We start from the raw sequence: 42,627 nt of genomic DNA on the forward strand, positions 1-42,627 counted from the left end.
GCTAAGTTGTTTCGCCGCCAGCTCGCTGATGATTTCCAGGGCGCGTTTTTTGCTCTGACAGTGGACGCGGCTTCGCGTACATTCCCTGTTAAGAACACTGCTAAGCTGTAGAGTTGTATCATTATTTGTCATAATTTCACCTAAGAACCTGCCCACTCAAACAGTGGAACAGGCTCGGAGCATTAACCGTACAAATGGCCCGTTGTGCCGCACAACAGGCCGCCATGCACATGCTAATTGCCCGGACAATTAGTGTTGTTTCAGTTTATCTTTATGTTTGGTCAACTGGCGTGCCAGCTTATCAATTAAGCCATCAATGGCAGCGTACATGTCCTGACCTTCCGCGCTGGCATGAATTTCACCACCGTTTACATGCAGTGTTGCATCTGAGGTGTGGGTGACTTTCTCCACTTTCAGAACAACATAGACCTGGTTGATTCGGTCAAAATATTGCTCAAGTTTGGCAAATTTGGCTGTAACAAATTCGCGCAGTGCCTCGGTGATCTCGACGTTATTTCCGGTAATGTTGAGCTGCATAGTGTCTTCCTTATCGGTTGGGTCAAACGAGCTGTTTACGCTGGTTTGACGGCGGAATGGATAAAGACTCTCGGTACTTCGCAACAGTGCGGCGTGCCACCATGATACCTTGTTCCGACAGCAAAGAGGTTAACTTGCTGTCGCTCAACGGTTTCGCTGGGTTTTCCGCCGCGATTAATTTCTTCACCAGCGCACGAATCGCCGTGGAGGAAGCTTCGCCGCCGCCCTCGGTATTGACGTGACTGGAAAAGAAATACTTCAGTTCAAAAATGCCTCGTGGACTATGCAGGTATTTTTGCGTGGTCACGCGAGATATCGTCGATTCATGCATTTCGACAGCCTGGGCGATATCGGCCAGTACCATCGGTTTCATATATTCTTCACCTTGCTCAAAGAAGGCTTGCTGCTGTTCAACGATACAGCGACTCACGCGCAGTAGCGTATCGTTACGGCTTTCCAGACTCTTGATCAACCATTTGGCATCCTGCAGATTGCTGCGGATAAACTGGCTGTCACCATCGTTGCGCGCGTTATTGCACATCGAGGCGTAGTGCTGGTTGATTTGCAGACGCGGAATGCTGTCACTGTTGAGTTCTACCGTCCAGTGACCGTTATGCTTACGCACCAGCACATCTGGAATGACATACTCAGGTTCGCCAGTCTGGATCGACTGCCCGGGGCGCGGATCGAGCGACTGGATCAGATTGACGGCTTCTTTCAGCACATCTTCTTTCAGACGCGTGACGCGCATTAAAGTGCGGAAGTCGTGATTGGCTAACAGATCGAGATGATCGCTAATGATCAGTCTGGCCTCTTCCAGCCACGGCGTGGTTTTATCGAATTGGGAGAGTTGGATTAGCAGGCAGTCACGCAGATCTTTTGCCGCTACACCGACCGGATCAAACCGTTGGATCCGCTTAAGGACGGCTTCAACCTCGTCGATGTCGATCTCTTCATCGCCCATACTTTCGAGAATATCTTCCAGCGGGACAGTCAGATAACCGGTGTCATCAACGGCATCGACGATAGAGGTAGCAATAGCGCGGTCAGTGTCGGAAAACGGTGTCAGCTCGACCTGCCACATCAGGTAATCCTGCAAGGTCTGCGTCGTTTCGCCCTGATAGACCGGCAGCTCATCGTCAATGTAGTCACCGCTGGTGCCGGATGGTGTACCAGCGGTGTAAATGGTGTCCCAACTGGCATCGAGCGGCAGCTCTTCCGGCATCTCTTTTTGTTCGAGCGCGTCGGCGGTGTCCAGCGTTTCACTGTCTTGCGTTTCGCGGGTGTCGATTTCTTCATGAGTGTCGATTTGCTCAAGCAGCGGATTACTCTCCAGCGCCTGCTGTAGCTCCTGCTGAAGTTCCAGCGTCGACAACTGCAACAGACGAATTGCCTGTTGGAGCTGTGGCGTCATCGCCAGTTGTTGGCTAAGCCTGAGTTGCAAACCTTGCTTCATGTTCAGAATCGTACTCTCCTGCTAAAACGTCGCAAACTTCTACCCTATCAGAGTCTGAAGTCTTCCCCAAGGTATACACGCTTAACGTGTTCGTCTTGTAAGATTTCTGTAGGCGTGCCGTGGGCGATCAAATGCCCCTGACTGACGATATAAGCGCGTTCACAAACCGCCAGTGTTTCACGCACGTTGTGGTCAGTGATCAGCACGCCCAGGCCGCTGTCGCGCAGGTGCTCAATGATGCGTTTAATGTCGATAACCGAGATCGGGTCAACCCCGGCAAACGGTTCGTCGAGCAGAATAAATTTCGGATTCGCAGCCAGTGCGCGGGCAATTTCTACACGGCGACGTTCACCCCCGGAGAGTGACTGCCCCATGCTGTCACGCAGGTGCTCAATGTGAAACTCTTCCATCAGCTCGTTCGCGCGGTCTTCACGTTGTTCAGCAGACAAGTCGTCACGAATTTGCAGTACCGCCATCAGGTTATCGTAAACGCTGAGGCGACGGAAAATGGAGGCTTCCTGTGGCAGATAGCCGATACCGCGGCGCGCGCGTGCATGCAGAGGCAGCAGACTGATATCGTCATCATCAATAATGATGTTGCCCGCATCGCGCGGCACAATGCCTACAACCATGTAGAAAGTGGTGGTCTTACCGGCACCGTTTGGCCCCAGCAGACCGACAATTTCCCCGGAGTTGACGGTCAGGCTGACGTCTTCTACCACGCGACGGCCTTTATAGGCTTTTGCAAGGTTCTTTGCAGTTAATGTTGCCATAACGAATTAATTACCCTTCTTCTGTGCCGGGGTCTGGCCTTTGTTGTTTTTGTCCTGCAGCTGCGACGGCACCAGAACGGTGGTTACGCGCTTGCCTTTGTCGCTGAAAGCCTGCATTTTCTGCTCTTTTACCAGGTAAGTGATCTTATCGCCCTTAATGTTGCTATCAACCTGCTGCAGATAAGCATTACCCGTCAGAACGACAAAATCTTTTGCCAGTTCGTAGTGCATCTGGGAAGCGTGACCTTCAACCGGTTTACCGTTATCCTGCATCTGGTAGAACGTTGCCGGTTTACCGTAGCCGTCAATCACTTCTTTACCTTGTTCGCCGCCCGGACGGGTAACAACCACTTTGTCGGCATTAATTTTGATGGTGCCCTGGGTGACGATGACATTACCGGTAAAGGTAACCACGTTGCCTTGCATATCAAGAGATTGCTGGTCCGATTCAATGTGGATCGGCTGATCAGTGTCTCCGGTTACGGCAAATGCCGGAATGCTGGCGGCCAGAAGTGAGCTGGCAAGCACAAGATTAAGGCTGAGTTTGTTTGTTTTGAATTTCATAGGATGTTCTAACCTTTTCAATCAGCTCGGCGTTCTTGCTGCGTAAGTTGCCGCGCATTTTCAGACCGCTGGAGTTAAATGTTGTTCCGTATAACGTGACGAGGTCTTCAGAGGTAACATCCTGCGTCACCAGATTGATCTGCGCGTTATCCGTCGTGATTCTGCGAAGTTGAGAGTCCGGCACGAGTGCGTTGACTTCAACGTGTCCATATAAATAGAGCATCCGGTCATTGGTCAGCTTGGCTTTATCTGCTTTTACGGACCATGTCGGGATTTTATCCTTATCAAACGTGGTAAGTACCGGCTGCGTAAACCACGAAACGGCCTGATCGGAATAATATTCAACGTGTTGAGCAATCAATCGATAGCTTAGTGCCCCTTCTGGGTTATAGACGAGCGTGTCCGTATGCTCGCTTTTATAGGTGGGATCATTGTTGTTGACGACCACCTGGGCGGTATCGTCTTTTTCAGCCATATTAATGCCGATCATCACCAGAACCGCCAGTGATAGCACAATGATAACCCAACGTCTGGCTTTACTCATATCGATTGCCCTTTGGCTTCATCCAGTTTGCCCTGCGCCAGGAGTAATAAGTCGCAAACTTCGCGCACTGCGCCACGACCGCCAGCAATGCGCGTCACGTAATCGGCGCGCGGGATCAACAGTGGATGCGCATCGGCCACGGCGACGCTTAAACCCACTTTTTCCATTACCGGCCAGTCGATGAGATCATCGCCGACATAAGCCACATTTTCCGGGGCAATCGCCAGTTTTTCCAGCAAATCGCTAAAGGCGATCAGTTTGTTTGACTGCCCCTGATACAAGTGAGTGATCCCCAATGTGGCACAACGATCTTCTACCAGTTTAGCCTTTCGCCCGGTAATGATAGCGACTTCAATATCAGAGGTGAGCGCACAACGAATGCCATAACCGTCACGAACATTGAACGCTTTCAGCTCTTCGCCGTTATTGCCCATATAAATCAGGCCATCTGACAGTACGCCATCAACGTCGAGGATCAGCAGACGAATGTTCTCTGCTTTTGCCATAACGTCGGCGCTGACAGGGCCGTAACAGGTCGCAAGCGACGCACCTGCTTTGCTCATTGTTGTTTATCCTTGAATCTTTACACTACGCCTGCACGCAGTAAATCATGCATATGTAACACACCGAGTAAATGGTCGCCATCGGCAACCATCACGGAGGTGATATGGCGGGACTGCATTAAGTTCAGTGCCTCAACGGCCAGAATGCCAGGGCGCACACGTATTCCCCCCGGCGTCATCACATCGGCAATACTTAACTGACGAACATCCACGCCCATATCGAAGACACGGCGTAAATCACCGTCGGTAAAGATGCCTTCAATCATCATATTGTCATCGCAAATGACAGTCATACCAAGATTTTTGCGGGTAACTTCCAGCAACGCGTCACGCAGACTGGCCGTTTTCTTAACATGCGGGATCTCATCGCCCGTATGCATAATATCGTTTACGCGCAGCAGAAGTTTACGACCCAGTGCGCCGCCTGGGTGTGAGAGCGCAAAATCTTCAGCAGTAAAGCCGCGTGCTTTTAACAGCGCGACAGCGAGGGCATCGCCCATAACCAGCGTGGCGGTGGTGCTGCTGGTCGGTGCCAGCCCTAACGGACAGGCTTCTTTCGCTACTTTAACACACAGATGCACATCTGCGGCGCGCGCCATGCTGCTCTCCGGGCGACCGGTGATGCAGATTAACGGTACGTGAAGACGCTTAAGCACTGGAATTAAGGCCGTGATTTCGCTGGATTCACCTGAGTTAGAGATAGCAATCACCACATCCTGTGGGGTGACCATGCCTAAATCACCATGCGCGGCTTCACCAGGATGGACGAAAAATGAAGGTGTACCGGTGCTGGCAAACGTTGCGGCCATTTTGCGCCCGATGTGCCCCGATTTCCCCATCCCCATGACGACAACTTTCCCTTTACACCAGAACATCTTTTCACAGGCAAGCGTGAAATTCTGATTGATGTATTGATCAAGCTCCGCCAGGCATTCACGTTCAATCGCCAGGACTTCTTTACCTGCTTGCTGAAAGTCAAAACCCGGTTGTAACTCTACGTGCGACATAATGCGTTTCCAGTTATTCAACGAGTATTGGCGATAACCAGTACAACATCGCCAGCCATACGATAAATCCGCCAGTTAATAATACCCCTACACCACGGCCCGGTTGTGGGGAGCGCCGCCAGCACAGCAACGCAAAAATAATGCTCACCAGCAACATCACGCTGTAGTCACGACTGTACGCCAGTGGATCAATCTCTCCTGGCGTTATCAGCGCGGGTAAACCCAACACGATGACAATATTAAAAATGTTTGCGCCAATGATATTTCCGACAGCAATGTCGTTTTCACCTTTGCGAACCCCCGCTATTGCGGTTGCCAGTTCCGGCAGGCTGGTTCCGATAGCAATTGCCGTCAGACCCATCGTCAACTCGCTGATGGCAAAGTAATTCGCCAGCACCGTGGCGTTATCAACCACCATCCGCGTGGCCACTGGCATGATGATAAGCGCAATGCCGAGCCATAAAAACGCGACGGGCAATCCGCCGTCACGCGGCAGCTCTGCAAGCTGCTCTCTGGTCAGGCTGTCAGTCCCCTGACGTTCAGCCTGACGTGCAAGTTTAACAATGAACAGCAGCCATAGCACAGCCAGAAAGAGGAGAAAGATACCATCGCTGCGACTAAGTTGTCCGTCATAGAGTACGGAACCGGCCACCACGCTGACCAACAACATTAAGGGTAATTCACGGCGTAGAACATCAGAATGGACGGTAAAAGGACGAACCAGCGCAGCCAGACCGAGGATCAGCAATATATTGATAATGTTTGAGCCGAGGGCTGTACCAACGGCTAAATCGCGTTGTTCGTGCAGAGACGCGGCAAGCGAGACGATGATTTCTGGTAACGATGTACCAATACTGACCACCGTCATGCCGATGATCAGCGGCGGGATGCCAAAGGTTCGGCAAAGAATAGACGCGGCAAAAACCAGGCGGTCGGCACTGTAAACGACCAAAAGTAAACCAACAATTAACAGTGCCGTAGCTAAAAGCATCTAACGTCCTTTCTTCAGGTATACTCGCCGGTCCGCTGAAGATTTTCAGAAAGCCGTAACGGATTCTTAATTTTGACTTTATGCGGCTAAAAAGTAAAACAAATGCCAGCTTTCGCTAACCACGGCGGGTAATATTCTGTAAATATGTTGGGTTCAAGGTTAAATTGAGCGCCATGCTTAGAAAATCAACGCAAGACGAAGGGTGAATTATGGAGCAGTCTGTGGCGAATTTAGTCGATATGCGCGATGTCAGTTTTACGCGTGGCAATCGCTGCATCTTCGATAATATTTCCCTGACCGTGCCGCGAGGGAAGATCACGGCAATCATGGGGCCATCGGGCATCGGTAAAACGACGCTACTCCGTCTGATTGGCGGGCAAATCGCACCAGATCATGGTGAGATCCTTTTCGATGGTGAGAATATTCCGGCGATGTCTCGTTCGCGCCTGTATACAGTGCGCAAACGGATGAGCATGTTATTTCAGTCCGGGGCGTTGTTCACTGATATGAACGTATTTGACAACGTCGCCTATCCACTGCGCGAACATACCCAACTTCCCGCGCCATTGTTGCATAGTACAGTGATGATGAAGCTGGAGGCCGTGGGGCTGCGTGGAGCGGCTAAGCTAATGCCTTCTGAACTTTCTGGTGGGATGGCGCGGCGTGCAGCGCTGGCGCGTGCGATTGCGCTGGAGCCGGATCTCATCATGTTTGATGAACCTTTTGTTGGGCAAGATCCCATCACCATGGGCGTACTGGTGAAGCTGATTTCTGAGCTGAACAGCGCGCTGGGCGTGACTTGTGTGGTGGTTTCTCACGATGTGCCGGAAGTGTTAAGTATTGCGGATCACGCCTGGATCCTGGCGGACAAAAAAATTGTCGCTCATGGCAGTGCCCAGGCGTTGCAGGCGAATCCTGATCCGCGCGTACGTCAGTTTCTGGACGGGATAGCTGACGGGCCTGTTCCGTTCCGCTATCCTGCCGGCGATTATCACGCTGATCTTTTACCAGGGAGTTAAGCCACTCATGCTGTTAAATGCGCTGGCGTCGCTCGGACATAAAGGGATTAAAACCCTGAGAACGTTCGGGCGGGCCGGGTTAATGTTATTCAATGCGCTGGTCGGCAAACCGGAATTTCGCAAACATGCGCCGCTGCTGGTGCGCCAGCTCTATAATGTCGGCGTCCTGTCGATGCTGATTATTGTGGTTTCTGGCGTGTTCATCGGAATGGTGTTGGGGCTGCAAGGTTATCTGGTTCTGACCACTTATAGTGCGGAAACCAGTCTGGGTATGCTGGTGGCGTTATCGCTACTGCGTGAACTGGGGCCGGTGGTTGCCGCGTTGTTGTTTGCCGGGCGTGCTGGTTCGGCGCTAACCGCAGAAATCGGCCTGATGCGCGCTACAGAGCAACTCTCCAGTATGGAGATGATGGCGGTGGATCCGCTGCGTCGGGTTATTTCTCCCCGTTTCTGGGCTGGGGTTATTTCATTACCACTGTTGACGGTTATTTTCGTCGCCGTGGGGATCTGGGGCGGATCTCTGGTCGGCGTCAGTTGGAAAGGCATTGATAGCGGGTTCTTCTGGTCGGCAATGCAAAATGCCGTCGACTGGCGTATGGATCTGGTCAACTGTCTGATTAAGAGCGTGGTGTTCGCCATCACGGTGACGTGGATTTCGTTGTTTAACGGCTACGACGCCATCCCGACGTCTGCCGGGATTAGCCGGGCAACCACTCGCACCGTTGTCCACTCGTCTCTGGCTGTTCTGGGGCTGGATTTTGTGCTGACCGCATTGATGTTTGGGAATTGAGTTCATGCAAACGAAAAAAAATGAAATTTGGGTGGGTATCTTTTTATTAGCAGCACTGCTGGCGGCGCTGTTTGTTTGCCTGAAGGCGGCGAACGTGACGTCCATACGTACTGAACCGACCTACACGCTTTATGCGACGTTCGATAACATTGGCGGCCTGAAAGCGCGCTCTCCGGTCAGTATTGGTGGCGTTGTTGTGGGTCGGGTGGCGGATATTACGCTGGACCCGAAAACCTATCTGCCGCGCGTAACGCTGGAAATTGAACAACGTTATAACCACATTCCAGATACCAGTTCGCTGAGCATTCGTACTTCCGGCCTGCTGGGGGAACAATATCTGGCATTAAACGTCGGTTTTGAAGACCCGGAACTGGGGACTGCTATCCTGAAGGATGGCGATACAATTCAGGACACTAAGTCTGCGATGGTGCTGGAAGATCTCATTGGTCAGTTCCTTTACGGTAGTAAAGGCGATGACAATAAGAATAGTGGCGATGCGCCAGCTGCTGCGCCAGGTAATAATGAAACCACTGAACCTGTGGGTACAACGAAATAATTTCAGGAGAACCGACGCATGTTTAAACGTTTAATGATGGTCGCTTTGCTGGTGATTGCACCTCTGAGTGCGGCAACCGCGGCAGACCAGACCAATCCGTATAAGCTGATGGACGAGGCGGCGCAGAAAACGTTCGATCGCCTGAAGAATGAGCAACCGCAAATTCGGGCCAACCCGGATTATCTGCGTACCATTGTTGATCAGGAACTGCTGCCATACGTACAGGTGAAATACGCCGGTGCGCTGGTGCTGGGCCAGTATTACAAGAGTGCGACCCCTGCTCAACGTGAAGCCTACTTTGCCGCTTTCCGTGAGTACCTGAAGCAGGCTTACGGTCAGGCGCTGGCGATGTATCACGGTCAAACCTATCAGATTGCGCCAGAACAGCCGCTGGGCGATAAAACCATTGTGCCTATTCGCGTTACCATTATTGACCCGAATGGCCGTCCGCCGGTGCGTCTGGACTTCCAGTGGCGTAAAAACTCCCAGACGGGAAACTGGCAGGCTTACGACATGATTGCTGAAGGCGTCAGTATGATCACCACCAAACAAAACGAGTGGGGAACGCTGCTGCGTACCAAAGGTATCGACGGCCTGACTGCGCAACTGAAATCGATTTCTCAACAGAAAATCACTCTGGAAGAGAAAAAATAATGAGCGAGTCACTGAGCTGGATGCAGACGGGTGACACGCTGGCGTTATCCGGAGAGCTGGATCAGGACGTTCTGCTACCGCTTTGGGAAATGCGTGAGGAAGCGGTGAAGGGGATTACCTGCATCGATCTTAGCCGTGTGTCCCGCGTGGATACGGGTGGACTGGCACTGCTGCTCCATCTTATCGATCTGGCGAAAAAGCAGGGCAACAACGTGACGCTTCAGGGGGTAAACGACAAAGTGTATACCCTCGCGAAATTGTATAATTTGCCTGCTGATGTTCTGCCTCGTTAAATTTTTTCAGGCCGGATATGGCGTTAACCGCCTGTCCGGCAAACCTGCCTGCAAGTCGAGCCTTGTCTGATTTATCAGCGAGGCTTTTTGCTTATTTATGCCAGCGCAACTTTGCTCTAAGATGTTTCGCTGGTTTATTAACTGATGATTGAAGATCCCATGGAAAATAATGAAATTCAGAGCGTGTTGATGAACGCTCTCTCCCTCCAGGAAGTCCACGTTTCCGGCGATGGCAGCCACTTTCAGGTTATTGCCGTGGGTGAGTTGTTTGACGGCATGAGTCGGGTTAAAAAACAGCAGACGGTCTATGGCCCGCTGATGGAATATATTGCGGATAACCGCATTCATGCTGTGTCGATCAAAGCGTATACCCCTGCGGAGTGGGCGCGCGATCGCAAACTGAACGGCTTTTGAGCTATGGGCGATTAGCCGGTAGCGGATATGAATTGTTAACTGAGAACAAACTAAATGGATAAATTTCGTGTTCAGGGGCCAACGAAGCTCCAGGGCGAAGTCACAATTTCCGGCGCTAAAAATGCTGCTCTGCCTATCCTTTTTGCCGCTCTACTGGCGGAAGAACCGGTAGAGATCCAGAACGTCCCAAAACTGAAAGACGTCGATACATCAATGAAGCTGCTAAGCCAGCTGGGGGCGAAAGTAGAACGTAATGGTTCTGTGCATATTGATGCCCGCGACGTTAATGTATTCTGCGCACCTTACGATCTGGTTAAAACCATGCGTGCTTCTATCTGGGCACTGGGGCCGCTGGTAGCGCGCTTTGGTCAGGGGCAAGTTTCACTGCCTGGCGGTTGTACGATCGGTGCGCGTCCGGTTGATCTACACATTTCTGGCCTCGAACAATTAGGCGCGACCATCAAACTGGAAGAAGGTTACGTTAAAGCTTCCGTCGATGGTCGTCTGAAAGGCGCACATATCGTGATGGATAAAGTCAGCGTTGGCGCAACGGTGACCATCATGTGTGCTGCAACCCTGGCGGAAGGTACCACGATTATTGAAAACGCAGCGCGTGAACCGGAAATCGTCGATACCGCGAACTTCCTGATTACGCTGGGTGCGAAAATTAGCGGTCAGGGCACCGATCGTATCGTCATCGAAGGTGTGGAACGTTTAGGCGGCGGTGTCTATCGCGTGCTACCGGATCGTATCGAAACCGGTACTTTCCTGGTGGCGGCGGCGATTTCTCGCGGCAAAATTATCTGCCGTAACGCGCAGCCAGATACTCTCGACGCCGTGCTGGCGAAACTGCGTGACGCTGGAGCGGACATCGAAGTCGGCGAAGACTGGATTAGCCTGGATATGCATGGCAAACGTCCGAAGGCTGTTAACGTACGTACCGCGCCGCATCCGGCATTCCCGACCGATATGCAGGCCCAGTTCACGCTGTTGAACCTGGTGGCAGAAGGGACCGGATTCATCACCGAAACGGTCTTTGAAAACCGCTTTATGCATGTGCCGGAGCTTAGCCGTATGGGCGCGCATGCCGAAATCGAAAGCAATACCGTTATTTGTCACGGTGTTGAAAAACTTTCTGGCGCACAGGTTATGGCAACCGATCTGCGTGCATCAGCAAGCCTGGTGCTGGCTGGCTGTATTGCGGAAGGGACGACGGTGGTTGATCGTATTTATCACATCGATCGTGGCTACGAACGCATTGAAGACAAACTGCGCGCTTTAGGTGCAAATATTGAGCGTGTGAAAGGCGAGTAATCGTCTGAGAGCTGGCAGCCCCGTTCGCGGGGCTACCGCCAGACCACTCATTTTTTCGGTTTAGTGTAGCTACGCATCAACTGCGTTCTGTCGATAAACTCATGGGTCTGCGGATCATGGTAGCGTGATGGCCAGATAACCCAGGGGTCAGTTCCCAGGGCTTTCGCAATAATCATCTCTCCTTTCGGCCATGGGCGCGATAATGCGTTTGCCAGCGTTGAGGAACTCAAACCATTTCTGCGAGACTCCGCCGCCATTGACGTTCCCTTCTTGCGCAAACCCGCAATGATGTCAGCGGGATGCCAGTCAATGAAATTACTTTCCATCTTTCCTCACTCCTTAAGTTAGTCGCTTTCATTCAGAACACTTCTTCTGTCGGGCATCACTATACTCCTGATGGCCTATTGCTCTAAAAAGTTCCTGTAAAAAGTGTGAATATTCAGAATATATAAAGATGCACAGCCCTTTTTTTCAGGTGTTATAGCGCTGAATTAGTGTTTTTATGGAATTTACTGGAATCATCCCGCGCACTGCGCGGGATGAAGGGAGGGGATTAACGATCGCGTTGAACAGCGATGTGCGCGAGGCCGATGAGTGCTTCTCGCCAAGGGGTGTCCGGGAGCACCTGTAATGCTGCGATGGCTTTGTCTGCTTCTTCCTCGGCACGCTGACGCGTCCATTCAAGAGATCCACAAGCGTTCATTGCTTCCAGAACCGGTTCCAGAAGATGGCGACCGTTACCCTGTTCGATGGCGGTACGGATCATCTGTGCCTGTTCTGGTGTGCCATGATGCATCGCATGCAGCAGCGGCAGCGTCGGTTTACCTTCGTTCAGATCGTCGCCGACATTTTTACCTAACTGTTCGCCATCGGCATTGTAATCGAGTAAATCGTCGATCAACTGGAAAGCAGTGCCGAGATAGCGCCCATAATCCTGCAGGCCTTTCTCCTCTTCCGGCGTACAGCCAGCCAGAATCCCGGAACACTGCGCGGCAGCCTCAAACAGACGCGCGGTTTTGCTATAGATAACGCGCATGTAGTTTTCTTCAGTGATGTCCGGATCGTTAACGTTCATCAGTTGCAGAACTTCACCTTCTGCGATGACGTTTACGGCTTCTGACATGACTTCCAGCACTTTGAGCGAACCGAGGCTGGTCATCATCTGGAACGCGCGGGTATAAATAAAATCGCCTACCAGCACGCTGGCGGCATTGCCAAATGCAGCGTTGGCGGTAGCTTTACCCCTGCGCATATCTGATTCATCCACAACGTCGTCGTGCAGCAGAGTCGCCGTGTGGATAAACTCGATCAGGGCAGCAATGGTGACATGCGCATTTCCCTCATAGCCAACAGCTCGTGCAGCCAGTACAGCAATCATCGGACGAATACGTTTACCGCCGCCGCTGACGATGTAATAGCCTAACTGATTGATCAGCTGGACGTCGGAATTAAGCTGCTCAAGGATTGCCGCATTAACACCCGCCATATCTTGCGCGGTTAACTCATTGATTTTTTCTAAATTCATCGCAAAAGCCGGGCTTTTCGCCCCGATTACCTTACTGTGAACAAAGGCAACTTAGGGTTTATGGTTAGGAATATAGAGTGATTGTACTGAAAAAATGGCACAGATAAACGTTACCGTACAAGTTGTGTTTTTTTTCTTCGTGTATTGACTGTAGCACTTGTCAAAGGCGTGCGTTTTGCGTAATATTCGCGCCCTATTGTGAATATTTATAGCGCACTCTGAATCATTGAAAAGGTGTGCGCGGAAGCGGAGTTTTATATGTACGCGGTTTTCCAAAGTGGTGGTAAACAACACCGAGTAAGCGAAGGTCAGACCGTTCGCCTGGAAAAGCTGGACATCGCAACTGGCGAAACTGTTGAGTTCGCTGAAGTGCTGATGATCGCAAACGGTGAAGAAGTCAAAATCGGCGTTCCTTTCGTTGATGGCGGCGTAATCAAAGCTGAAGTTGTTGCTCACGGTCGTGGCGAGAAAGTTAAAATCGTTAAGTTTCGTCGTCGTAAACACTATCGTAAGCAGCAGGGCCATCGTCAGTGGTTCACTGATGTGAAAATTACTGGCATCAGCGCCTAAGACCTGAGGAGAGATTTCAAATGGCACATAAAAAGGCTGGCGGCTCCACACGTAACGGTCGCGATTCAGAAGCTAAACGCCTGGGCGTTAAGCGTTTCGGTGGCGAATCCGTTCTGGCGGGTAGCATCATCGTTCGTCAACGTGGTACCAAATTCCACGCTGGCGCTAACGTAGGTTGCGGTCGTGACCACACTCTGTTTGCTAAAGCAGACGGTAAAGTGAAATTCGAAGTTAAAGGCCCGAAAAACCGTAAATTTATCAGCATCGAAGCTGAATAAGTTTTTCGCGTCCCGGTAACGGATGAAAGCCCCGCAACACGTTGCGGGGCTTTTTACATTCGATAACCGGTAAAAATGCGCATGGTGCGACGTTAATCCGCAAATGCGCTTTGCAGGGAATACGGTATGAAGCAGCAGGCAGGCATTGGCATTCTTTTGGCGCTCACCACAGCAATTTGCTGGGGGGCGTTGCCAATCGCAATGAAGCAGGTGCTGGAGGTGATGGAACCTCCGACAATCGTGTTTTACCGTTTCTTGATGGCGAGTATTGGCCTTGGTGCCATTCTTGCGGTGAAGAAGAGGTTGCCGCCATTACGCGTGTTTCGTAAGCCACGCTGGTTGATTTTGTTGGCAGTGGCGACCGCCGGGCTGTTTGGGAACTTCATCCTGTTCAGCTCATCCTTGCAATACCTGAGTCCGACCGCTTCGCAGGTGATTGGGCAACTCTCGCCAGTTGGCATGATGGTTGCCAGCGTATTTATCCTGAAAGAGAAAATGCGCAGCACTCAGGTTGTAGGGGCATTGATGCTCCTGAGCGGCCTGGTGATGTTTTTTAACACCAGTCTGGTCGAGATATTTACAAAGCTCACCGATTACACCTGGGGAGTTATCTTTGGGGTCGGTGCGGCGACGGTTTGGGTGAGTTATGGCGTGGCGCAAAAGGTTTTATTGCGTCGGCTGGCCTCACCGCAGATCCTGTTTTTACTGTACACTTTATGTACAATTGCGCTCTTCCCTCTGGCAAAGCCTGGAGTGATAGCGCAGCTTAGCCACTGGCAGCTCGCATGTTTAATTTTTTGCGGACTGAATACATTGGTAGGATATGGCGCCCTGGCGGAAGCGATGGCTCGCTGGCAGGCAGCGCAGGTGAGCGCGATCATCACGCTCACCCCACTGTTTACGCTGTTTTTTTCAGATCTTTTATCACTGGCCTGGCCCGATTTCTTCGCCAGACCGATGTTAAACCTTTTAGGTTATCTCGGTGCGTTTGTCGTGGTTGCGGGCGCGATGTATTCCGCCATTGGTCATCGTATTTGGGGCGGATTACGTAAGCATACAACGGTGGTATCGCAACCCCGCGCAGGCGAATGATTTACGGAGAATAAAATGAAGTTTGTTGATGAAGCATCGATTCTGGTCGTTGCAGGTGATGGCGGTAATGGTTGCGTGAGCTTCCGCCGCGAAAAGTATATTCCGAAAGGCGGCCCGGATGGCGGCGACGGTGGTGATGGTGGTGACGTATGGATGGAAGCCGACGAAAACCTGAACACGCTTATCGATTATCGTTTTGAAAAATCTTTCCGTGCAGAGCGCGGTCAGAACGGCGCAAGCCGCGATTGTACCGGTAAGCGCGGTAAAGACGTGACGATTAAAGTGCCGGTAGGTACGCGTGTAATCGACCAGGGTACTGGTGAAACCATGGGCGATATGACTAAACACGGTCAGCGTCTGCTGGTTGCTAAGGGCGGCTGGCACGGTCTGGGCAATACCCGTTTCAAATCGTCAGTTAACCGTACACCACGGCAGAAAACTAACGGTACGCCGGGCGATAAGCGTGAGCTGCTGCTGGAGCTGATGCTGCTGGCTGACGTCGGTATGTTGGGGATGCCAAACGCGGGTAAATCGACCTTTATTCGTGCGGTATCGGCGGCTAAACCGAAAGTGGCGGATTATCCGTTTACCACTCTGGTGCCAAGTCTGGGTGTGGTACGAATGGACAACGAAAAGAGCTTCGTTGTTGCCGATATTCCAGGACTGATTGAAGGCGCTGCGGAAGGCGCAGGTCTGGGCATTCGCTTCCTGAAGCACCTGGAACGTTGCCGCGTCCTGTTGCACCTCATCGATATCGATCCGATTGACGGCACCGATCCGGTTGAAAACGCGCGTATTATTATCAGCGAGCTGGAAAAATACAGCCAGGATCTGGCGGCGAAACCACGTTGGTTAGTGTTCAATAAGATCGATCTGCTGGATAAGGCAGAAGCTGAAGAGAAAGCCAAAGCGATTGCTGAAGCGCTGGGCTGGGAAGATAAATATTATCTGATCTCTGCGGCGAGTGGACTGGGCGTGAAAGATCTCTGCTGGGATGTGATGACCTTTATCATTGAAAACCCGGTCGTGCAGGCTGAAGAAGCGAAACAGCCAGAGAAAGTCGAATTCATGTGGGATGATTATCATCGCCAGCAGCTTGAAGAGATTGCTGAAGAGGATGATGAGGACTGGGATGATGACTGGGACGAAGACGACGAAGAAGGCGTTGAGTTCATTTACAAGCGTTAATCAGCAAAACCCCGGCCATGTGCCGGGGTTTCTTTTTGACTAATTGTTCTGATAAATATCTTTATACAAACGGCTTTCAAAACGCACTAACGGAATACGGCGATTACGCTGATCCGCCGGTTCTACTGCATAGCCAGAAAGATATTGTACAAACGCCATTCGTTGCCCGCTCGCTGTGGTAATGAATCCCGCCAGGTTATATACCCCCTGCAACGAACCGGTTTTCGCTGAGACTTTTCCATCCACGCCCGCCTGATGCAGACCTGCACGGTACTGCAAAGAGCCGTCATAGCCCGCCAGCGGCAGCATGGAGATAAAGTTAAGTTCATTGTCGTGTTGGGCAATGTATTGCAACACCTGCATCATGGTGGCGGGGGCAATCAGGTTATGCCGCGAAAGCCCTGAACCATCGGCAATAATGGTGTTTCCAATATCGACACCGGCTTGCTGGCGCAGGATCTGACGCACGGCGTCCGACCCGGCCCGCCATGTTCCAGGCACATTGAAGCGCGCATGGCCTATCATGCGGAAAACCGTATCGGCGATCATGTTGTCCGACTTTTTCAGCATAATCTTAAGCAGATCGTGCAACGGGGCCGACTGTTTACTGGCAACTACCGTTCCAGGTTCGTTAACCTGAGTCTGGCGCAGCAGTGTTCCGCTCCAGGTGATACCTGCCTGTTTTAACTCATCTTTCAGAATTGCCCCGGCATAGCTGGCTCCATCCTGCACGGCAAAAGCCAACGGGAGCGGCTCAGAACGTTGTGGCAGGCATCCCGTCAGCGTAAAGCGGTTCAGGTCGCCTGGTACGACATCCAGTTCGCAGTATTGCGCTTCGGCAGAACCTCGGGGGAGGGTGCGTACCTGGCTGAACATCGTAACGGGGTAATAAGATGCCACGCGTATAAAAGCCATATCACCAGGTTTTGGGGCACTGTAGAGCGAGACGGAGAAACAGTTGCGGTCAACTATGGCAGCGGCAGGCGGAGCGCTAAAGCATTGTGTCATGTCATTCCATGGCCAGCCGGGGGCTTTATCGTGGCTGGCGAAAATGGAGGTATCTATCAACACATTGCCATCGATTTGGTTGACGCCAGATTTTTTCAAAGTCGCGACCATATTGCGAATATCCTGACGTTTTAACGTCGGATCGGCACCAAATCGCGCCACTAAGTCACCCTTAAGTACGCCGTTTTCCACATTGCCTTTGGTTTCAAGCGTCGTGGTGAAACGAAAATCGGGGCCGAGTTGAATCAACGCCGCCAGCGCAGTAATCACTTTCTGCGTACTGGCGGGCAGCGCCATCTGCTGACTGTGGTAATCAATAGCGGGGGCCGACGCGCCGACTTTTTGCACCATCAGGGCAAGGTTGGCACCAGCGGGGAGTTGAGTAACGTACTCATCAACATTCGCGGCCTGAACACTGAACGCTATACAGCTGGTCAATCCGATGATAAATCTGGAAAATCGCATAATCTCGCGCTAACAACCTGGAATCGAGCCGTCATACTACGGCGCAACGCCCTATAAAGTAAACGATGACCCTTCGGGAACTTCAGGGTAAAATGACTATCAAAATGTGAATTGTAGCTGACCTGGGACTTGTACCCGGGTCGGTATTTTTTTGCTTCTGGTCCCGGTGAGGAGTTATGCCGGGCAGGCCGAACAGCCGGGGTGGGTGAAGACTTGCCCCATCAGGAATATTCAAGAGGTATAACAAATGCAAGCTATTCCGATGACCTTACGCGGCGCTGAAAAATTACGCGAAGAGCTGGATTTTCTGAAATCTGTGCGCCGTCCTGAAATCATTGCTGCTATCGCGGAAGCGCGTGAGCATGGCGACCTGAAAGAAAACGCCGAATACCACGCAGCTCGTGAACAGCAGGGTTTCTGCGAAGGCCGTATTAAAGACATCGAAGCCAAGCTGTCGAACGCGCAGGTGATTGATGTCACCAAAATGCCCAACAATGGGCGCGTTATTTTTGGTGCTACCGTAACGGTGCTGAATCTGGATTCTGACGAAGAACAGACTTATCGCATCGTTGGCGATGACGAAGCTGACTTTAAACAAAACCTGATTTCTGTAAACTCGCCTATTGCTCGTGGCCTGATCGGCAAAGAAGAAGATGATGTTGTGGTCATCAAAACGCCGGGCGGCGAAGTAGAATTTGAAGTAATTAAGGTGGAATACCTGTAAGAATTACCCAATACTCAAGATGTTGATGTATTGTAAAGAAAGGAAAAAGGCCGCTATGCGGCCTTTTATCAACGAACAGAGCGTGGCATTTTGCTCTCCTGCCTGCGGAAAACCCCTCGTTTTACACAGCAAATGTGTGTAACTTTAGGATAATCTTAGCGTGGCAGCGAGATTTTACGTTCTTTAGTTGGGCGATAAAGCACCAGCGTTTTACCGATGACCTGTACATTACAGGCGCCGGTTTCGCGCACGATAGCTTCCACGATCAAGGTTTTAGTTTCGCGATCTTCGGTGGCGATTTTCACCTTGATGAGTTCATGGTGCTCTAACGCTTGTTCAATCTCGGCCAGCACCCCTTCGGTCAAACCATTACTGCCAAGCAGAACAACTGGCTTGAGCGGATGTGCCAGACCTTTCAGGTGCTGTTTTTGTTTAGTACTCAGATTCATCGTATTTTTTGCTTACGTTGGGATTGAAAACGGGTCATTCTACCGCCATCTCCCATATATCACCAAATAGGCGCGTAAAAATTTACGCAATTGGTTACGATGAGTTATCCCCATGGGAAAGTTAAATGACAGGTAAGAAGCGTTCTGCCAGCTCCAGCCGCTGGCTTCAGGAACACTTTAGCGATAAATATGTTCAACAGGCACAGAAAAAGGGGTTACGTTCCCGTGCCTGGTTTAAACTTGATGAAATACAGCAAAGTGACAAACTCTTTAAACCGGGAATGACGGTTGTCGACCTTGGTGCTGCTCCGGGTGGTTGGTCACAATATGTGGTCACCCAAATTGGCGGCAAAGGCCGCATCATCGCTTGCGATCTTTTACCTATGGATCCTATCGTTGGTGTGGACTTTCTTCAGGGCGATTTTCGTGATGAACTGGTGATGAAAGCACTGCTGGAGCGCGTTGGCGACAGCAAAGTCCAGGTTGTCATGTCCGATATGGCACCAAACATGAGCGGAACACCGGCGGTGGATATCCCCCGTGCCATGTATCTGGTGGAACTGGCGTTAGAAATGTGTCGTGATGTATTAGCGCCAGGTGGCAGTTTTGTAGTGAAGGTGTTCCAGGGCGAAGGTTTCGATGAGTATCTAAGGGAAATTCGCTCCCTGTTTACGAAGGTCAAAGTTCGTAAGCCGGACTCTTCTCGTGCACGTTCGCGGGAAGTGTATATTGTAGCGACCGGGCGTAAACCCTAACCGGGAGATTTCAGACGAAAGTTTGAAAGATGCTGGATATAGAGTATCCTGACGCTGTTTTTAACACAGTTGTAATAAGAGGTTAATCCCTTGAGTGACATGGCGAAAAACCTAATACTCTGGCTGGTCATTGCCGTTGTGCTGATGTCAGTATTCCAGAGCTTTGGGCCCAGCGAGTCTAATGGCCGTAAGGTGGATTACTCTACCTTCCTACAAGAGGTCAATAACGACCAGGTTCGTGAAGCGCGTATCAACGGACGTGAAATCAACGTTACCAAGAAAGATAGTAACCGTTATACCACTTACATTCCGGTTCAGGATCCGAAATTACTGGATAACCTGTTGACCAAGAACGTCAAGGTTGTCGGTGAACCGCCTGAAGAACCAAGCCTGCTGGCTTCTATCTTCATCTCCTGGTTCCCGATGCTGTTGCTGATTGGTGTCTGGATCTTCTTCATGCGTCAAATGCAGGGCGGCGGTGGCAAAGGTGCCATGTCGTTTGGTAAGAGCAAAGCGCGCATGCTGACGGAAGATCAGATCAAAACGACCTTTGCTGACGTTGCGGGCTGCGACGAAGCAAAAGAAGAAGTTGCTGAACTGGTAGAGTATCTGCGCGAGCCGAGCCGCTTCCAGAAACTCGGCGGTAAGATCCCGAAAGGCGTCCTGATGGTCGGTCCTCCGGGTACCGGTAAAACGTTGCTGGCGAAAGCGATTGCAGGCGAAGCGAAAGTTCCGTTCTTTACTATCTCCGGTTCTGACTTCGTAGAAATGTTCGTCGGTGTGGGTGCATCCCGTGTTCGTGACATGTTCGAACAGGCGAAGAAAGCGGCACCGTGCATCATCTTTATCGATGAAATCGACGCCGTAGGCCGCCAGCGTGGCGCTGGTCTGGGCGGTGGTCACGATGAACGTGAACAGACTCTGAACCAGATGCTGGTTGAGATGGATGGCTTCGAAGGTAACGAAGGTATCATCGTTATCGCCGCGACTAACCGTCCGGACGTTCTCGACCCGGCCCTGCTGCGTCCTGGCCGTTTCGACCGTCAGGTTGTGGTCGGCTTGCCAGATGTTCGCGGTCGTGAGCAGATCCTGAAAGTTCACATGCGTCGCGTACCATTGGCCCCCGATATCGACGCGGCAATCATTGCCCGTGGTACTCCTGGTTTCTCCGGTGCTGACCTGGCGAACCTGGTGAACGAAGCGGCACTGTTCGCTGCTCGTGGCAACAAACGCGTTGTGTCGATGGTTGAGTTCGAGAAAGCGAAAGACAAAATCATGATGGGTGCGGAACGTCGCTCCATGGTGATGACGGAAGCGCAGAAAGAATCAACGGCTTACCACGAAGCGGGTCATGCGATTATCGGTCGCCTGGTGCCGGAACACGATCCGGTGCACAAAGTGACGATTATCCCACGCGGTCGTGCGCTGGGTGTGACTTTCTTCTTGCCTGAGGGCGACGCAATCAGCGCCAGCCGTCAGAAACTGGAAAGCCAGATTTCTACGCTGTACGGTGGTCGTCTGGCAGAAGAGATCATCTATGGGCCGGAACATGTTTCTACCGGTGCGTCCAACGATATTAAAGTTGCGACCAATCTGGCACGTAACATGGTGACCCAGTGGGGCTTCTCTGAGAAATTGGGTCCACTGCTGTACGCGGAAGAAGAAGGTGAAGTATTCCTCGGCCGTAGCGTAGCGAAAGCGAAACATATGTCCGATGAAACTGCACGTATCATCGACCAGGAAGTGAAAGCACTGATTGAGCGTAACTATAATCGTGCGCGTCAGCTTCTGACCGACAATATGGATATTCTGCATGCGATGAAAGATGCTCTCATGAAATATGAGACTATCGACGCACCGCAGATTGATGACCTGATGGCACGTCGCGATGTACGTCCGCCAGCGGGCTGGGAAGAACCAGGCGCTTCTAACAATTCTGGCGACAATGGTAGTCCAAAGGCTCCTCGTCCGGTTGATGAACCGCGTACGCCGAACCCGGGTAACACCATGTCAGAGCAGTTAGGCGACAAGTAAGTTCCCGCATCAGATGACTGTATTTGTACCGAAAACCCCGGGGCGTGCTCCGGGGTTTTTTCTTATCAATTCATACCAGGGATAACATCATGAAACTCTTTGCCCAGGGTACTTCACTGGACCTTAGCCATCCTCACGTAATGGGGATCCTCAACGTCACGCCTGATTCCTTTTCGGATGGTGGCACGCATAACTCGCTGATAGATGCGGTGAAACATGCGAATCTGATGATCAATGCTGGCGCGACGATCATTGACGTTGGTGGCGAGTCCACGCGCCCAGGGGCGGCGGAAGTTAGCGTTGAAGAAGAGTTGCAACGTGTTATTCCTGTGGTTGAGGCAATTGCTCAACGCTTCGAAGTCTGGATCTCGGTCGATACATCCAAACCAGAAGTCATCCGTGAGTCAGCGAAAGTTGGCGCTCACATTATTAATGATATCCGCTCCCTTTCCGAACCTGGCGCTCTGGAGGCGGCTGCAGAAACCGGTTTACCGGTTTGTCTGATGCATATGCAGGGAAATCCAAAAACCATGCAGGAAGCTCCGAAGTATGACGATGTCTTTGCAGAAGTGAATCGCTACTTTATTGAGCAAATAGCACGTTGCGAGCAGGCGGGTATCGCAAAAGAGAAATTGTTGCTCGACCCCGGATTCGGTTTCGGTAAAAATCTCTCCCATAACTATTCATTACTGGCGCGCCTGGCTGAATTTCACCATTTCAACCTGCCGCTGTTGGTGGGTATGTCACGAAAATCGATGATTGGGCAGCTGCTGAACGTGGGGCCGTCCGAGCGCCTGAGCGGTAGTCTGGCCTGTGCGGTCATTGCCGCAATGCAAGGCGCGCACATCATTCGTGTTCATGACGTCAAAGAAACCGTAGAAGCGATGCGGGTGGTGGAAGCCACTCTGTCTGCAAAGGAAAACAAACGCTATGAGTAATCGTAAATATTTCGGTACCGATGGGATTCGTGGTCGTGTAGGGGATGCGCCGATCACACCTGATTTTGTGCTTAAGCTGGGTTGGGCCGCGGGTAAAGTGCTGGCGCGCCACGGCTCCCGTAAGATTATTATTGGTAAAGACACGCGTATTTCTGGCTATATGCTGGAGTCAGCACTGGAAGCGGGTCTGGCGGCAGCGGGCCTTTCCGCACTCTTCACTGGCCCGATGCCAACACCGGCCGTGGCTTATCTGACGCGTACCTTCCGCGCAGAGGCCGGAATTGTGATATCTGCATCGCATAACCCGTTCTACGATAATGGGATTAAATTCTTCTCTATCGACGGCACCAAACTGCCGGATGCGGTAGAAGAGGCCATCGAAGCGGAAATGGAAAAGGAGATCAGCTGCGTTGATTCGGCAGAACTGGGTAAAGCCAGCCGTATCGTTGATGCCGCGGGTCGCTATATCGAGTTTTGCAAAGCCACGTTCCCGAACGAACTTAGCCTCAGTGAACTGAAGATTGTGGTGGATTGTGCAAACGGTGCGACTTATCACATCGCGCCGAACGTGCTGCGCGAACTGGGGGCGAACGTTATCGCTATCGGTTGTGAGCCAAACGGTGTAAACATCAATGCCGAAGTGGGGGCTACCGACGTTCGCGCGCTCCAGGCTCGTGTGCTGGCTGAAAAAGCGGATCTCGGTATTGCCTTCGACGGCGATGGCGATCGCGTGATTATGGTCGACCATGAAGGCAATAAAGTCGATGGCGATCAGATCATGTATATCATCGCGCGTGAAGGTCTTCGTCAGGGCCAGCTGCGTGGTGGCGCTGTGGGTACATTGATGAGCAACATGGGGCTTGAACTGGCGCTGAAACAGTTAGGAATTCCATTTGCGCGCGCGAAAGTGGGTGACCGCTACGTACTGGAAAAAATGCAGGAGAAAGGCTGGCGTATCGGTGCAGAGAATTCCGGTCATGTGATCCTACTGGATAAAACTACTACCGGTGACGGCATCGTTGCTGGCTTGCAGGTGCTGGCGGCGATGGCACGTAACCATATGAGCCTGCACGACCTTTGCAGCGGCATGAAAATGTTCCCGCAGATTCTGGTTAACGTACGTTACACCGCAGGTAGCGGCGATCCACTTGAGCATGAGTCAGTTAAAGCCGTGACCGCAGAGGTTGAAGCTGCGCTGGGCAACCGTGGACGCGTGTTGCTGCGTAAATCCGGCACCGAACCGTTAATTCGCGTGATGGTGGAAGGCGAAGACGAAGCGCAGGTGACTGAATTTGCACACCGCATCGCCGATGCAGTAAAAGCCGTTTAAAGCGTTAGATAACTGGCTAAAAAGGCGGCGATTGTCGCCTTTTTTCTCAGCGAACACATCGGTTTTGCTGTTTTTTTCCGCAGTTGATACAATGCGATAAAATTGCCCTTGCGAAGGTCATTCGCTTTGGTTAGTATTCACACCCGCTTCAGTGGGAAAGATTAAAAACTCCCGCTTTATTGGTTGAAGCATTGGTACGCGGCAACTCCGCAAGGAACAGGTTGATTATGTACGAAGCTCTTTTAGTAGTTTTCCTTATTGTGGCAATTGGCCTTGTTGGTCTGATCATGCTGCAGCAAGGTAAAGGCGCTGATATGGGAGCCTCCTTCGGAGCAGGCGCTTCCGCTACGCTGTTTGGTTCAAGTGGTTCTGGTAACTTCATGACCCGCATGACGGCGCTGCTGGCAACGTTATTCTTCATCATCAGTCTGGTGCTGGGTAACATCAATAGCAACAAAACCAATAAAGGTAGCGAATGGGAAAATCTGAGTGCACCGGTGAAAACCGAACAAACTCAACCAGCTGCTCCGGCTAAGCCGACCAGCGATATCCCGAACTAAAAAGTAGTATCCGTGCCGAGGTGGTGGAATTGGTAGACACGCTACCTTGAGGTGGTAGTGCCCAATAGGGCTTACGGGTTCAAGTCCCGTCCTCGGTACCAAATTCCAGAAAAGAGACGCTGAAAAGCGTCTTTTTTCGTTTTGGTCCTGGTCTGAGGAATGGTTGTCAGGTATCTGTATCTCGTCCAGTTGCTTTACTCGTAGCTGGTACCTTGAAACGATGGTGCCGGTACGCCTTAGTTATAAACTTTTCCCTTCTGCTGACATAATTGGCACTTTATTGTGTCAACTCCAGTTCCGGTACGAATACGGATATGTTTACTTCTCGATAAACCATCCTGCTCCTGTCAGTATAACTACTGATGGCTACGTTCTGCGTAATGTTTAGAGACGCATTGATAATGTTATTTAATTACTGAGAACGCAATGGCCGCATCATTTAAAAAGAAAAAACTAACAGTGTTTCGGTCTGATATGGATCAGAGTTGAAAAACATGTCTGATATAAAATTGAACATTGTTGATAATTGTTTATATTGGTTGTGAACTTGGATTTCTGGATGACAGTATTCAACAAATTTGCTAGAAGTTTTAAATCTCATTGGTTGTTGTATCTTTGTGTTATTGTTTTTGGTATTACGAACTTAGTCGCCTCTTCCGGCGCGCATATGGTTCAGCGATTGCTGTTCTTCGTCCTGACCATCCTGGTTGTAAAACGTATATCATCCCTTCCGCTTCGCCTGCTTGTTGCCGCACCATTTGTGTTACTGACTGCGGCAGACATGAGTATTAGCCTCTATTCATGGTGTACCTTTGGTACAACTTTCAATGATGGATTTGCGATTAGTGTGCTCCAGAGTGATCCGGATGAAGTTGTCAAAATGCTGGGGATGTATATCCCTTATCTATGTGCTTTTGCTTTTTTATCCCTTCTTTTTTTGGCAGTAATAATAAAATATGATGTTTCCTTGCCGACAAAAAAAGTGACAGGAATATTATTGCTGATTGTCATTTCGGGCAGTTTATTTTCCGCTTGTCAATTTGCTTATAAAGATGCAAAAAATAAAAAAGCGTTCAGTCCATATATACTAGCGTCGCGATTTGCTACCTATACGCCGTTTTTTAATCTCAACTATTTTGCTTTAGCAGCGAAAGAGCATCAAAGATTACTCTCAATTGCAAACACGGTGCCGTATTTTCAATTATCAGTCAGGGATACAGGTATTGATACCTACGTGTTGATTGTGGGGGAGTCTGTACGTGTCGACAATATGTCTTTGTATGGATATACACGCTCTACGACACCGCAAGTTGAAGCACAAAGAAAACAGATCAAACTGTTTAATCAAGCAATAAGCGGCGCACCTTACACTGCGCTGTCGGTTCCCCTTTCTTTAACTGCTGATTCTGTTTTGAGTCATGACATTCATAATTACCCCGACAACATTATTAATATGGCTAATCAAGCAGGATTTCAGACTTTCTGGCTAAGCTCGCAATCCGCTTTTCGGCAGAATGGTACAGCAGTTACCAGTATCGCCATGCGCGCCATGGAAACAGTCTATGTCAGAGGATTTGATGAATTGTTGTTGCCGCATTTATCGCAAGCGTTACAGCAAAAGACGCAGCAAAAGAAACTGATTGTTCTTCATTTAAATGGAAGCCATGAACCGGCTTGTAGCGCCTATCCGCAATCCAGCGCCGTGTTTCAACCGCAGGACGATCAGGATGCCTGCTATGACAACTCCATTCATTACACAGACAGTTTGCTAGGTCAGGTTTTTGAATTATTAAAAGATCGCCGCGCCTCGGTCATGTATTTTGCCGACCACGGCCTGGAACGCGACCCTACGAAGAAGAACGTCTATTTTCATGGAGGCAGGGAGGCCAGCCAGCAGGCATATCATGTCCCGATGTTTATCTGGTATAGCCCCGTTCTTGGGGATGGCGTGGATCGCACAACAGAAAACGATATCTTTTCCACTGCGTACAATAATTACCTTATTAATGCGTGGATGGGGGTAACAAAGCCGGAACAGCCGCAAACGCTGGAGGAAGTGATTGCACACTATAAAGGAGACTCACGGGTTGTGGATGCAAACCATGATGTTTTCGATTATGTGATGCTCAGAAAGGAGTTTACAGAGGATAAGCAAGGTAACCCCACCCCTGAAGGGCAGGGTTGATGTCGAATTACTGGCCTTTATTTTCCAGATTCTCCACCTGCGGCACGCCTGAAGTGGCAGAGGAGGAGAGCAGGCCAGTTTTGGCATAACCGAAAAGTTTCTCGCGGGTATCGGTGATATCCAGGTTGCGCATGGTCAATTGACCAATACGATCATCTGGCGAGAACACCGAGTCGCCTTTTTCCATCGTCAGACGCTCTGGCTTGTAGGTCAGGTTCTCTGAGACGGTATTCAGGATTGAATAATCGTTCCCACGGCGCAGCTCCAGGGTAACTTCACCAGTGATCTGGCTGGCAACCCAGCGTTGCAGAGAGTCACGCAGCATCAGCGCCTGGGAGTCAAACCAACGCCCCTGATACAGCAGACGGCCCAACTGACGACCATGCGCGTGATACTGCTCAATGGTGTCTTCGTTGTGAATACCGGTCAACAGACGTTCATACGCAATGTGCAGCAGTGCCATCCCCGGAGCTTCGTAAATACCACGGCTTTTCGCTTCGATGATACGGTTTTCAATCTGGTCGCTCATGCCCAGGCCGTGACGACCGCCGATGCGGTTAGCTTCCAGCATCATTTCTACGTCGTCGCTAAAGGTTTTACCGTTCAGCGCCACCGGATGACCTTGCTCAAAGCGTACTGTGACTTCTTCTGCCGGGATCTTCACGCTCTCATCCCAGAATTTCACGCCCATAATCGGGTTGACGATTTTGACGCTGGAGTTGAGGTATTCCAGATCCTTCGCTTCATGCGTTGCACCAAGCATGTTGGAGTCTGTGGAGTAGGCTTTTTCGACAGACATTTTGTAGTCGAAACCGCAGGCAATCATAAATTCAGACATCTCATGACGGCCGCCCAGTTCATCAATAAAGTCAGTATCAAGCCACGGTTTGTAAATCTGCAGTTCAGCATTGGTCAGCAGACCATAACGATAGAAACGTTCGATATCGTTTCCTTTATAGGTGCTACCGTCACCCCAGATATTCACGCCATCTTCTTTCATCGCAGCAACCAGCATGGTACCAGTCACGGCGCGGCCCAGCGGCGTCGTGTTGAAATAGGTCAGGCCGCCGGTGGTGTTATGAAATGCGCCACACTGAATAGCGGCAATACCTTCGGCCACCAGTTGTTTGCGGCAGTCGATCAGACGTGCGTTCTCCGCGCCGTATTCCATGGCACGACGAGGGATCGCATCATAATCCTCTTCGTCTGGCTGGCCCAGGTTTGCAGTATATGCATAAGGAACCGCTCCCTTTTGTCGCATCCACAGCAGTGCGGCACTGGTGTCCAGACCGCCAGAAAAAGCGATACCAATACGTTGACCTACCGGGAGATGCTTGAGAATCGTCGTCATAAAATAACACCCTGCTTAATTAACTGATGATGAGCCTGGATTTCCGCTCTCACTGAATTTTTATGCAAAATAAATGAGTTTTCATTTAATCATCTTTTATCGGAGACAGGAAGAGTTTAGTGTGTTTTTTGTAAAATAATGCGCTTAAGGGAGAGCAGGAGAAGGCAAAAGTATTCAACAAATGAAAGTGAATTGGATATTCATTCACGTGATTAGCAATAAACGTTGACAAAATGTGGCATGGATCACTATAATGCCTGCAGATTTTACGTCCCGTCTCGGTACACCAAATCCCAGCAGTATTTGCATCTTTTACCCAAAACGAGTAGAATTTGCCACGTTTCAGGCGCGGGGTGGAGCAGCCTGGTAGCTCGTCGGGCTCATAACCCGAAGGTCGTCGGTTCAAATCCGGCCCCCGCAACCACTTTCCCTTAGAGTCCTTTTTCAAATATACTGTGAAGACTTCGGCCTTCGTAGTGGGATTTGAAAAAATCCTTCTGGAAAGTGCTCCAGACCGCAGTTGCGGTTATAGGGTTCAGTTATATAAAGCCCCGATTTATCGGGGTTTTTTGTTATCTGACTACAGAATAACTGGGCTTTAAGCCCTTTTTTTATGTCTTGGGGGTGGGCTTGTCCACATTAGAGCAAAAATTAACAGAGATGATTACTGCGCCAGTTGAGGCCCTGGGTTTTGAACTGGTTGGCATCGAATTTATTCGCGGTCGCACATCCACACTGCGCATCTATATTGATAGTGAAGATGGCATCAATGTTGATGATTGTGCTGATGTGAGCCACCAGGTAAGTGCTGTGCTGGATGTTGAAGATCCCATCACCGTTGCTTATAACCTGGAAGTCTCCTCACCGGGTCTCGATCGCCCACTGTTCACGGCTGAACACTACGCCCGTTTTGTCGGAGAAGAGGTGACTCTGGTTCTCCGTATGGCGGTACAAAACCGTCGTAAATGGCAGGGCGTTATCAAAGCGGTAGACGGTGAAATGATCACAGTTACCGTCGAAGGTAAAGATGAAGTGTTCGCGCTGAGTAATATCCAGAAGGCGAACCTGGTTCCCCACTTTTAATAGTCTGGATGAGGTGAAAAGCCCGCGATGAACAAAGAAATTTTGGCTGTAGTTGAAGCCGTATCCAATGAAAAGGCGCTACCTCGCGAGAAGATTTTCGAAGCATTGGAAAGCGCGCTGGCGACAGCAACAAAGAAAAAATATGAACAAGAGATCGACGTCCGCGTGCAGATCGATCGCAAAAGCGGTGATTTTGACACCTTCCGTCGCTGGTTAGTTGTTGATGAAGTCACCCAGCCGACCAAGGAAATCACCCTTGAAGCCGCACGTTATGAAGATGAAAGCCTGAACCTGGGCGATTACGTTGAAGATCAGATTGAGTCTGTTACCTTTGACCGTATCACTACCCAGACGGCAAAACAGGTTATCGTGCAGAAAGTGCGTGAAGCCGAACGTGCGATGGTGGTTGATCAGTTCCGTGAACACGAAGGTGAAATCATCACCGGCGTGGTGAAAAAAGTAAACCGCGACAACATCTCTTTGGATCTCGGCAACAATGCTGAAGCCGTGATCCTGCGCGAAGATATGCTGCCGCGTGAAAACTTCCGCCCTGGCGACCGCGTTCGTGGCGTGCTCTATTCCGTTCGCCCGGAAGCGCGTGGCGCGCAACTGTTCGTCACTCGTTCCAAGCCGGAAATGCTGATCGAACTGTTCCGTATTGAAGTGCCAGAAATCGGCGAAGAAGTGATTGAAATTAAAGCAGCGGCTCGCGATCCGGGTTCTCGTGCGAAAATCGCGGTGAAAACCAACGATAAACGTATCGATCCGGTAGGTGCCTGTGTAGGTATGCGTGGCGCGCGTGTTCAGGCGGTTTCTACTGAACTGGGCGGCGAGCGTATCGATATCGTCCTGTGGGATGATAACCCGGCGCAGTTTGTGATTAACGCAATGGCACCGGCAGACGTTGCTTCTATCGTGGTGGATGAAGATAAACACACCATGGATATCGCCGTTGAAGCCGGTAACCTGGCGCAGGCGATTGGCCGTAACGGTCAGAACGTGCGTCTGGCTTCGCAGCTGAGCGGTTGGGAACTCAACGTAATGACCGTTGACGACCTGCAGGCTAAGCATCAGGCGGAAGCGCACGCAGCGATCGACACCTTCACCAAATATCTCGACATCGACGAAGACTTCGCGACTGTTCTGGTAGAAGAAGGTTTCTCGACGCTGGAAGAACTGGCCTATGTGCCGATGAAAGAGCTGTTGGAAATCGAAGGCCTTGATGAGCCGACCGTTGAAGCACTGCGCGAGCGTGCTAAAAATGCACTGGCCACCATTGCACAGGCCCAGGAAGAAAGCCTCGGTGATAACAAACCGGCTGACGATCTGCTGAACCTTGAAGGGGTAGATCGTGATTTGGCATTCAAACTGGCCGCCCGTGGCGTTTGTACGCTGGAAGATCTCGCCGAACAGGGCATTGATGATCTGGCTGATATCGAAGGGTTGACCGACGAAAAAGCCGGAGCACTGATTATGGCTGCCCGTAATATTTGCTGGTTCGGTGACGAAGCGTAATAAACTGTAGCAGGAAGGAACAGCATGACAGATGTAACGATTAAAACGCTGGCCGCAGAGCGACAGACCTCCGTGGAACGCCTGGTACAGCAATTTGCTGATGCAGGTATCCGGAAGTCTGCTGACGACTCTGTGTCTGCACAAGAGAAACAGACTTTGATTGACCACCTGAATCAGAAAAATTCAGGCCCGGACAAATTGACGCTGCAACGTAAAACACGCAGCACCCTTAACATTCCTGGTACCGGTGGAAAAAGCAAATCGGTACAAATCGAAGTCCGCAAGAAACGCACCTTTGTGAAACGCGATCCGCAAGAGGCTGAACGCCTTGCAGCGGAAGAGCAAGCGCAGCGTGAAGCGGAAGAGCAAGCCCGTCGTGAGGCAGAAGAATCGGCTAAACGCGAGGCGCAACAAAAAGCTGAACGTGAGGCCGCAGAACAAGCTAAGCGTGAAGCTGCTGAACAAGCGAAACGTGAAGCTGCGGAAAAAGACAAAGTGAGCAATCAACAAGACGATATGACTAAAAACGCCCAGGCTGAAAAAGCCCGCCGTGAGCAGGAAGCTGCAGAGCTCAAGCGTAAAGCTGAAGAAGAAGCGCGTCGTAAACTCGAAGAAGAAGCACGTCGCGTTGCTGAAGAAGCACGTCGTATGGCGGAAGAAAACAAATGGACTGATAACGCGGAACCGACTGAAGATTCCAGCGATTATCATGTCACAACTTCTCAACATGCTCGCCAGGCAGAAGACGAAAGCGATCGTGAAGTCGAAGGCGGCCGTGGCCGTGGTCGTAACGCGAAAGCAGCGCGTCCGAAGAAAGGCAACAAACACGCTGAATCAAAAGCTGATCGTGAAGAAGCACGCGCAGCAGTACGTGGCGGTAAAGGCGGAAAACGTAAAGGTTCTTCCCTGCAGCAAGGCTTCCAGAAGCCAGCTCAGGCCGTTAACCGTGACGTTGTGATCGGCGAAACCATCACCGTTGGCGAACTGGCGAACAAGATGGCGGTTAAAGGCTCTCAGGTCATCAAAGCGATGATGAAACTGGGCGCAATGGCAACCATCAACCAGGTTATCGATCAGGAAACCGCACAGCTGGTTGCTGAAGAGATGGGCCACAAAGTTATCCTGCGTCGTGAAAACGAGCTGGAAGAGGCGGTAATGAGCGACCGTGACACGGGGGCTGCGGCTGAACCGCGCGCGCCGGTTGTGACCATCATGGGTCACGTTGACCACGGTAAAACCTCTCTGCTGGACTACATTCGTTCAACGAAAGTGGCCTCTGGCGAAGCGGGCGGCATTACCCAGCACATTGGTGCATACCACGTTGAAACTGAAAACGGCATGATCACCTTCCTGGACACCCCGGGGCACGCCGCGTTTACTTCAATGCGTGCACGTGGTGCGCAGGCAACGGACATCGTAGTCCTGGTTGTTGCTGCCGACGACGGCGTGATGCCGCAGACCATCGAAGCAATCCAGCACGCGAAAGCGGCGCAGGTACCGGTGGTGGTTGCAGTGAACAAGATCGATAAACCAGAAGCCGATCCGGATCGTGTTAAGAACGAACTCTCCCAGTATGGCATCCTGCCGGAAGAGTGGGGCGGTGAAAGCCAGTTCGTACACGTATCTGCGAAAGCGGGTACCGGTATCGATGAACTGCTGGACGCTATCCTGCTGCAGGCGGAAGTTCTGGAGCTAAAAGCGGTACGTAAAGGTATGGCGAGCGGTGCGGTTATCGAATCCTTCCTCGATAAAGGTCGTGGTCCGGTTGCTACCGTTCTGGTACGTGAAGGTACTCTGCACAAGGGCGATATCGTTCTGTGTGGCTTCGAATACGGTCGTGTTCGTGCGATGCGTAACGAACTGGGTCAGGAAGTGCTGGAAGCGGGTCCGTCCATTCCGGTGGAAATCCTCGGCCTGTCCGGCGTTCCGGCTGCGGGTGATGAAGTTACCGTTGTACGTGACGAGAAGAAAGCGCGTGAAGTTGCACTCTATCGTCAGGGTAAATTCCGCGAAGTTAAACTGGCGCGTCAGCAAAAATCTAAACTCGAGAACATGTTTGCCAACATGACCGAAGGCGAAGTTCACGAAGTGAATATCGTCCTGAAGGCAGACGTACAGGGTTCTGTGGAAGCGATCTCCGACTCCTTGCTGAAACTGTCTACTGACGAAGTTAAAGTGAAGATCATCGGTTCTGGCGTAGGGGGTATCACCGAAACCGACGCCACCCTGGCTGCGGCGTCCAACGCCATCCTGGTTGGCTTCAACGTACGTGCTGATGCCTCTGCACGTAAAGTGATTGAAGCGGAAAGCCTGGATCTGCGTTACTACTCCGTCATCTATAACCTGATTGACGAAGTGAAAGCGGCGATGAGCGGTATGCTGTCTCCGGAACTGAAACAGCAGATTATCGGTCTGGCGGAAGTTCGTGACGTGTTCAAATCACCGAAATTTGGTGCCATCGCAGGCTGTATGGTTACCGAAGGTGTGGTTAAACGTCACAACCCGATCCGCGTTCTGCGTGACAACGTGGTTATCTACGAAGGCGAGCTGGAGTCCCTGCGCCGCTTCAAAGATGACGTTAACGAAGTCCGTAACGGTATGGAATGTGGTATCGGCGTTAAGAACTACAACGACGTCCGCACTGGCGATGTGATCGAAGTATTCGAAATCATCGAGATCCAACGTACCATCGCTTAAGGTTTTTAGGGTTCCATGCGGGATAAGGCGTTTACGCCGCATCCTGCATGGACTGCCTGATGCGACGCTGGCGCGTCTTATCAGGCCAACGTGAACAGCCCTTCCACCTGAAATTAATTTTAAAAAGGGGCTAACAGCCCCTTTTTTGTCAGGAGAATTTATTATGGCGAAAGAATTTGGTCGCCCGCAGCGCGTAGCGCAGGAAATGCAAAAAGAGATCGCTCTCATCCTGCAGCGTGAAATTAAAGATCCTCGCCTGGGCATGATGACCACCGTTTCCGGTGTCGAAATGTCTCGCGACCTGGCGTATGCCAAAGTATATGTGACGTTCCTCAACGACAAAGATGAAGACGCGGTTAAAGCGGGCATCAAAGCGTTGCAAGAAGCTTCTGGTTTCATCCGCAGCCTGCTGGGGAAAGCGATGCGCCTGCGTATCGTGCCGGAACTGACCTTCTTCTACGACAACTCTCTGGTTGAAGGGATGCGCATGTCAAACCTGGTGATCAGCGTGGTCAAACATGACGAAGAACGTCGTGTTAACCCGGACGACAGCAAGGAGGACTAATGAGTCGTCCTCGTCGTCGCGGTCGCGACATTAACGGCGTTTTGTTGCTGGATAAACCGCAGGGTATGTCCAGCAATGATGCGCTGCAAAAAGTGAAACGGATTTATAACGCCAACCGTGCCGGGCATACCGGTGCGCTGGACCCGCTGGCAACTGGCATGTTGCCAATTTGCCTCGGGGAAGCGACGAAGTTTTCCCAGTATCTGCTGGACTCCGACAAACGCTATCGGGTCATTGCGCGTCTTGGACAGCGTACCGATACTTCTGATGCCGACGGACAAATCGTTGAAGAACGTCCGGTAACCTTTAGCGCAGAGCAACTGGCGGCGGCGCTGGATACTTTCCGTGGCGATATCGAACAGATCCCTTCGATGTATTCAGCACTGAAATATCAGGGTAAAAAACTGTACGAATATGCGCGTCAGGGCATTGAAGTACCGCGTGAAGCGCGCCCGATTACCGTTTATGAATTGCTGTTTATTCGCCACGAAGGCAATGAGCTGGAGCTGGAAATTCACTGCTCAAAAGGCACTTATATCCGCACCATCATTGATGACCTGGGTGAAAAACTCGGTTGTGGCGCGCATGTTATTTACCTGCGTCGTCTGGCGGTAAGTAAATATCCGGTTGAACGGATGGTGACCCTGGAACATCTGCGTGAACTGGTCGAACAAGCCGAACAGCAGGATATTCCGGCTGCGGAGTTACTTGATCCATTACTGATGCCAATGGACAGTCCAGCTTCGGACTACCCGGTGGTGAATCTTCCGTTAACGTCTTCTGTTTACTTCAAAAATGGTAACCCAGTTCGTACATCCGGTGCGCCGCTGGAAGGACTGGTTCGCGTTACAGAAGGTGAGAACGGCAAATTTATCGGTATGGGCGAAATTGACGATGAAGGCCGCGTTGCGCCTCGTCGCCTGGTGGTTGAATACCCGGCGTAATGTTAACCGTCTTGCGATAACAGGTCGCTACGAGTAGAATACTGCCGCTTAACGTCGCGTAAATTGTTTAACACTTTGCGTAACGTACACTGGGATCGCTGAATTAGAGATCGGCGTCCTTTCATTCTATATACTTTGGAGTTTTAAAATGTCTCTAAGTACTGAAGCAACAGCTAAAATCGTTTCTGAGTTTGGTCGTGACGCAAACGACACCGGTTCTACCGAAGTTCAGGTAGCACTGCTGACTGCACAGATCAACCACCTGCAGGGCCACTTTGCAGAGCACAAAAAAGATCACCACAGCCGTCGTGGTCTGCTGCGCATGGTTTCTCAGCGTCGTAAACTGCTCGACTACCTGAAACGTAAAGACGTAGCACGTTACACCCAGCTCATCGAGCGCCTGGGTCTGCGTCGCTAATTCTTGCGAGTTTCAGAAAAGGGGGCCTGAGTGGCCCCTTTTTTCAAGCTGACGGCAGCAATTCACTGGAAACTAATGTATTGTTGCTATGAATGATCTTCCGTTGCAGAGGTTCGCGCGGCTAATGAGAGGCTTTACCCACATAGAGCTGGGTTAGGGTTGTCATTAGTCGCGAGGATGCGCAGAAGATCGGGTATTAACACCAGTGCCGTAAGGTACTGTCTAAGAAAGAGAAAGGATATTACATTGCTTAATCCGATCGTTCGTAAATTCCAGTACGGCCAACACACCGTGACTCTGGAAACCGGCATGATGGCTCGTCAGGCTACTGCCGCTGTTATGGTTAGCATGGATGACACCGCGGTATTCGTTACCGTTGTTGGCCAGAAAAAAGCCAAACCAGGTCAGGACTTCTTCCCACTGACCGTTAACTATCAGGAGCGTACTTACGCTGCTGGTCGTATCCCGGGTAGCTTCTTCCGTCGTGAAGGCCGCCCAAGCGAAGGCGAAACCCTGATCGCGCGTCTGATTGACCGCCCGATTCGCCCGCTGTTCCCGGAAGGCTTCGTCAACGAAGTTCAGGTTATCGCCACCGTGGTTTCTGTTAACCCGCAAGTTAATCCGGATATCGTCGCGATGATTGGTGCTTCCGCAGCACTGTCTCTGTCTGGTATTCCGTTCAATGGTCCGATTGGTGCTGCCCGCGTAGGTTACATCAATGACCAGTACGTACTGAACCCGACTCAGGACGAGCTGAAAGAGAGCAAACTGGATCTGGTTGTTGCTGGTACTGAAGCCGCTGTACTGATGGTTGAATCTGAAGCTGAATTGCTGAGCGAAGACCAGATGCTGGGCGCAGTAGTGTTCGGTCATGAACAACAGCAGGTTGTTATTCAGAACATCAATGAACTGGTGAAAGAAGCCGGTAAACCACGTTGGGACTGGCAGCCGGAGCCGGTAAACGAAGCGCTGAACGCGCGCGTTGCTGCACTGGCTGAAGCTCGTCTGAGTGATGCTTACCGCATCACCGACAAACAAGAGCGTTATGCGCAGGTTGATGTCATCAAATCTGAAACCATCGCGACGCTGCTTGCTGAAGACGAAACCCTGGACGAAAACGAACTGGGTGAAATTCTGCACGCTATCGAGAAAAACGTTGTTCGTAGCCGCGTACTGGCAGGCGAACCGCGTATCGACGGTCGTGAAAAAGATATGATTCGTGGTCTGGATGTGCGTACTGGCGTGCTGCCGCGTACTCACGGTTCTGCGCTGTTCACCCGTGGTGAAACGCAGGCGCTGGTTACCGCAACGCTGGGTACTGCTCGTGACGCGCAGGTTCTTGATGAACTGATGGGCGAACGTACCGACACCTTCCTGTTCCACTACAACTTCCCTCCGTACTCCGTAGGCGAAACCGGCATGGTCGGTTCTCCGAAGCGTCGTGAAATTGGTCACGGTCGTCTGGCGAAGCGCGGCGTGCTGGCAGTCATGCCGGATATGGACAAATTCCCGTACACCGTACGTGTTGTGTCTGAAATCACTGAATCCAACGGTTCCTCTTCTATGGCTTCCGTGTGCGGCGCGTCTCTGGCGCTGATGGACGCAGGTGTGCCGATCAAAGCTGCCGTTGCGGGTATCGCAATGGGTCTGGTGAAAGAAGGCGACAACTACGTTGTACTGTCTGACATTTTGGGCGACGAAGATCACCTGGGCGATATGGACTTCAAAGTTGCGGGTTCCCGCGACGGTATCTCTGCATTGCAGATGGATATCAAAATTGAAGGTATCACCAAAGAGATCATGCAGGTTGCGCTGAACCAGGCTAAAGGTGCGCGTCTGCATATCCTGGGCGTAATGGAACAGGCGATCAACGCGCCGCGTGGCGATATCTCTGAGTTCGCACCGCGTATCCATACCATCAAGATCAACCCGGACAAGATCAAAGACGTTATCGGTAAAGGCGGTTCTGTTATCCGTGCCCTGACCGAAGAAACTGGCACCACCATCGAAATCGAAGATGACGGTACTGTGAAGATCGCAGCGACCGACGGCGAGAAAGCGAAACACGCTATTCGTCGTATCGAAGAGATCACTGCAGAAATCGAAGTGGGCCGCGTCTACACTGGTAAAGTGACCCGTATCGTTGACTTTGGCGCATTTGTTGCCATCGGCGGCGGTAAAGAAGGTCTGGTACACATCTCTCAAATCGCTGACAAACGCGTTGAGAAAGTGACCGATTACCTGCAGATGGGTCAGGAAGTACCGGTGAAAGTTCTGGAAGTTGATCGCCAGGGCCGTATCCGTCTGAGCATTAAAGAAGCGACTGAGCAGTCTCAACCTGCTGCAGCACCGGAAGCTCCGGCTGCTGAACAGGGCGAGTAAGGTTGCCATTTGCCCTCCGCTGCGGCGGGGGGCTTTTAACCGGGCAGGACGCCTTGTTAGCAACCGGGAACAGGACGTTCATTCAACCGTGGTCTTCGGGAGTGGGAAATGAAGCCTTTTTTGCGCTGGTGTTTCGTTGCGACAGCACTTACGCTTGCAGGATGCAGTAATACTTCCTGGCGTAAAAGTGAAGTCCTCGCGGTACCATTGCAACCGACTTTACAGCAGGAAGTGATTCTGGCACGTATGGAACAAATCCTTGCCAGTCGGGCTTTAACCGATGACGAACGCGCACAGCTTTTATATGAGCGCGGAGTGTTGTATGATAGTCTCGGTCTGAGGGCATTAGCGCGTAACGATTTTTCGCAAGCGCTGGCAATCCGACCGGATATGCCTGAAGTATTCAATTACTTAGGCATATATTTAACGCAGGCAGGCAATTTTGATGCTGCCTATGAAGCGTTTGATTCTGTACTTGAGCTTGATCCAACTTACAACTACGCGCACTTGAATCGCGGGATCGCATTATATTACGGCGGTCGTGACAAGTTAGCGCAAGATGATCTGCTGGCGTTTTATCAAGACGATCCCAATGATCCTTTCCGTAGTCTGTGGCTTTATCTCGCCGAGCAGAAGCTCGATGAGAAGCAGGCTAAAGAAGTGTTGAAACAGCACTTCGAAAAATCGGATAAGGAACAGTGGGGATGGAACATTGTCGAGTTCTACCTGGGCAACATTAGCGAACAAACGTTAATGGAAAGGCTCAAGGCGGACGCAACGGATAACACCTCGCTCGCTGAGCATCTCAGTGAAACCAACTTCTATTTAGGTAAGTACTACCTAAGTCTGGGGGATTTGGACAGCGCCACGGCACTGTTCAAACTGGCGGTTGCCAACAACGTTCATAACTTTGTTGAGCACCGATACGCATTGTTGGAATTATCGCTCCTGGGCCAGGACCAAGATGACCTGGCAGAATCGGACCAGCAATAGCTGACGTACACATCAGCCCGTAATCTTTTTTGATTGCCATCACCTTAACGGGTGAGGGCGTTGTTGTTCGTTAATACACCTACTTTGAGCCGGTTCACACTTTTCAATGAAAATTGCTGATCAATTTCATGATGAGTTATGTAGACTGGCCGCCATTAATTTTGAGGCACACGTACTACATGGCTGAATTCGAAACCACTTTTGCAGATCTGGGCCTGAAGGCTCCTATCCTTGAAGCCCTTAACGATCTGGGTTACGAAAAACCATCTCCAATTCAGGCAGAGTGTATTCCACATCTGCTGAATGGCCGCGACGTTCTGGGTATGGCCCAGACGGGGAGCGGAAAAACTGCAGCATTCTCTTTACCTCTGTTGCAGAATCTTGATCCTGAGCTGAAAGCACCACAGATTCTGGTGCTGGCACCGACCCGCGAACTGGCGGTACAGGTTGCTGAAGCAATGACGGATTTCTCTAAACACATGCGCGGCGTAAATGTGGTTGCTCTGTACGGCGGCCAGCGTTATGACGTGCAATTACGCGCCCTGCGTCAGGGGCCGCAGATCGTTGTCGGTACTCCGGGCCGTCTGCTGGACCACCTGAAACGTGGCACTCTGGACCTCTCTAAACTGAGCGGTCTGGTTCTGGATGAAGCTGACGAAATGCTGCGCATGGGCTTCATCGAAGACGTTGAAACCATTATGGCGCAGATCCCGGAAGGTCATCAGACCGCTCTGTTCTCTGCAACCATGCCGGAAGCGATTCGTCGCATTACCCGCCGCTTTATGAAAGAGCCGCAGGAAGTGCGCATTCAGTCCAGCGTGACTACCCGTCCTGACATCAGCCAGAGCTACTGGACTGTCTGGGGTATGCGTAAAAACGAAGCACTGGTACGTTTCCTGGAAGCGGAAGATTTTGATGCGGCGATTATCTTCGTTCGTACCAAAAATGCGACTCTGGAAGTGGCTGAAGCTCTTGAGCGTAACGGCTACAACAGTGCCGCGCTGAACGGTGACATGAACCAGGCGCTGCGTGAGCAGACACTGGAACGCCTGAAAGATGGTCGTCTGGACATCCTGATTGCGACCGACGTTGCAGCCCGTGGCCTGGACGTTGAGCGTATCAGCCTGGTGGTTAACTACGATATCCCGATGGATTCTGAGTCTTACGTTCACCGTATCGGTCGTACCGGTCGTGCGGGTCGTGCTGGCCGCGCGCTGCTGTTCGTTGAGAACCGCGAGCGTCGTCTGCTGCGCAACATTGAACGTACTATGAAGCTGACTATTCCGGAAGTAGAACTGCCGAACGCAGAACTGCTGGGCAAACGCCGTCTGGAAAAATTCGCCGCTAAAGTACAGCAGCAGCTGGAAAGCAGCGATCTGGATCAATACCGCGCACTGCTGAGCAAAATTCAGCCGACTGCAGAAGGTGAAGAGCAGGATCTCGAAACTCTGGCTGCGGCACTGCTGAAAATGGCACAGGGTGAACGTACTCTGATTGTTCCGCCAGATGCGCCGATGCGTCCGAAACGTGAATTCCGTGACCGTGATGACCGTGGTCCGCGCGATCGTAACGACCGTGGCCCACGTGGCGACCGTGAAGATCGTCCGCGTCGTGAACGTCGTGATGTTGGTGACATGCAGCTTTACCGCATTGAAGTGGGCCGCGATGATGGTGTTGAAGTTCGTCATATCGTTGGCGCGATTGCTAACGAAGGCGACATCAGCAGCCGTTACATCGGTAACATTAAGCTGTTTGCTTCTCACTCCACTATCGAACTGCCGAAAGGTATGCCGGGTGAAGTACTGCAACACTTTACGCGTACTCGCATTCTGAACAAGCCGATGAATATGCAGTTGCTGGGCGATGCGCAGCCGCATACTGGCGGTGAGCGTCGTGGCGGTGGTCGTGGTTTCGGTGGCGAGCGTCGTGAAGGCGGTCGTAACTTCAGCGGTGAACGCCGTGAAGGTGGTCGTGGTGATGGTCGTCGTTTTAGCGGCGAACGTCGTGAAGGCCGCGCACCGCGTCGTGATGACTCTACCGGTCGTCGTCGTTTCGGTGGCGATGCGTAATCATCGCTGAACAGCGAACACAGTCTGTAAAATAATATATACAGCCCCGATTTGAACCATCGGGGCTTTTTTTCTGTCTTTTGTACTCGTGTACTGGTACAGTGCAATACATAACAACGCAGTCGCACTATTTTTCACTGGAGAGAAGCCCTCATGGCAACACTAACCACCACCCAAACGTCACCGTCGCTGCTTGGCGGCGTGGTGATTATCGGCGGCACCATTATTGGCGCAGGGATGTTTTCTCTGCCAGTGGTCATGTCCGGGGCGTGGTTCTTCTGGTCAATGGCGGCGCTGATCTTCACCTGGTTCTGTATGCTGCATTCCGGCTTGATGATTCTGGAAGCTAACCTGAATTACCGAATCGGTTCGAGTTTTGACACTATCACCAAAGATTTGCTGGGCAAAGGCTGGAACGTGGTCAACGGTATTTCCATTGCCTTTGTGCTCTATATCCTGACCTATGCCTATATTTCTGCCAGTGGTTCAATTCTGCATCACACCTTCGCAGAGATGTCGCTAAACGTCCCGGCACGGGCGGCGGGTTTTGGTTTTGCACTGCTGGTAGCGTTTGTGGTGTGGTTGAGTACTAAGGCCGTCAGCCGCATGACGGCGATTGTGCTGGGGGCGAAAGCCATTACCTTCTTCCTCACCTTTGGCAGCCTGTTGGGGCATGTGCAGCCTGCGACATTGTTCAACGTTGCAGAAAGCAATGCATCTTATGCGCCGTATCTGCTGATGACATTGCCGTTCTGCCTGGCGTCGTTTGGTTATCACGGTAACGTGCCAAGCCTGATGAAGTATTACGGCAAAGATCCGAAAACCATCGTGAAATGCCTGGTGTACGGTACGCTGATGGCACTGGCGCTGTATACCATCTGGTTGCTGGCGACGATGGGTAACATCCCGCGTCCGGAGTTTATCGGTATTGCAGAGAAGGGCGGTAATATTGATGTGCTGGTACAGGCATTAAGCGGCGTGCTGAACAGCCGTAGCCTGGACCTTCTGCTGGTCGTGTTCTCAAACTTTGCGGTAGCGAGTTCGTTCCTTGGCGTAACGCTGGGTTTGTTTGACTATCTGGCAGATCTGTTTGGTTTCGATGACTCAGCCCTGGGGCGCTTGAAAACGGCATTGCTGACCTTTGCCCCGCCTGTTGTGGGTGGTCTACTGTTCCCGAACGGATTCCTGTACGCCATTGGTTATGCTGGTTTAGCAGCTACCATCTGGGCGGCAATTGTTCCGGCGCTGTTAGCCCGCGCATCGCGTAAACGCTTTGGCAGCCCGAAATTCCGCGTCTGGGGCGGCAAGCCGATGATTACGCTGATTCTGGTGTTTGGCGTTGGCAACGCACTGGTCCATATTTTATCGAGCTTTAATTTACTGCCGGTGTATCAGTAATCAGCGGTGCCTTATCCGACATTTCTGCTGCCTACACAATGCCTGATGCGCTTCGCTTATCAGGCCTTGTATTATCCCTCCAGTGCAGAGAAAATCGGCCAGTTTTCTCTGCCTGCAGTCCGCATGCCGTATCGGGCCTTGGGTTCTAACCTGTTGCGTAGATTTATGCAGCGGACTGCCTTTCTCCCAAAGTGATAAACCGGACAGTATCATGGACCGGTTTTCCCGGTAATCCGTATTTGCAAGGTTGGTTTCACTATGGAACATGAACTTCATTATATCGGTATCGACACCGCTAAAGAGAAACTGGATGTCGATGTGTTGCGTCCTGATGGTCGTCATCGCACCAAAAAATTCGCTAACACCACTAAAGGGCACGATGAGCTGGTGAGCTGGCTGAAAGGTCACAAGATTGACCATGCGCATATCTGCATCGAAGCGACCGGCACCTATATGGAACCTGTCGCTGAGTGCCTTTACGATGCTGGCTACATAGTGTCAGTCATTAATCCTGCGCTGGGTAAAGCTTTCGCTCAGAGTGAAGGACTGCGTAACAAGACTGATACCGTGGATGCGCGCATGCTGGCAGAGTTCTGTCGTCAGAAGCGCCCTGCAGCCTGGGAAGCGCCTCACCCG

At 51.3% G+C, this 42,627-nt stretch carries 44 protein-coding genes and 2 tRNA genes (1 of these 46 running past the window's edge); 32 read left to right on the forward strand and 14 right to left on the reverse strand.

Annotated features, from left to right (window positions below; translation table 11 throughout):
* From ptsN to QZF50_RS00345, 9 genes are all read right to left on the reverse strand, one after another.
* On the reverse strand, nucleotides 1–132 hold the beginning of the coding sequence (gene ptsN, locus QZF50_RS00305) for a PTS IIA-like nitrogen regulatory protein PtsN (protein WP_000183676.1). It extends 360 nt beyond the left edge of the window; only the first 132 of its 492 coding nucleotides appear in the window; its start codon is at nucleotides 130–132; its stop codon lies beyond the left edge, outside the window.
* Between the two features lie 117 nt (nucleotides 133–249).
* Nucleotides 250–537, reverse strand: a complete 288-nt coding sequence (hpf, locus tag QZF50_RS00310) for a ribosome hibernation promoting factor (protein ID WP_001176599.1) — start codon at nucleotides 535–537, stop codon at nucleotides 250–252.
* Between the two features lie 22 nt (nucleotides 538–559).
* Nucleotides 560–1,993, reverse strand: coding sequence for an RNA polymerase factor sigma-54 (gene rpoN, locus QZF50_RS00315; protein ID WP_000809051.1), 1,434 nt, complete (start codon nucleotides 1,991–1,993; stop codon nucleotides 560–562).
* A gap of 47 nt (nucleotides 1,994–2,040) precedes the next feature.
* Nucleotides 2,041–2,766 carry an LPS export ABC transporter ATP-binding protein gene (gene lptB / locus QZF50_RS00320; RefSeq protein WP_000224099.1) on the reverse strand — a complete coding sequence of 242 codons (726 nt, stop codon included), beginning with the start codon at nucleotides 2,764–2,766 and terminating at the stop codon, nucleotides 2,041–2,043.
* 6 nt (nucleotides 2,767–2,772) lie between these two features.
* Entirely contained in the window at nucleotides 2,773–3,330 is a 558-nt protein-coding gene (lptA, locus tag QZF50_RS00325; protein WP_000669785.1) for a lipopolysaccharide ABC transporter substrate-binding protein LptA, read from the reverse strand.
* Entirely contained in the window at nucleotides 3,299–3,874 is a 576-nt protein-coding gene (gene lptC, locus QZF50_RS00330; RefSeq protein WP_000030537.1) for an LPS export ABC transporter periplasmic protein LptC, read from the reverse strand. Before lptC ends, lptA begins: the two co-directional genes overlap by 32 nt.
* Nucleotides 3,871–4,437 carry a 3-deoxy-manno-octulosonate-8-phosphatase KdsC gene (gene kdsC / locus QZF50_RS00335; RefSeq protein ID WP_000030016.1) on the reverse strand — a complete coding sequence of 189 codons (567 nt, stop codon included), beginning with the start codon at nucleotides 4,435–4,437 and terminating at the stop codon, nucleotides 3,871–3,873. The genes lptC and kdsC overlap by 4 nt, the downstream gene beginning before the upstream one ends.
* 20 nt (nucleotides 4,438–4,457) lie before the next feature.
* Nucleotides 4,458–5,444 carry an arabinose-5-phosphate isomerase KdsD gene (gene kdsD / locus QZF50_RS00340; RefSeq protein ID WP_001295557.1) on the reverse strand — a complete coding sequence of 329 codons (987 nt, stop codon included), beginning with the start codon at nucleotides 5,442–5,444 and terminating at the stop codon, nucleotides 4,458–4,460.
* Between the two features lie 13 nt (nucleotides 5,445–5,457).
* A complete protein-coding gene (locus tag QZF50_RS00345; RefSeq protein ID WP_000922872.1) occupies nucleotides 5,458–6,435 on the reverse strand; it encodes a calcium/sodium antiporter in 978 nt (325 codons plus the stop codon).
* Nucleotides 6,436–6,644: 209 nt separating this feature from the next.
* On the opposite strand from QZF50_RS00345, the gene mlaF reads away from it, so the two are divergent.
* From mlaF to murA, 7 genes are all read left to right on the forward strand, one after another.
* On the forward strand, nucleotides 6,645–7,454 hold the full coding sequence (gene mlaF / locus QZF50_RS00350; protein WP_000438245.1) for a phospholipid ABC transporter ATP-binding protein MlaF: 810 nt from the start codon (nucleotides 6,645–6,647) through the stop codon (nucleotides 7,452–7,454).
* A 7-nt stretch (nucleotides 7,455–7,461) separates the two neighbouring features.
* The gene (mlaE, locus tag QZF50_RS00355) at nucleotides 7,462–8,244 is read left to right on the forward strand and encodes a lipid asymmetry maintenance ABC transporter permease subunit MlaE (RefSeq protein ID WP_000925795.1); all 783 of its coding nucleotides are present in this window, start codon (nucleotides 7,462–7,464) and stop codon (nucleotides 8,242–8,244) included.
* A 4-nt stretch (nucleotides 8,245–8,248) separates the two neighbouring features.
* Nucleotides 8,249–8,800 carry an outer membrane lipid asymmetry maintenance protein MlaD gene (gene mlaD, locus QZF50_RS00360; RefSeq protein WP_001296448.1) on the forward strand — a complete coding sequence of 184 codons (552 nt, stop codon included), beginning with the start codon at nucleotides 8,249–8,251 and terminating at the stop codon, nucleotides 8,798–8,800.
* Nucleotides 8,801–8,818: 18 nt separating this feature from the next.
* Entirely contained in the window at nucleotides 8,819–9,454 is a 636-nt protein-coding gene (gene mlaC / locus QZF50_RS00365) for a phospholipid-binding protein MlaC (RefSeq protein WP_000476487.1), read from the forward strand.
* On the forward strand, nucleotides 9,454–9,747 hold the full coding sequence (mlaB, locus tag QZF50_RS00370) for a lipid asymmetry maintenance protein MlaB (protein WP_000004488.1): 294 nt from the start codon (nucleotides 9,454–9,456) through the stop codon (nucleotides 9,745–9,747). Before mlaC ends, mlaB begins: the two co-directional genes overlap by 1 nt.
* Before the next feature lie 159 nt (nucleotides 9,748–9,906).
* Nucleotides 9,907–10,161: a BolA family iron metabolism protein IbaG gene (gene ibaG / locus QZF50_RS00375; protein WP_000429656.1), complete on the forward strand. Its 255-nt coding sequence runs from the start codon at nucleotides 9,907–9,909 to the stop codon at nucleotides 10,159–10,161.
* Between the two features lie 54 nt (nucleotides 10,162–10,215).
* The gene (gene murA, locus QZF50_RS00380; protein WP_000357259.1) at nucleotides 10,216–11,475 is read left to right on the forward strand and encodes a UDP-N-acetylglucosamine 1-carboxyvinyltransferase; all 1,260 of its coding nucleotides are present in this window, start codon (nucleotides 10,216–10,218) and stop codon (nucleotides 11,473–11,475) included.
* A gap of 47 nt (nucleotides 11,476–11,522) precedes the next feature.
* Here the strand turns inward: murA and sfsB are convergent, their stop codons facing one another.
* A complete protein-coding gene (sfsB, locus tag QZF50_RS00385) occupies nucleotides 11,523–11,801 on the reverse strand; it encodes a DNA-binding transcriptional regulator SfsB (RefSeq protein ID WP_000445413.1) in 279 nt (92 codons plus the stop codon).
* Nucleotides 11,802–12,028: 227 nt separating this feature from the next.
* Nucleotides 12,029–13,000: an octaprenyl diphosphate synthase gene (gene ispB, locus QZF50_RS00390; protein WP_001047336.1), complete on the reverse strand. Its 972-nt coding sequence runs from the start codon at nucleotides 12,998–13,000 to the stop codon at nucleotides 12,029–12,031.
* 258 nt (nucleotides 13,001–13,258) lie between these two features.
* On the opposite strand from ispB, the gene rplU reads away from it, so the two are divergent.
* The 4 genes from rplU (at nucleotide 13,259) to cgtA (ending at nucleotide 16,128) form a co-directional block, all read left to right on the forward strand.
* Entirely contained in the window at nucleotides 13,259–13,570 is a 312-nt protein-coding gene (gene rplU / locus QZF50_RS00395) for a 50S ribosomal protein L21 (RefSeq protein WP_000271401.1), read from the forward strand.
* A gap of 20 nt (nucleotides 13,571–13,590) precedes the next feature.
* Nucleotides 13,591–13,848, forward strand: coding sequence for a 50S ribosomal protein L27 (rpmA, locus tag QZF50_RS00400; RefSeq protein WP_000940595.1), 258 nt, complete (start codon nucleotides 13,591–13,593; stop codon nucleotides 13,846–13,848).
* 126 nt (nucleotides 13,849–13,974) lie between these two features.
* Nucleotides 13,975–14,940: a DMT family transporter gene (locus QZF50_RS00405; protein WP_000813037.1), complete on the forward strand. Its 966-nt coding sequence runs from the start codon at nucleotides 13,975–13,977 to the stop codon at nucleotides 14,938–14,940.
* A 15-nt stretch (nucleotides 14,941–14,955) separates the two neighbouring features.
* Nucleotides 14,956–16,128, forward strand: a complete 1,173-nt coding sequence (gene cgtA, locus QZF50_RS00410) for an Obg family GTPase CgtA (RefSeq protein ID WP_000673561.1) — start codon at nucleotides 14,956–14,958, stop codon at nucleotides 16,126–16,128.
* Nucleotides 16,129–16,167: 39 nt separating this feature from the next.
* On the opposite strand, the gene dacB is transcribed toward cgtA, so the two are convergent.
* On the reverse strand, nucleotides 16,168–17,601 hold the full coding sequence (dacB, locus tag QZF50_RS00415) for a serine-type D-Ala-D-Ala carboxypeptidase (protein ID WP_001212655.1): 1,434 nt from the start codon (nucleotides 17,599–17,601) through the stop codon (nucleotides 16,168–16,170).
* Between the two features lie 247 nt (nucleotides 17,602–17,848).
* Here dacB and greA point away from each other — a divergent pair, with 247 nt between their 5' ends.
* Nucleotides 17,849–18,325, forward strand: coding sequence for a transcription elongation factor GreA (gene greA / locus QZF50_RS00420; RefSeq protein WP_001148001.1), 477 nt, complete (start codon nucleotides 17,849–17,851; stop codon nucleotides 18,323–18,325).
* A 155-nt stretch (nucleotides 18,326–18,480) separates the two neighbouring features.
* On the opposite strand, the gene yhbY is transcribed toward greA, so the two are convergent.
* Entirely contained in the window at nucleotides 18,481–18,774 is a 294-nt protein-coding gene (gene yhbY, locus QZF50_RS00425; RefSeq protein WP_001054420.1) for a ribosome assembly RNA-binding protein YhbY, read from the reverse strand.
* 125 nt (nucleotides 18,775–18,899) lie between these two features.
* On the opposite strand from yhbY, the gene rlmE reads away from it, so the two are divergent.
* The 7 genes from rlmE (at nucleotide 18,900) to QZF50_RS00460 (ending at nucleotide 26,576) form a co-directional block, all read left to right on the forward strand.
* Nucleotides 18,900–19,529: a 23S rRNA (uridine(2552)-2'-O)-methyltransferase RlmE gene (gene rlmE / locus QZF50_RS00430; protein WP_000145975.1), complete on the forward strand. Its 630-nt coding sequence runs from the start codon at nucleotides 18,900–18,902 to the stop codon at nucleotides 19,527–19,529.
* 99 nt (nucleotides 19,530–19,628) lie between these two features.
* Complete coding sequence (gene ftsH / locus QZF50_RS00435; protein ID WP_001107467.1) at nucleotides 19,629–21,563, forward strand: ATP-dependent zinc metalloprotease FtsH; 1,935 nt, start codon at nucleotides 19,629–19,631, stop codon at nucleotides 21,561–21,563.
* Between the two features lie 89 nt (nucleotides 21,564–21,652).
* The gene (gene folP, locus QZF50_RS00440) at nucleotides 21,653–22,501 is read left to right on the forward strand and encodes a dihydropteroate synthase (protein WP_000764731.1); all 849 of its coding nucleotides are present in this window, start codon (nucleotides 21,653–21,655) and stop codon (nucleotides 22,499–22,501) included.
* Nucleotides 22,494–23,831, forward strand: a complete 1,338-nt coding sequence (gene glmM, locus QZF50_RS00445) for a phosphoglucosamine mutase (RefSeq protein WP_000071134.1) — start codon at nucleotides 22,494–22,496, stop codon at nucleotides 23,829–23,831. Before folP ends, glmM begins: the two co-directional genes overlap by 8 nt.
* Before the next feature lie 227 nt (nucleotides 23,832–24,058).
* Nucleotides 24,059–24,391 carry a preprotein translocase subunit SecG gene (gene secG / locus QZF50_RS00450; RefSeq protein WP_001297427.1) on the forward strand — a complete coding sequence of 111 codons (333 nt, stop codon included), beginning with the start codon at nucleotides 24,059–24,061 and terminating at the stop codon, nucleotides 24,389–24,391.
* 14 nt (nucleotides 24,392–24,405) lie between these two features.
* A tRNA-Leu gene (locus QZF50_RS00455) sits at nucleotides 24,406–24,492 on the forward strand.
* 458 nt (nucleotides 24,493–24,950) lie between these two features.
* Nucleotides 24,951–26,576, forward strand: a complete 1,626-nt coding sequence (locus QZF50_RS00460) for a phosphoethanolamine transferase (protein WP_001399811.1) — start codon at nucleotides 24,951–24,953, stop codon at nucleotides 26,574–26,576.
* A 7-nt stretch (nucleotides 26,577–26,583) separates the two neighbouring features.
* Here the strand turns inward: QZF50_RS00460 and argG are convergent, their stop codons facing one another.
* Nucleotides 26,584–27,927: an argininosuccinate synthase gene (argG, locus tag QZF50_RS00465; RefSeq protein ID WP_000207683.1), complete on the reverse strand. Its 1,344-nt coding sequence runs from the start codon at nucleotides 27,925–27,927 to the stop codon at nucleotides 26,584–26,586.
* Nucleotides 27,928–28,274: 347 nt separating this feature from the next.
* Between argG and QZF50_RS00470 the strand changes: the two genes are divergently transcribed.
* The 13 genes from QZF50_RS00470 to QZF50_RS00530 all read left to right on the forward strand — a co-directional run.
* Nucleotides 28,275–28,351: transfer RNA gene (locus QZF50_RS00470), tRNA-Met, on the forward strand.
* A gap of 206 nt (nucleotides 28,352–28,557) precedes the next feature.
* Nucleotides 28,558–29,010, forward strand: coding sequence for a ribosome maturation factor RimP (gene rimP / locus QZF50_RS00475; protein WP_001300397.1), 453 nt, complete (start codon nucleotides 28,558–28,560; stop codon nucleotides 29,008–29,010).
* 27 nt (nucleotides 29,011–29,037) lie between these two features.
* Complete coding sequence (gene nusA / locus QZF50_RS00480; protein ID WP_001031057.1) at nucleotides 29,038–30,525, forward strand: transcription termination factor NusA; 1,488 nt, start codon at nucleotides 29,038–29,040, stop codon at nucleotides 30,523–30,525.
* A 24-nt stretch (nucleotides 30,526–30,549) separates the two neighbouring features.
* Nucleotides 30,550–33,222: a translation initiation factor IF-2 gene (infB, locus tag QZF50_RS00485; protein WP_000133044.1), complete on the forward strand. Its 2,673-nt coding sequence runs from the start codon at nucleotides 30,550–30,552 to the stop codon at nucleotides 33,220–33,222.
* Nucleotides 33,223–33,385: 163 nt separating this feature from the next.
* A complete protein-coding gene (gene rbfA / locus QZF50_RS00490; RefSeq protein ID WP_061892545.1) occupies nucleotides 33,386–33,787 on the forward strand; it encodes a 30S ribosome-binding factor RbfA in 402 nt (133 codons plus the stop codon).
* Nucleotides 33,787–34,731: a tRNA pseudouridine(55) synthase TruB gene (truB, locus tag QZF50_RS00495; protein ID WP_000089698.1), complete on the forward strand. Its 945-nt coding sequence runs from the start codon at nucleotides 33,787–33,789 to the stop codon at nucleotides 34,729–34,731. The genes rbfA and truB overlap by 1 nt, the downstream gene beginning before the upstream one ends.
* A 148-nt stretch (nucleotides 34,732–34,879) precedes the next feature.
* Nucleotides 34,880–35,149, forward strand: coding sequence for a 30S ribosomal protein S15 (gene rpsO / locus QZF50_RS00500; RefSeq protein WP_000059466.1), 270 nt, complete (start codon nucleotides 34,880–34,882; stop codon nucleotides 35,147–35,149).
* Nucleotides 35,150–35,395: 246 nt separating this feature from the next.
* On the forward strand, nucleotides 35,396–37,531 hold the full coding sequence (pnp, locus tag QZF50_RS00505; RefSeq protein WP_001298740.1) for a polyribonucleotide nucleotidyltransferase: 2,136 nt from the start codon (nucleotides 35,396–35,398) through the stop codon (nucleotides 37,529–37,531).
* 108 nt (nucleotides 37,532–37,639) lie between these two features.
* Nucleotides 37,640–38,524 (forward strand): lipoprotein NlpI, encoded by an 885-nt coding sequence (gene nlpI / locus QZF50_RS00510; protein WP_000802080.1) that lies wholly within the window; start codon nucleotides 37,640–37,642, stop codon nucleotides 38,522–38,524.
* Between the two features lie 106 nt (nucleotides 38,525–38,630).
* A complete protein-coding gene (yrbN, locus tag QZF50_RS00515) occupies nucleotides 38,631–38,711 on the forward strand; it encodes a protein YrbN (protein WP_010723222.1) in 81 nt (26 codons plus the stop codon).
* Entirely contained in the window at nucleotides 38,704–40,593 is a 1,890-nt protein-coding gene (deaD, locus tag QZF50_RS00520; protein ID WP_001297428.1) for an ATP-dependent RNA helicase DeaD, read from the forward strand. Before yrbN ends, deaD begins: the two co-directional genes overlap by 8 nt.
* Before the next feature lie 153 nt (nucleotides 40,594–40,746).
* On the forward strand, nucleotides 40,747–41,991 hold the full coding sequence (gene mtr / locus QZF50_RS00525) for a tryptophan permease (protein WP_237897953.1): 1,245 nt from the start codon (nucleotides 40,747–40,749) through the stop codon (nucleotides 41,989–41,991).
* A gap of 258 nt (nucleotides 41,992–42,249) precedes the next feature.
* Nucleotides 42,250–42,627: IS110 family transposase (locus QZF50_RS00530; RefSeq protein ID WP_032267509.1), on the forward strand; the 378-nt coding region annotated here is incomplete at its 3' end.

This window comes from uncultured Escherichia sp. (assembly GCF_948475835.1).
Taxonomy (GTDB): Bacteria; Pseudomonadota; Gammaproteobacteria; order Enterobacterales; family Enterobacteriaceae; genus ECMA0423.

Coding starts and splice junctions, on each gene's coding strand:
- hpf (WP_001176599.1), bottom strand. CDS start 537: ATGCAGCTCAACATTACCGGAAATAACGTCGAGATCACCGAGGCACTG.
- rpoN (WP_000809051.1), bottom strand. CDS start 1,993: ATGAAGCAAGGTTTGCAACTCAGGCTTAGCCAACAACTGGCGATGACG.
- lptB (WP_000224099.1), bottom strand. CDS start 2,766: ATGGCAACATTAACTGCAAAGAACCTTGCAAAAGCCTATAAAGGCCGT.
- lptA (WP_000669785.1), bottom strand. CDS start 3,330: ATGAAATTCAAAACAAACAAACTCAGCCTTAATCTTGTGCTTGCCAGC.
- lptC (WP_000030537.1), bottom strand. CDS start 3,874: ATGAGTAAAGCCAGACGTTGGGTTATCATTGTGCTATCACTGGCGGTT.
- kdsC (WP_000030016.1), bottom strand. CDS start 4,437: ATGAGCAAAGCAGGTGCGTCGCTTGCGACCTGTTACGGCCCTGTCAGC.
- kdsD (WP_001295557.1), bottom strand. CDS start 5,444: ATGTCGCACGTAGAGTTACAACCGGGTTTTGACTTTCAGCAAGCAGGT.
- QZF50_RS00345 (WP_000922872.1), bottom strand. CDS start 6,435: ATGCTTTTAGCTACGGCACTGTTAATTGTTGGTTTACTTTTGGTCGTT.
- mlaF (WP_000438245.1), top strand. CDS start 6,645: ATGGAGCAGTCTGTGGCGAATTTAGTCGATATGCGCGATGTCAGTTTT.
- mlaE (WP_000925795.1), top strand. CDS start 7,462: ATGCTGTTAAATGCGCTGGCGTCGCTCGGACATAAAGGGATTAAAACC.
- mlaD (WP_001296448.1), top strand. CDS start 8,249: ATGCAAACGAAAAAAAATGAAATTTGGGTGGGTATCTTTTTATTAGCA.
- mlaC (WP_000476487.1), top strand. CDS start 8,819: ATGTTTAAACGTTTAATGATGGTCGCTTTGCTGGTGATTGCACCTCTG.
- mlaB (WP_000004488.1), top strand. CDS start 9,454: ATGAGCGAGTCACTGAGCTGGATGCAGACGGGTGACACGCTGGCGTTA.
- ibaG (WP_000429656.1), top strand. CDS start 9,907: ATGGAAAATAATGAAATTCAGAGCGTGTTGATGAACGCTCTCTCCCTC.
- murA (WP_000357259.1), top strand. CDS start 10,216: ATGGATAAATTTCGTGTTCAGGGGCCAACGAAGCTCCAGGGCGAAGTC.
- sfsB (WP_000445413.1), bottom strand. CDS start 11,801: ATGGAAAGTAATTTCATTGACTGGCATCCCGCTGACATCATTGCGGGT.
- ispB (WP_001047336.1), bottom strand. CDS start 13,000: ATGAATTTAGAAAAAATCAATGAGTTAACCGCGCAAGATATGGCGGGT.
- rplU (WP_000271401.1), top strand. CDS start 13,259: ATGTACGCGGTTTTCCAAAGTGGTGGTAAACAACACCGAGTAAGCGAA.
- rpmA (WP_000940595.1), top strand. CDS start 13,591: ATGGCACATAAAAAGGCTGGCGGCTCCACACGTAACGGTCGCGATTCA.
- QZF50_RS00405 (WP_000813037.1), top strand. CDS start 13,975: ATGAAGCAGCAGGCAGGCATTGGCATTCTTTTGGCGCTCACCACAGCA.
- cgtA (WP_000673561.1), top strand. CDS start 14,956: ATGAAGTTTGTTGATGAAGCATCGATTCTGGTCGTTGCAGGTGATGGC.
- dacB (WP_001212655.1), bottom strand. CDS start 17,601: ATGCGATTTTCCAGATTTATCATCGGATTGACCAGCTGTATAGCGTTC.
- greA (WP_001148001.1), top strand. CDS start 17,849: ATGCAAGCTATTCCGATGACCTTACGCGGCGCTGAAAAATTACGCGAA.
- yhbY (WP_001054420.1), bottom strand. CDS start 18,774: ATGAATCTGAGTACTAAACAAAAACAGCACCTGAAAGGTCTGGCACAT.
- rlmE (WP_000145975.1), top strand. CDS start 18,900: ATGACAGGTAAGAAGCGTTCTGCCAGCTCCAGCCGCTGGCTTCAGGAA.
- ftsH (WP_001107467.1), top strand. CDS start 19,629: ATGGCGAAAAACCTAATACTCTGGCTGGTCATTGCCGTTGTGCTGATG.
- folP (WP_000764731.1), top strand. CDS start 21,653: ATGAAACTCTTTGCCCAGGGTACTTCACTGGACCTTAGCCATCCTCAC.
- glmM (WP_000071134.1), top strand. CDS start 22,494: ATGAGTAATCGTAAATATTTCGGTACCGATGGGATTCGTGGTCGTGTA.
- secG (WP_001297427.1), top strand. CDS start 24,059: ATGTACGAAGCTCTTTTAGTAGTTTTCCTTATTGTGGCAATTGGCCTT.
- QZF50_RS00460 (WP_001399811.1), top strand. CDS start 24,951: ATGACAGTATTCAACAAATTTGCTAGAAGTTTTAAATCTCATTGGTTG.
- argG (WP_000207683.1), bottom strand. CDS start 27,927: ATGACGACGATTCTCAAGCATCTCCCGGTAGGTCAACGTATTGGTATC.
- nusA (WP_001031057.1), top strand. CDS start 29,038: ATGAACAAAGAAATTTTGGCTGTAGTTGAAGCCGTATCCAATGAAAAG.
- infB (WP_000133044.1), top strand. CDS start 30,550: ATGACAGATGTAACGATTAAAACGCTGGCCGCAGAGCGACAGACCTCC.
- rbfA (WP_061892545.1), top strand. CDS start 33,386: ATGGCGAAAGAATTTGGTCGCCCGCAGCGCGTAGCGCAGGAAATGCAA.
- truB (WP_000089698.1), top strand. CDS start 33,787: ATGAGTCGTCCTCGTCGTCGCGGTCGCGACATTAACGGCGTTTTGTTG.
- rpsO (WP_000059466.1), top strand. CDS start 34,880: ATGTCTCTAAGTACTGAAGCAACAGCTAAAATCGTTTCTGAGTTTGGT.
- nlpI (WP_000802080.1), top strand. CDS start 37,640: ATGAAGCCTTTTTTGCGCTGGTGTTTCGTTGCGACAGCACTTACGCTT.
- yrbN (WP_010723222.1), top strand. CDS start 38,631: ATGAAAATTGCTGATCAATTTCATGATGAGTTATGTAGACTGGCCGCC.
- deaD (WP_001297428.1), top strand. CDS start 38,704: ATGGCTGAATTCGAAACCACTTTTGCAGATCTGGGCCTGAAGGCTCCT.
- mtr (WP_237897953.1), top strand. CDS start 40,747: ATGGCAACACTAACCACCACCCAAACGTCACCGTCGCTGCTTGGCGGC.